Source organism: Sedimentibacter hydroxybenzoicus DSM 7310, assembly GCF_013403245.1.
GTDB classification, from domain to species: Bacteria; Bacillota; Clostridia; order Tissierellales; family Sedimentibacteraceae; genus Sedimentibacter; species Sedimentibacter hydroxybenzoicus.
The window spans coordinates 1-54,666 of record NZ_JACBNQ010000005.1; the positions used below are offsets into that span (position 1 = coordinate 1).

The following is a 54,666-nucleotide window of genomic DNA, read 5'->3' on the forward strand; positions in this document are numbered from 1 at the left end:
TCCCGGTTTCCCGAGGCTATTCCTCTGTATAGGGCAGATTGCTCACGCGTTACTCACCCGTCCGCCACTATCTACATAAATGTAGATCGTTCGACTTGCATGTGTTAGGCACGCCGCCAGCGTTCGTCCTGAGCCAGGATCAAACTCTCGTTTAATATTTTCCTTAGCCCAAGCTTTCGCTTAGCTTTTTTTACTTTTTGTTTGTTTGTTCTTTTTTTCTTTAGAACTCTCAAAGGTTTCTTATGCTGTTTTATTGTCTATGTTCGGGTTTGCTGTTCCTCATCTCTTGGGACAGCTTGAACAGATTATCACATCTTTTCGATGTTGTCAACTGCCAATTTTTGTTTTTGTTTTTTTCTCTAACCCCTGTAGGTTAGGAATAAAATTTTATCATACGAGACATGTGATGTCAAGTATTTTTTGTCTTTTGTTATACTGTCTAATCTGACAGCTTTGTTAGTTTAACACAACTATATGTTATTGTCAACTATGTTTTTGCACATTTTTTCTGTTGATTTCCAACTGAGTCGAAAATGCTTTTTAATTTTAGCTTACTTAATTATCTTTGTCAATCCCCTATTTGGGATTTTTAATTTCCATTTTCTGTACAATGCAATTTTTTAAACAATTTATTGTCTTGATAAATTACCATCACTACACAGAACATATTTATTGTATAGAAAAATAGGAATTTTGATACTTTATAGTTCATATATTTTTTGAAATATTTAAAAATAATTACTGTATTTTGCGAAAAATGTAAAATTATATATAATAATGTTGAGTTTTAAAAGTTCTTATAATATAATTAAAGAAACATTTAGGAACAGGTGAAACCAATGGAAAATACCTCAATTAAAAAACTGTCCTCTTCAGAATTGTCATATTTCTGTTCGCAAATTGCAATGGTTCTAAAATCAGGAATGCTGATAGCCGATGGAATAGAGTGGATGCACAACGATATAGAAGAAGGAAATATGAAAAACGTTCTGAAATTATTGAAAGATAATTTATCTAATAAGATTCCTCTTTATAAAGCAATGGAAAATACAAAGTTCTTCCCTTCATATATAGTAAACATGAGCCAGATAGGAAGTGTTACGGGTAGACTTGACGACGTAATGAGCTCCTTATCGGATTATTATGAGAGAGAGGACTTTTTAAAAGGCAAAATTAAAAGTTCTATATTTTATCCAATGCTTTTATTTGCTATGATGTCTTTCGTTATAGCATTATTGGTTACAAAGATATTTCCTATATTTGAAAATATGATAAACGAATTAGGCGGAGAATCTGTCGGACAGTCTTCGTTCTTAATGTCTTTTTCTACAGGAGTTTTAATAGGAAGGTTTACCTTAATGTTAGTTATAGCAATTTTATTATTAATTGTTTGTATATACATATTAAATAAGACTGAAAACGGCAAGTCATCAATCAGAAGATTTTTAAATAATTTTATTTTTACAAAATCAATAATGAAAAAAATAACTGCTTACAGGTTTTCTTCCTCTTTATCTTTATTGTTATCAAGCGGCATGCATATTGATAAATCCATAGATATATTATTAGATGTTGTAGAGGACCCTCTACTCAAACATAATATCCAGGCATGCAGCACATCCATGAGCAAGGGAGAAAGCTTTATTGATTCTATTTCAAAATTATCTTTGTTCTCAAGCATGCATATACAAATGCTCAACATGGGACAACGTACCGGAGAGATGGATGTTGTTATGAAAAAATTAACCAATATCTACGAAAACGAAGCAGACCATTCAATAACCAATGCTGTTTCATTAATTGAGCCTGCATTGGTTGGAACGTTGTGTATTGTTATTGGTTTTATTTTAATATCAGTTATGCTTCCTTTAATGAATATAATGTCATCAATCGGTTAATAGGGGTATTAAATGAAAAAACACAGTTTTACTGCAATTACATTTATATTATTATTTTTACTCTTCTTATATATGTCTGTTAAAAATGTAAATATACGAAGAGATAATGAAAAAACGCATATTTTAGAAGATGCGATTATTAGAAGTGCTGTCCAGGCTTATGCCATAGAAGGATTTTATCCTCCGGATATAGAGTATATGGAAAACAACTACGGACTCATTGTAGACCATGAGAAGTATGTAATAAGCTATAATATTTTCGCTTCAAATATAATGCCCGAGGTTGAAATATTTTTAAAAATAGGAAAGGATTAATATGCTTAGTCAAAATCACAATAAACAGTTTTCATTCCAACTAATCTTTATAATGTTATTATTTTTGATTATTGTTATTATGTCTGTAATGGTAATTTTGCTTGGTCAGAATATATACGAAAATATAAATAAAGACAGAGCAGACAATTATGAAAAGCGTGTATCTCTTTCTTACATAGCAAATAAAGTCAGGCAAGCCGATAAAGAAAATTCTATCAGAGTAGAAAAATCAGAAGATGTTCAAGCTTTGGTAATAAATGAAGTATATGACGAAGATTATTACGAAACTTGGATTTATTATTATAACGACGGATTATATGAATTGTTTACCGGCGAAAGCATTCAATTCAACCCTGAGGACGGTATGAAAATCATGAATATAGACAGCTTTTCTATCGAAAGATTAAGTAATAAATTGTATAAGTTTACAGTAGGATATGATAAATCTAATACAGAATTAATAATAAATGTAAATTCCAATCAACAGCAGGGTGAAATATGAAAAATAAATTTTCTATTAATTTAGAAGTAACATTGGTCGAAATAATATTATCCGTATTAATTTTTGCCATAGCCGGAGTAATAAGCTTAAATTGCTTTTTTATCGCAAGATTCACTCAGGTAAAAGCTAATGATAAAGTTATTGCCGGCAATTTAATCCAATATGATATAGAAATAATAAAGTCGCTTAACAGCTCTGATGAATCAGAGGAATTTCTGCTTCAAAACTTTAAGCTTTTAAAAACCGAAAGCAATGTACACACCTATATTAACTTCTACAATAAAAGCTGGAAATTAAGCAATGAGGCTGATAAAGAATATTTAATTACGGTGAATATATCTGATGAATTTTCCAATAACGGAACATTAACGGATATTGAGATAATGGCTGAAAGGATCAAGCCCTATCCTTTTATAAATAAAGCCAATAATAATCAACCTATATATGCAATAGAAACTAAGAAGTTTTACCCAAACTATTAACGGGGGTTGTTATGAAAAATAATATATCGATGGGAATGGGCGGAACCTTGGTATTAGTTATCTTTGTAGTACTGTGCTTAACAGTTTTTGCAACATTGTCATTTACTACTGCTTATTCTGACTTGAAATTAGTTAATAAAACTCAGGAAATGACTTATGACTATTATATAATAGAAGGAATTGCAGAAAAAAAATTGTCTGAAATTTTTAATATTATGACTGCAGCGGCACATGGTGACATTAATGATTACTATCATAGGTTATCTGAATTGTTATCACGAACAGAAGACGTAACTGTAATAAATAGTGATAAGAATAACTTTAATATATATTATGAGGTTCATGGTGATAAAAATCAAAAGATATGTGTAACTCTAAGGATTTCAAATGATATAGCGAATAAACCAACATACGAAATACTGACTTGGAACTTAGCAAATATTGAATTGCCTGTTTACGAAGAGGAATACATTGATTTATGGGAAGGTATTGAATGATGAAAATTATAGACATATTTAATTATGCCATCGAAAAGAAAGCTTCAGATATTTTTATAGTTGCAGGACGACCTTTATCATACAAAATAATGGGTGAAATTGTTTCGTTTAATGAGGTTCCTCTTACAGCGGAACAATCATATGTAATAATATACGATATATTCAAGTTAGCCAAAAATGACAGCATGGATGACCTTTATTCTAAGGGGGATGTTGATTTTTCATTTTCGATTCCTAAGCTTGGAAGATTCAGAGTAAGTGCTTACATGCAGCGCAATTCTTGTGCTGCGGTAATAAGGGTTGTGTTTTTTCAGCTACCCAATCCCCAAAGACTGGGAATACCTGACACAGTAATGAATATGTATAAAAAAACAAAGGGTCTGATTTTAATAACTGGTCCTGCAGGCAGCGGAAAATCAACAACTCTTGCATGTATAATCGATAGAATAAACTCTGAAAGAAACTGCCATATTATGACCTTTGAAGACCCTATTGAATTTATTCATAGACACAAGAAATCCATAGTGAGCCAAAGAGAAATTTCTTCAGACACTAAAAGCTATATTTCAGCACTCAGGTCCTCATTGAGGCAGGCACCTGATGTTTTATTGATCGGAGAAATGAGGGATTTAGAAACTATTGAAATTGCTCTCACTGCTGCAGAAACAGGTCATCTTGTACTTTCGACCCTACACACTACCGGTGCGGCAAACACCATTGACAGAATAATTGACGTATTTCCTGCAAACCAGCAGCAGCAAATAAGAATTCAATTATCTATGCAATTGCATGCAGTTATATCTCAACAGCTTATTCAGTCTCCTACAAACGGAAGAGTACCCGCTTTTGAAATAATGACCGTAAACAATGCCATTTCAAATTTAATAAGAGAATCGAAGATTCATCAATTAAACAGCGTTATATATTCATCGGAAGAACGCGGAATGAAATCAATGGATACGAGTATATTGGATTTATATAAAGAAGGTATGATAAATAAAGAAAATGCATTAATGCATTGCATTGACCCTGATTTGATATTAAAGAAATTAAAATAAGCGAAGGATCTTGTAGAACAAAAGATGAGATTCTTCGAGCAAAGCTCTCAGAATAACAAAAAAATAAAAGCCCCCGAGGAGGAGGAGGGGCTTTTATTATTAGTACTCAAATTTCTTTGTGTAATATTGTCTATCAATAAGTTTATTTGTGTGTTCCATTGTTTGCGTGCTGTTTGATTGCTTTGCGCTGGAAGCAATAGTTGAATCCATTAACCTCCACTCCTTACCGTCAAAGTACAATTTATCCAAGGCTATCCATCCCGTTTCCTCTGTATATACTTCATTCCATGCGTGGAATGCACTTACGTTCTGAGAATATCCTGTTACCAATTTGGTAGGTATTGAATTTGATCGAAGCATTGCCGCCAACAGTGACGAATAATCATAGCATATGCCCTTATTTTCCTTTAAAATTTCGTCAACATCAGGCAAGTAATCACTTTTTACATTTTTAGCTTTATCATTATCATATTTAATATTAGATATTACATAATCATATATCGCTTCTACTTTTTCTAAGTCATTTGTCTTGTTTGCTGCAAGCTCCTGTGCTTTCTTAACCGTTTCAGATTCTTCAGTATAATTAACCATCTGGCTTGATATTAAATACGGAGCATTTTCATCTTTCAATTTTACATCTATATCTACAGTTTGTGTAGTTGCATATCTGTTATCACTGATGTTTTCAAATACTCTAACTTTATATTTTCCATCTCCGAGTTGAAGCGGATATGTATCATATTCACCCTTATTGTTTAAATTATATGTATATTGAATTGAATTATTTTCTATTATTACCTTTAATTTTTTTGTAGTTTCATTTAAATATCTAACCTTTATATATCCGTCAACTGCATTTGAAGCGTCTATTTCTGATTTTGAACCCTTATATATGTCCGCACCATAAGCAACAGATGAAAAAGCAAATATTAGTATCAAAGTAAATAGAGTTATTTTAAATTTTTTCATATGTTTGCCCCCTACTTTCCAATAAAAAAGCTTTGCAAAAATTGCAAAGCATATAATCCGAATAATGTACCTACGTACAGCAACTGGCTGTCATACCATTTTCATGGCTTAGACCCTATAGCTTTGCGTCATTTCCTTTAGGAAATTTTGCCTATTTAATTGTCTATATAATAACATGACTGTCTAAATTTGTCAATAAATATTTTGATATAATTTCATTCTCTCACAGCACTATAAAAAACTGATTCTGAACCGTTATAATATCCATATTTCATAAATTTCATACCACAATTTTCAAGAGATTTAATTGCTCCTACATTATTAATATCCGTTACGGCAACAATTTCATCTATTTCTAATTCATATAATCCATATTCGATGACTGCCTTAGTCAATTCTGAAGCATATCCCTTACTCCAATATTCCGGCAAAATTTTTGTTCCGATTTCTACAGCTTTAATTTTATTGGAATACATTAATTGAGTTATTCCGATTACTTCTCCGGTATCCTTAAGAGTAACTGCCCAACTGTTAAGCTGATTTTTTCTATTTTTTTCAATTATTCTTCTGAGTTGTCTTCTGCATTCGCCTAATGTACTCAATTTATACCATGGAATAAATTCCAATAATCTTCTATTACTTTCAATTTCATATAAACTTGAAATATCTTCTTCTTCAAATTCCCTGATTATCAATCTATTAGTTTCAACAATTTTATTCATTGGATCGCCTCACAATATTTAATGATATAGTTTATCTTATGAAGCAAGGCTATAGATTGTGAAAGAATTTGGTATTTGTGCGGTTGTTGTATAAGCAGGTAACCCGAATTTTTAATTTGGTGTCAATCACTTATACTATAAGTATGAAAAAAGCACCTATCTTAAAAGATAGATGCCGCATATTTGGTGCGGATGAGAGGAGTCGAACCCCCACGGTATCCCGCTAGATCCTAAGTCTAGTGATTTACATATTGCAATCATTTTGCTTTCCCTTGATTTTACAAGGCATTGAATTTAATTGTTTTTATTGCTATATGCAACATGTCATTGTATAAATTAACATTGTTATTAGCGTTAATTATGTTTTGTGCGGTATTTTGTGCGGTATATGAAACCGTCAAAAGACATCAAGCAACCCGCTTTAAGCACTTTTGATAAATACAAGCATATAATATAATTAGAGATGACAACTCTTAAACAGCCACCTCCTACGAACATACTTGAATCGTTATATGAGCTGGCTGGATAGGTAACACAATAACAGGGCAGTAAACGGTACCTTTATGGTAGTCCGGCTGCCCTATTATTATAGCTTGTTTAGGTTATATTTAGTGATTATAACCTATGCTCGGCATAATTCATCTAAAGTGACATTCAGAGCATCGGCTAATTTAATAGCCGTAGATACTTTACAATCGTCATTGCGTTCAATGTTTTCAATCGTTCTTATAGGCACTTTTGATTTTCTAAATAGGTCAGGTACAGTCAGGTCCTGCTGCAACCGTATTTTTCTAAGATTCATTGCATTCACCTTTTATTTTATATTCGTTTTCGTACCACTATTTTTTAATCCTTATTAGATTTTTAAATTACGTTCTATCGTTATTTTTGAGATTCATTTCTTCTCCTTGAAAAAATTCTTGACATTAAATAATTTATAATCTAAAATAAAACCATAAGCACATAGATTACCTATAAGGAATTGAAATATGTTCTATCGTGTGTGCTTGATTGTACAAACATGATTAAACTTTAGATTACCTATAAGGAAGCAAGCTGGGATAATACCCAGCTTTTTGCATTTTATAATTTCTCAAAATAAGGATTTTCAAAGAAAAATGCATTTCTTGCTTTCAATTTTTTAAGCTTTTCGACATGAGATAATGCTATCTCAAGTATTTTTTCTTTTGTATCCCAAGAAACGTCAATATCTTCAGAGTTTGTAGTTTTAAAAAACGTTCCAAACTTGCCATTTTCATAAACAACATTTTCACCGCCCGATAATTGCATCAAGTATCTTCCATCCTGCTTTAATTCTACTTTGTCAAATTCGTTTTTAATTATTTGCATCATTTTCATTTTTTTCTCCTTTTTTTATTTTATAATTCATTATACCACCTTTTAAGGTGGTTGTCAATACTTTTTTATAATTATTTTAAAATATTTTTTGTTGAAATTTAAACACTTATAGGCATTGCAAGAAAAAAGTTCAAAAAATAAAAAAATCCCGGGCATTACACCCGGGAAGTGCTAAGTTGCTATGTCAACAAAATTAACCATGTCATATCCTTATTGTATGCTTGTACGATAAATGTGTTACAAATTACTTCATAGCTGCAGCTAACTTCAATAAAAGCGGTTCACTATACTTGTAGAAAAGCAGATATTGTATAGTATTTTCATCAATGCCTGTCTTTTCTTGTATTATATTTATAGCTTCTTGTACTGTCATTTCCTTTACAAAATAACCTGCAGGATTCACGCACATTATATATTGACCTGCATAAGTGCCTTTAGTCCAGAAATGCGGATGACTATACAAGCAATTTCTAACTTCGAAGTGCAGATGTGCTGCTGTGCTTGTCCCCGTATTGCCCATGTGAGCAACGATATCGCCCGCCTTGACTGTTTGTCCTACCTTCAATTCCAAACTTGCCAGATGGGCGTATAATGTGCAGTATCCCTCATGTTCTATAACTATGTAATATCCATATCCGACATTCTTATTTCCGCTATCTGCCTTACTTACCTTTACAATACCATCATCCACGGCATATAAAGCATCTCCCTCAACTCCGGGAGTTATTGCTCCAAAATCTATACCCGAATGAAATTGAAGTCCGGCAAAATCTCTCTTGCCGAACTCTGATGTGATTCTTTGATTTTTGGTTGGATTATGTTTAAACTTTATCACCGTCACCACCGCCTACAATTGCATCTCCTGCATTGTCAATTTTATCCTTAGCTATACCCAGAACTTTAATCAAGAATGTAGGAAGTTCTATTCCTGCGTGTTGCAAGTTTTCAGCATTAGATATAATTTCTCTTACAAGTATATATGCCATAACGAGAGCCGTTACTAATATTTTAGCTACTATGTTAATCCCTAATACAGAAGCTAATATTAATAGTGCTTTATCTACCATTAAAGCAAGCATAATCAATAAACACAAACCAACTTTTTTATATAAACCTTTCATAACTTTTTTGCTTTCTGGACGTTCATCAGGACGAACACACGCAGCATATATTCTTGTTATTAGGTCTGCGAACATTGCAATTAGTGTTATTATTAAAAGAGGTGTAAGAGCTCCGAATATATTTGCTAAAAAAGCATATATAATAGCTATTACACCTACTATTGATATTTTAATCTCATTAAATTTCTCTCCCATTATACTCTCCCTTCAATCTCTTGCATAATTTTTTCATAAATTCGTCTTGTTGTTGCAGCTTCTTCTGCTCTTGTAACAGGCTTTTGCGGTTCAAATGTATCATCTCCGTCCCCTTGCATCAAGCCATTTTCTACACAAAATTTAACATCATCATAGAACCAATCTGATTCATTTACATCAGTAAAATTTAATGTAGCGGGTTTATCTGGCATGGTATCAGTTCCTCCTTTCCTTAGAGTTTCTAAAATCTCTAATTTCTCCGTTAATGGCAGCACGGGTATTCCCCAACCTGTACGCTCGTCCCATCCATCAACATCCATATTATAAGTTATAGATTTGAATACTTCTCTCAACTCGGCTTGATTCATATCACCGTATCTTTGACAAAGCAATATAGAAAGACTTAAGAGTGCTGGAGATGCTGAACTTGTGCCATTGCCTGTACCCATAGTGCACATAAAATCTAATTCTTCTCCAATACCACTATAATATACGCGTGATACTTTCCCCTTTTCGTCTATAACAGCTGCACCAACAGCTATTGCTGTATCATACCTATTCCAATCTTTGCGTACACTTTCTGCATCATTCCCAGCAGCCGAAAAAAAGAACACTCCATAACGTTCTTGCAATTCTTTGTAGTAGTCCATAGTTGTCTTGTCAAATGATGCAGAGTGTGAAGACGTAAAGGCTTTAATATTAAGCCTTGTAATAGCTTCCTCCAGTGGTATGTACTCTCCTTGATAATTTATATGTCTATTTCTGCCAGAGCCGCCAATAATACTATTTATAACTCTACACTCAGGAATAAAATCATTTATCACTCCTGTTGTCATCGCTCCATGGTCATCCTTGCCAGGATAGTTTTCCGCGTTTACGACTGTGAAGCCTTGTCCCTTATACCCAAGCTCATGGTACTTGTCCACATTTAAAAATGCAAACTGTCGAGACAATATCATTTTGTTGTATTCTTTAGCATCCATTATTTTTTCCCCTTTCTATTCCTCGTTTAACATTCCTGTTAATTCGTTATAGTTTTCTTGTGTTATGCGATTGTTTAATAAAAAAACATCCAGTTTCAATTGCATGTCTTCAACACTTTCATAACTCTTGTTTTCAATGATCTTTTTACAGTAAACATATGTCATACCCTTACACCCCCAATTCTATAAGTGAAACTCTAAAATCTAAATCAACGAGATAATCTTCAATGGTCGGTTCTTTTGATGGTTCAGGAATAACAGATTCTACAGGCATAACATCAAATATAACCCCATTTACCACCTTAAGTTTGAAACTGTTGTACAGCAATGCTTTATTACACAATTCTTCATCTTCTGTGCCTATAATTTCCTTATCAAATGCTTCAGACATTTCTAAAATACGATTATCTATATCGGTATTAAAGTTTCCAAATTGTATTAGATTTCCCTCTAAATCAGATAATATATACATTTCTTCCCTCCTTAAATAACATCAACTGCATATTCTTTGACAGATACATCTCCCTTTATCGCTATGTATACACGATTTCCGGATTTTCTCATGTAAATTTCTTGGTAAGAAAGACTTTGATTCGAGGTAGTAAGAGACATCCGTATATAAGATGGAATGCTTGAAGAACCTTCATATGTTCCAACTACAATTACAGTATCGGAAACATAACTAATATCTAAAAATATGAAATGCTTACCGTAAGATGCACCTGTATCTGTACATATAATTATTCTTTTATAAGGATTTGCTACAATATCAAAATTTACGATATCTGTTATTGGAGCATTGATAGGCAAATTTCCCGTTACTCTTAGTGGTGCAGGGTTTTTGCTATCAATCTTTTCGTTAACGTTTTTAATCGCTAGGGGAGTTGCTGCTATTCCTCCACTTACTCCGCTTGCGTTGTTAGTGGCATCACTTAGTTTTACGTGCCCATAGTTCGCTGCTGTTCCCACACCGTACGATGTGCCTGTCGATGCATGGTTCGTAGGCGCTTTGCTGTTAAGCTGTGTCTGTATTGCAGATGTAACTCCCTTTACAAAATTAAGCTCTGCTATAGTAGCTGTTAAACCGTTTAAGGTAATTGCCTTTCCTACTGCTGTTGTTCCGCTGATTATATTTTTAAATTTCTTTAAGATTTTTCCGAACATTACGGATAACTTTTCACCGCTTGCAATGTCTGCTTCGATGGCTGCTTCTGTGAATGTTACTGTTATGTCTTTGCCTTCTCCTGTTTTTTCTAATTTGTTAGGTAGGACAATGTCTATAGCGTCTATTCTATCACTTAACAGATTAACGTTACCTGCTATTAGCGAATCAACTATACCGCAGTAGTCGGAATTGTTTCTTAAATCCGTTATATTTGCATGTATGATGCTTGTGGCGCCTGCGTTTATATAGACATCAGCTAATGCTAATTCGTAAGAGTCCGAATCTCGTTGAATGTCAGGAGCTACCGGAGAGCTTGAGAATGTACCTTTTTTTACTTCAAGCCGTATTTCCCTGTCTATTACATCATATCTTGCTACTATTCTGTCTATCCTGTTTAAGGTTCCGTCTGCATTTTCTATAGTTAATATATAGTTATCATCATTTACAAGAAAATAACCGTTAATCCACGCTTTGCCCACTTGGACTGCAACAGTCATATCGTTGTTTGCAATTACCTTTAAGCTATTTTCGGGCTCCGGAAATATCCCATTGCCTATGAAACTGCCGAAGTATTCTGCGAATCTTGCAGCGTCATATTTTCTGTCCCCGCCTATGCTGTTAAAGAATCCGCTTTTTACTGTCATCTTATCACCTTCTTTATTTTTTCTATCAGAGTTGGAATATCATTTCCGAATGTTATATTTATTTTGAAACCATCACTTTCATATACTTCTTCAATTTCAGTAATTCTTGTATTAATTGTAATTCCCCACTTTTTAGAAACACATGTTACAATGTCGCCCAAGTCAAAATTAACTTTGTAAGTTAAGTTGCTGAGAACATTTACTTTGCTGTTAAATGTCTGTATTATACTATTTTCTGAAAGCTTTTCATTTCCTCTCTGCTGGAGCTGCGATGTGTAATCTTCTGTGCTCATTTCCCCCTGCTGCAGATCCCTTGCATCAACGAACAATTCAAATCTGTCAACTCCGATTCCGGAGCCGACCGTTGTCAATACCCTTTCTGTCCCCTCTCCCTCACCGGCAATCAGAGCTATGTTCTTGTAGTCGTTTATGCTGTCTGTGTATTCCTGCTCGAGGACGTTTTCAAATTCCTTGCTAAAAATTGCCCGCGGATTGTCACTTTGCCCGGCTGTCCTGTTAAGTCCTTCGTATATATCAAATACAATTCTTCTGTTTTGCACGTCAATGGGTGTCCGGATTCCTAATTCATTTATACTTGCTTTTTCCTCTATTGTGCTGAGCAAATTTGAATAACTTACTTGAAAATTAGCTGACTGTGTAAATCCTTTCAACTCTCCCAACTGCAGCAGGTCAATTTTTCTGCTTGTATCAGCTGGGCTGATACAATTGTTATTAATCAAATTCCGTATTGCAAGCTCAATTGTTCCATTGAGGTTTTCTGTTCCCCAAATTATGCGTCGCCCCAAATATCCGGTTATAAATCTTCCTCTTACGGCTAAAACTTCTCTGCCTTCAACATTTTCAGTCAGTTTACGGTATTCAATATATCCGGCTTCGCGGTCATCTTTTTTATGAATTATATTGCCTTTTCTGAGCAAATTTAAGTTTTCTGCGGTAATCGGTAAATGCAGTTCAAAATCACCGCACCGGGAATACCGCCGGCGCCATATGAAACTATCAAATGCATCAACCAATCCCTGAAAATCTAACTCTTTGTTAAAAACATAAAGCTCCATATCACACCCCCAAATATTGCGGTGTATAATAAATTGATATGCTCAAGTTGTCCAGTCCGTCATCAGCATCATATCGAAGTAAATTATCTCCTACATCCAGCTGCAGGAACGTGCTTTCAAAGTCAATGAAATTGAATGCATTGCTTTTTATGCCGCTTTTTTCAAGCTCCGCCCTCTTATTTCCAAAGTGGGTAGTAACAGTTATTACCTCGCCCTCAGTCATGGTCTTGTTTATTTTTATGAATTCCATAGTGTTTATGTTGAGAAGTAAAGGCTTTACTACTGTGGCAAGTGCTTTGAATTCTACCTTAATACCGCATTCTACATCACCGGCATTAAAAATATTTACAATAACCGAAGGCTGCCGCATTCCTATCTCAATTCCACCTTCAGGAATTTCAAGGGGAAATTCAAATAATCCTGTCCATTGTGCTATATTCTGTTCAATTTCATTTAAGTTCTGCCAATATGGGTTTGTGCAAAGAAGATCAATTAAAAAATCCTGATACTTATACACGGTAAATTTCTTTGAGAACTTAGGTCCGCTTTCAACATGACAGCGGATTTTTCTTTTCGCATCACCGTATTCATACTGCAGCCAGCCTTGTACTTTAGGATTAAATACCTGCAATAATTTTTTTCTGTGTGTTTCTATCTCTGTCTTGGAATTTCCTTTTATAACTCCTAATAAACGCAGCGGGCGGTCTGACATGTTTACATTTGTAACAGTCGTTCCGTCCTGCCCTGCTGCATTTATTTTTGTTAAGTTGGCACTAATGCCATCAGATCCATTTAATTCTTGAAAGAAAAAAGGGAAAGAATATGCTATTTCCACTCTTTGCCCTTTGTCATTTTCGTATAATATTTTTTCATGCATATGTTGCATATTCTCACCGCCTTAGAACCCTAATGCCAATTCTTGCTGTGCCTTTTTAGCTTGTCGTGCTACCTCAGAAGGACTCGACACAGGAACGTATATATTTTGAACTATATTTACATCATTTGATTTTTGCGAATCATTATTAGTGGTCTTCATATTATTTGTACGGGTATCTGTCTCTAACTCTTTTCTGTATATTTCTTGTGCGATACCAACATCTACGTTTTCTCTTCGTGATATAGCATCTATTTCGGATTTGTTCATCGAATAGAAATCGTATTTTTGAGATGCAGAGCTTGAACCGCTACTACTGCCTATCCCTGCATTGCCTCCACTGCCTGAATAGCTCGTTTCAAATGTTTTCTTTTCAGGTGTCCAACTGCTCCACCAGCTCTTTAACTTATCCCACCATGTTAATATATTACCGGTTGATATATCTACTTCGTTTTCAAGATCACTATGCATTTCCTTAATTCTGTTCAATGCTTCGGTGTGAGTGTTTTCGGCTTCTTTGATAATACCATCACGTTGCCTTTGCGCTTCTTTTATCAAATCATCTGCTTGTTCTGCGCTTATTACTTTAGCTTCGTCACGCATTTTAATAATTGTTGCTAATCTCTCCTCGTACTCTTCATTGGCAGCCGTGACAGCTCCATCTTTCTGTCTGATTAATTCGGTTATGTGAGCTGATGCTTGTTCAGCTGTTATTCTGCCGTCATACTCCTTCATGCGCTCCAAGATTATTTTAGCTTCTATTTCATTATCCGAAAGAGTTTTAATCGCCTGCGTCTTCATTAATTCTTGTAATCTATTTATTTCATTAACTTCGTCAATCTGCAGCTCTCTTCTTTCCCTTGACGCTCTGTCAATCATTTCATTTATGCCATCTTGATAAATCTGTGTGTCACTATTTAATTTATTGTAATATTCGTTTGTTTTGAATATTAAATCTGCTTGTTCTAATTCGGTTATATCCTTAGAGTTTTTAAAGAAATTCTCCAAGCTGGCTATATTTTCAGCTCTTTTTTGTTCTGTGCCTACGTTAATTTGTGTAGCCATTTCATCGTATTTAGCAACTAATTCGTTTTTCATATCCTCGGTTATGGTTGTCGAATTAATATAAATACTATCCAAATGACTTTTTACGCCCTCGTCAAGTTCTAAATAAGAACCTACTGCTTCTTTTGTAGATTCAGATATTTTAGTTGTAGTTGTTTCCACGGCTGTATTTATTCGCCCGTAATTTTCTTCTGTCGATATTGCTGCATATTCGATTTTATCTGCAAACAAATCAACTTCCGGAATCACTTCGGTATCTAATGCTTTTTTAATGCCTACTCCCGCCGCAACTACTCCCGCAGCTGCCAATGCAAATGGAGCTACCGCTGCCGCTGCTGTTCCTAATCCAGCTGTTAAAGCGCCCATTCCACCAATACCACCTGCGGTTGCTGCTGCTGTCCCTATTCCTGCCGTAGCCGTTGTAGCAGTACCTAATAACCCCGCTAATGTACCTACTCCTTTGGTTATTCCGCCTATTGTGGATATTGCACCGCCACCAACTTTTAGAATCCCACCAATCGCTGCTGCAAACCCTACCATTTTAGCAGTATTTTCTAAGGTTTCTTTGTCAAGATTTCCTAACCAATCAGCAAATTCACCGACTTTATCAATTCCTTTTTCCATGTAAGGAATAAGAACTTCACTTAATTTCAATCCTGCTTCAACAAATTGATTTTTAAGCATTGATAATTCGGATGCAGTTGTTTCATAACGCTGCGCTGCTTCGTTGCTAAGAGCTGTGTTTTCTTCCCATGCCTTAGTGCCGATTTCCAACGATGACGTAAATACATCACTTGCACCACTTGCCCTTAACAAGGCATCTCTCATTCTAATTTCAGTGATGCCCATGTCATCAAGAACTTTGATTGCAGATGCACCTTGCTCTTCTGCGTTTGACAGACCTTTTATAAATTCTGTTATTGCGCCTGCGGCATCATCTTTGAATGCTCTTGAAAATTCTTCCCCTGTCATCCCCGCGACGCTCGCAAAGTCTACTAATTTCTCAGAATTAGTTTCGACTGCTAACTGCATTTCAATCATCGTTTTGCTAAATGCACTGCCGCCTGCTTCTGCTTCAATTCCTACAGAACTTAAAGCGCCCGCAAAAGACATTATTTCAGCTTCAGTTAATCCTATTTGACTTCCTGCACCAGCAAGCCTCTTTCCCATATTTACTATGTCCGCTTCCGTGGTTGCAAGATTATTTCCTAAATCAACTATAGTCGAACCCAGTTTGTCAAAATCTTCTTGACTCATCTGAGTTATGTTTGCAAATTGAGCTAAAGCTGTAGCAGCATCATTGGCGCTTAAATTAGTAGCTTCCCCTAAGTCAATCATTACCCTTGAAAACTCTAAGATGTTTTCAGTCTGAATACCTAATTGTCCTGCCGCTTCTGCTACTCCTGCTATAGCCGTAGCACTTGCCGGTATATCTTTAGTCATACCTCTTATACCAGCCTCTAATCGTTTAAATTCTTCATCCGTAGCATCAACAGTTTTCTTAACTCCTGCGAATGCTGATTCAAAGTCAATACCGGCTTTTAAACTTGCAGCACCTACCGCAACAAGGGGAGCTGTAGCCTTTAATATACCTTCCCCGGCTTTCTCCATGCCTTTACCGATATTTTGCAATCTATCTCCATGCTCTTTAAGTACTTCGCTTGCCTGTAACCATTTGTTATTTGATTTGTCAAGTTCGGCATTGATCTTGTTTAATTCGCCCTGAGCTATAGTCATTTGTGCATTAGCTTTGTTCATATTTGTTTCATAATTCTGAATTTGCTTGGCGTTCGTTTCTATGGCTTTTTCTTTTTTAGAGTATTCGGCGGTAAGTTTTTCAACTTCTGACTTTGCGTTTTTAGCTTGGTCGGATTCTTTTCCGTAAAGTTTAACAGCTTCATCATAAGCTTTATTTGCATTATCTAAACTACTTTTTAACTTGTCCCGGATGGAGATGTTCTCATTCATCTTTGTAGATGTTTGTTCCATGCTCTGTTTGTATGTATCTACTTTCTTAGCATGTAGTTCTACTTGCTTTGCTAATGCTTCCTGAACCGATTTAAGTTTTTCGCTGTCCTTGCCGAATACACCTAATTCTGTACTTGCATTTTTAAATTCTGATTGTGCATTCCTTAGTTCTGCGTTTATGCCTTTTATAGAGTTATTAAACCCTGAGCTATCAAGGACAAATTTAGCGGTTACTAATTGGTCTACTACTGACACTTACTCACCTCCTACAAGAACGGTATTTCATCAATAAATTTTACTTCGTTGTCTTCCCCTTTGAATCTCCATCCGTTGAACTTACAATGAATGTCAAATAAGGTGTTTACCATAGCTGGGTTACTTCTCCAGAACTTCTCTTCGGAGAAGTTTAAAATTACTGTTGCAACATAATAAAACCAGTCAAAATCAACTATATGTTCTTGTTCTGACTGGCTTGCTCGTTTTTTTGCGCTTTACCCTCTGTTTTAGTAATCATTCCCTCTACTAAGGCAAATGTAATCTTGTCCATTAATTGCATGGTCTGGAAGTCAAAGCTTAACAGTCGCGCTAATTCAGTCTCTTCGAATTCTCTTTCTTCACATGAACAGGATAAGATTTTTATTATGCTGTCATACACATCTTCACCTTTTAGAAAATTATTAAAAAGAATCAATCCATCTTTACCGTATTTTTTTTCAAACTTAATTAACGCCCTAAAATCTAATCTAAATGTATATTCTTTACCGTTTAATCGTATTTTAAATTCTCTTACTTCGATATTTATCATACTTCCTCCTATAAAAAGAAAAGGATAGAAATTAATCTATCCTATGGTTCTGTCACCTTTTTAGTTGGTATTATCACATTCTCAAAAAACGCAGTTTCGATATCAGTTGGACAATCGGGATCATCTGTATCGACCTGATATTTCCAATTACCATCATTTATAGTCGGCTGGAATATACCTGACATTTGCGGTGTTTGGTATTCTGTTTGTCCCTCTTTTGTTTTATTGTTTTCCTGCGGCAATGATAACTTACCCTTATAAAGCACCTGATACCTTGCCTGCTTGTTTGATTTGTTTGCCTTGTAAAGCAATGCAAGGTATGGGGGTTCATCTGCTTCATTCGCAAACACTCCACCTTCAGCAGCTACTGTTTGTCCCAACATTATAGCACTATCTTTGTTTGAAACATCAGCTAAGTTGATTCCTATTTGAACCTCATCAAGTGCTGTATCCTGGTCCCATAATTTATTTTCTGCAAACAATTTAGCAGTTTGGGTAGTAGGATTCACTGTTATTTCTTTTACTCCTGGTAAATAAACAGGAGCTTCGTATGTCAATCCTGTTTTGTCATCTTTTGTTAATATTGCATAGTATAATTTTTCTAAACCTACTTTAGGCATATTCAATCCCTCTCTTTCGTATAGTTAAATCTTAAAACACAATGATATAATTGAGTGTCATTTTCATAAAAATCATTGGCACTTGTCCTATAAAAATCATTGTCTTTCATTTTTACTTTTATTTTATTTGCTAATTCCGTAAAATCACCCTTTGAGAATATGTCAACTTGTACATTATAGTTAGTTGCTATTTCTTCATTTTCTGCAAACTCCGCTCCCCATTCATCTATAAATGTATAAACTACATACGGAGCTGTTGCGTTAGTCCCTTTAATCAAATAAACTTTTTTATCTGCAGTTAAATCAGTAATTTCTTTATCCATTAATACGTTTCTAACAAATTGATACATTTAATCACCTACTTTAACCTGGTCAGCAATTCGGCTTTTAAAACTTTCATAGCCTCACCTTTGCTTTTTCTGATACTTCTTGCAAAGAAGCCTACATTTTTATTTTGCGTGCTTGTTCCGTATTCTTGGAACCTTCCGTAATACTCATCTAATATAACCTTACCTATAACTTGACCGTCTTCTTTGCCTACTTTTGTTTTGACAGATGCTTTTAATTTTCTTGTCTTACCTTCAGGAGTATTCTTTTCGACCTCTTTTTTAACAGGCTCTAAAGCAGCTGATATAGATTTTTTTTCATCCTCTTCGGAAATAGTCATACTTTCAAGAAGTTTATTCAATTCATCAAAACCATCAAGCTCTATTCTTGCCATATGCCATTCTCCAAAGTCTTAATAACGAGCCATTCATTCCGATATTGAAAATTGTCAATGTAGGTTATGTCATAGATTTTTCCATCGTGGATTATTCGGTATTTTGTAGAGTTCAACTCATCAAGCAACTTTTGATATCTGACCTCAAACTTGACAGTCTTTTCTTCGTTAAATTGTTTTGCTGCAAAATACTCCTTACCCGATAAATTGTTTTTACTGGCCCATACTTCTGTCCAATCAACCCACTTTTCCTCTTCAAAACCGTTATCATTTGTCACAGTGTCATATTTCTGTATGATGATTTTTTTATTCAATACTTTAGAAATATTTTTAATTGCATGTTGTTCGGTTTTAAGAACGGTTTCATACTTTGTCTTCATTATCTTTCACCGCTTCCTTTAACTGCAATCTTAATATTTCTTTTTGAAAGTTATCCTCAAAATATTCTAAAGCATTATTATAGGCATATCGGCAATAATCAAGGAGTAGAGTTTTTGCTTGATTATTTTCATCAAAATTCAACTCCACTCCTGTTAAATCATTAAAATAGTTTTTACCTCTATCTATAATTTTTTGAATGCCAGCATCTTCATCTTCCCATGTAATTTTAAGGTAATCCTTTATTTCCTGTAACACTTAATCACCTACTTCTTAGTAGATTTCTTTTCTACTACTTCCTCCACTAATACACCAAAAGCGGTTGAGTTTATTTCCTCAAACCGCTTTTTAGTCACATCTATTTCTGTGCCTTTTTTGTGGAGGGATTGTGTTTCCTTATCTCTAAAAGTTCTTATAACTTTAACCCTCATAAATTACCTCCTAAGCAACTGGGAAATCGTCTATGTTTGTCACTACTACCTTAAGGTCTCCAGGAGCTTCCATGTTTGTAATATCAAACACTAAGAACGAATCATTGTCTGTAGGTTTCCCGTTCGCATATTGCTTAGCAATGTAAGTTCTTTCATCCTCTAAGAATTTATAATGGTCTGAGTGTTCTATTTTTTGAGTAGAACCTACACCCATAAAATAATCTTTTGCCATACCAGCAACTAACTTATTCTGCGGTACTGCTACTGATTGAACTATCTTAGCAGGGATAGGTAATACGCCATAAACATAAGTTCCCATTGAAGTAGGTATGGTTGTATTTGGGAATATCTTCGCCCAATAATCCAACGGATTAACCATCATCAATACATTTGGTACTGCTCTTGTACCACCTTTTGTTAAAGGAGCCATTATTTTAGTACCTAAAGATACTGGTTTTAAATCATTCAATGCAGTTGCTTCTTTGTCAGGATATACTCCTTCGACAACTGCGCCTGCTAAATCCTTTAACATACCTATAGGTTGTTCTTTTCCTGTTCCTGCTACGATTGCAAGTTCTAAAGCTATTGCAAGAGATTCAAATAGGATTTCTCTTACAAATCTATCTAACCAAACAGGACCTAAATCAAGCATAGCTTTTGCTACAGGCACATAAGCGCTAAGTTTAAATAATTCTGTTCTTTCTTTTTTGAAGGATGCTTCTAATTTCTTAGTAATCTCTGCTGTTAGAGTTCCCCACCATGCAGCTTCGCATTCGCTGTTTCTTGTTATCCACTCAGTCACTCCAGTAGTATTAACAAAATCAATCTCACTTAAAAGAGGATGATTTTGTCTTAAATCTTCGAATACTCTGTCAAATACCGTTGCAGGTACAAGCGTTTCAACACCTGCAAATCCACCAGCGCCTATAACTTCATTGTAGTACTTCTTTTCCTCTGATGTTAAGGGATTTAAACCTCTTTTAACCATAACAGCATCATCATTAATGTCTTCACTGATGGCTGCTTTTGCCTCTCTTAGAATTCTGTCTTGAATTCCTTGAGCCATTTTTACCTGTGCTTTTACAAATGCCTCGCTATCTCCGTTTTCGATAGCTTCTTTCATTTCATTTTGAATTTCTATATCTGTTTGTGCTTCTGCATCCGGATTAACCATTTTTCCGAATAATTGTAATTTTAAATCTGCAATTTTTTTACTCATTGTTTCCTCCATTTTTATTAAATTTTTTGAATAGTGTTTCTTTTGTGTTTTTTTCTTCGGCGGTTATCTTGTATTTTTCAAACAAAGATACCTTAATGTCCGCGTTATTTTCTGCATCTAACTTATCTTCCATTTCTTCAAGAATGTTATCGCATAAACCAAACACTTTACATTCCTCAGCCGTCAGATAAGTTTCTTCTTTAATTAGATTTTTCAATTCTTCAACAGTTCCCACAAATCTACTTTTATAGCTATTAAGAACAGTTTCATCGAATTTATCTAATGTGTGTGCTGCTTTTCTAAAGTCTTCAGCATTACCATAAACACCAGCAGCAGCTCGATGTATCATCATTGTCGTGTTAGATGGCATATTAATTTCATCACCAGCCATTGCAATAATAGATGCTCCACTTGCAGCTATTCCATCGATGTAAACATTAATCCTATTCTTACATTGCTTTAAAAAATTATTGATCGCTATTGATGCATAAATGCTACCGCCTGTTGAATTAATGTGTAAGTTTATTTCTCTTTCCCCAGCTTCTTTAACTAAATTTCTTACATCCTCAGGATATATAAAATCTCCTGGAACTGGTTCGCCTGTCCACCAATCAATAGGTTGTTGGTCTACTATTCTTCCATACATGTAAATATCAACTGATTTTTCAGTTTCATTTACTAATTCACATCTGACATCTAAGATTTGTTTTATATCAGGTTTCAACTGCCCACCTCCCTTTACGTTTTCATTTTTCAAGTTATCCATCCCCTTTCGCCATTTTTTCTATTGGACTATAATTTTTAGTCATCCATCTTGCTTTACTCCACTCTGTATTAAGCGGCTCCATGCCTAAAGCTCTTAAACTATCATCTACACAGTAAGCGCCTATTCTTGTTAATATATCAAGAGCATTAGCAATGTCTTTTAATTCCACAACCTTAATTCTTGTAGTATCTAATTTGCAGTATGTTCTTTCAAGGTATAGTTTTTTGCCGTATAGTTTCCTGTTAATTTCATCACTTAAAATTTTAGCAAGCGGATTAATGCAGAATGTTAAAAAATCATTTACCGCTTTGCCCGTATCAGCTACATTACCCTTTAACAGTGCCGGAGGTATCTGTAACCCTATCGCAGTAAAGTCGAAAATATCATCAACAAAAGCCCTGATGTGCCTACCTTCTATTGAGCTACTTTGCGTTTTGTTGTCTTGTCCTATTTCCTCGTAGCCTAATCCATTGGTCAATGGTAGTACTGCGTCGCCTTCGGCTTCAAAGAATGTCTTAAATCTTTCCTCTAACAGCTTCTTTAAATCCTCTTGGGCTTTTTCTGTTTGCGGATAATTCGTAGGAATTGTTAGTTTTGCTTTTTTTCCTTTACCCTTTAAATAGCCTTTACTACTTGCCTTTATTAATTTTGAATAGCTTTCGCATAAGTTATCTATCACAGTCTTAATTCTTTGATTATGTAATTCAAAGTGAAAGACTTGCGATTCTGTATAAACATTTTTTAGATTGTAACCCTCGACTACAATGTTTTTATAGATGTTTTCTTTAAACGCAAACTTTACTGGGTTGAAACTATCAGCAACATAAAACATCTTGTCTTGTTGAATTACAAGGCATTCATTATCATAAATTAGCTTATGTATTACATCTCTCCAAAATTTACTCGCTGATTTGTTTTGATTAGGTTCGATGTTTAAAAGATAATAATTGTCATTTTTTACTTCTTTGCCTTTTTCGTATGTTAAAAACTCACTTCTTGTAATAGTATTTGCTATTAAATTTACGCTTGCCTGTAAAGCTAATTCTTTATAAAACACTTCGCCGACTACATTGCCTACATAGGCATCAAGAGGCAATGTACCATCATGCAAATTAAATAAACCTCTAAACCAGTCTGTTATATACATTCTCAACCTCCTTTCTAATAAGTATAGACATCTAAAAACAAGCCTTCTCCCATTTCTATAAGCTCTTCATCTGCGCTCATGCAATGTAAAAAACAGAAAAAGCCATCAGTTTTTCTCTTGATTGGCTCTATCTTTAGATAACTCTTATTTCCTTTTTTATCTGTGTCAACATATACATTATTACAAAACCACCGCATTAATTTATCATCACCAAATATCAAATCGCCATTAGCAAATAGTTGTGTTATTAACGGATGTAATTTTGTGTGAGTAATGTATCCGTTCGGTATTCCCTGTAACTCCAAGCCTTTAGCATCAAAAACTTCTTTTAATGCAGAATATCTATGTCTATCTGCCACTACTTTTTTAATAACATACCATTCGGCTTGTTCTTCAAACCAATTATATACAATATCAGCGGAAATAACAGGAATTCCTTTAACTATAGTAGCAAGCCCTAAGTTAACCGCCTCTTGAATATCTATGTTAAACTTTGTGAATTGTAAGCTCTTTTCATGTATAAACGTGTGCTGTTTAAATATTCTCTTACCATTCTTTTTGAATAACAATCCTACAGAGCACCAGTCTTTTAAATCAGCAAAATCAACTCCGCCTATGCACTCTAAACCGACTAAATCCGGTACAGGTTGATTAGTTGCTTTTATTTCTTGCCACTCCGCAACGGCTTTAGCTTCATCCTGTGTAGGTAAATTCATTCTCTTAGTTAGGAATGCTACCTTTAACTCAGAATTACTTTGCATTGCAATATATTGTTTCATAACAGTTCTTTTTAATGTTCTGTCGTGGTTGATACGAGGATTTGCTTTTTCCCACAAATCCGGATTATCAACTTCCCCTAAACTGTCCATCTTGAATATAAAAGGGAAAAATCCATTGTGAGGATCTTCGCCTAATAATATTCTTTTGGCTCTTTCTTTTAAATCATCAAGAACCGACTCTCTGACCTCTCCATCAGTTGTTAAGTAAAATATTCTCGGTTTATCTACTTTACCTAAACCGCCAATGAAAACATTTATATTATCATAATTTTCGTATTGGTGAACTTCGTCGAATATTATTGCTCCGGGTCTACCGCCGTCTTTTGTCTTAGCGTTAGATGTCCTGTATCGCAAAGTTGAATTTGTTTTTTTATAAGTTATTTCCTCTTTTGTCTTGTCGAAAAGTCTTTTTAATTTTTGACTATCATCAATAACCTGATCCACTTCCTCAAAAGAAGTTTTAGCTTGATCTTCAGATGTGGCAACAATATCAATGTCATAATTTTTTATACCATGCTTATCGCTTTGCAGATAAAAACATATACATGATATTAAGCCATTCTTGCCTCCGCCCCTACCCATGTAGTCAAAGTATTCATCAAATACTAAATCGCCGGTATCTTTATAAAAAACACCATCCACAAACGAAAAAAAGAATTTCTGAAAATCAAGTAATTTAAAAGGGAAGTAATCCTCTACTACTCTAACTGATTCATAAATTCTTTCACTATCTATGTATATGTTATCATCATCGAGTACTTTTCTGACAAAACTCATTAACAACTTTTGTTCTTCGCATGAATGAACTTTACCGCTTTCAACTAAATTCATCCATGTGTCTATGTATTCATGATACTTATAATTCTTCATCCTCCTCAACCACCTTTAAGTCGGATGCTCTTATGCCTAAATCATAAAGTATAGTTAGCATTTGCTTATTGACTTTAAGCAATTCCGATATACTTTCGTTTTTCTTGTAACCTTCTTGCCCTCCACCATTACACCAATAAACAGAAACACCTCTTTTTTCTATATCTTCTTGAAGCATGTTTTTTATATCCCAAAATTTCATATAGTCAGTTACAAGATTTTGATAATGGGCAAATTGGTATACTTGCTTTTTCTTTAATTGATTTATGATTGCTAATTCTATCTTTCGTCTTAACTTGTCCATATGCCCACCCTCCCTATATATGAGAATTCTGAAAAATCTCCGGAGCCGATACCCTACCCCGCTGTACAGCTTTTGAAAATAAAATCAATTTTCAGACCCGGGGGTATTATTCCCATCGCTCCTCTGTAGTAAATTTTTCTTTTGTATTTTTTATAAGCTTCTCCGGATGCTCTTCGTTATGACATGTATCGCATAAGCTTTCGAGGTTATCATCATCTAATGCAAGTAAAGGATATTCCTTTAGATGCTTCTTATGATGCACGCATGTAGCTTTACTATAGCCGCCTTTTCTTTTGCACTTTTGGCACTCTTTATTATCTCTTTCTATAATGTATCTTCTTTTCTTTCGCCAGATCCTATCATTATAAAACTTATCTACATCTCCTGTTATTATGTAGTTATATAACTTCTTGTTCAATTCTTTTCCTCAACACATTCATATCAATTGCAGTATGTTTTTTAAGTCTTTCAATCTTATTAGCGTCCTTGAGCTTTCTTATCTTCTTTTGTTTATTTCTTATAGCTTCATCTGTGTAGAATGCTATGAACTCCTTGCCACAGTTAGGACATTTGAAATATGTTTTCTCTATGCCATCATCTAACTGTTCAATTTCAAGTTTTTCTAAATTAAATTCTTGATTACATCCATTATTGCCATCACACACCGCTAACATATTAGCCTCCTTGTATTTAAAAAGACACCCTCTTTGGATGCCTAAAATTTATTTTATTATGGTTTACATACCCCACAAGCAGTATAACCTGCATTTTGCGCTTCATCTGTTGTATCAAACCATATTTCATTATAACTTTCTATATTTTTCGCATATCTGCATGAAGGTTTATGATATTTATCTGAATTCAAACTTCCTACATAGTTACCTGAAGTCTTTACTTCCAGAACTACTTCATTGTTAAAATTTTCCTCGTTCCATAGTCCTTTGTTATTTTCCCTTGCCGTTCGTTGTGTTTCTGTAAATTCTTCTACATACTTTACATTTGGAGGATAAGTTGATACTTGAGCATATCCTTCGGCTAATAAAGTTTTATTAAACATTACTCCATCTAAATAAACATAGGCTAATAACCTTCCATATTGATCTCTTTCCTGTACATCAAATTCAAGTTCTATTTCTTTGCCTTCAAGCTTATCTTTAGTAAAGTTAGATGCTATTTTACCTTCTTCAACATTCTTTGATGCGTCTGGATGAACGCTTTCTGGTGTATCTATCCCTATAAGTCTCACTTTTTCTTCTCGCCCTTGAAAGTTTACAACTAACGTATCTCCATCAACCACTCTAATTACTTTCACGGTTTCTGCCTTGTCGTTTATAGTTGCTGTCTTAGTTTCCTGATTCCAGCCCACTTCTTTGTCGAGAGCTTCAGCGACTGCTCTAAGAGGTACATATGTTGTGCCGTTATATAGAATGTTGTCTGCATTAATCTTCTGTCCATTTACTGTTAAATTGACCGAATTGTACACAACCTCAATTGTACTTGTTATAGTCTGTCCTATCGCTGTCCCTATTAAAAGAGTTAGTATAATAGCTCCAATTACAAAATATCTTAACACTTTTTTCATTTGTTGAATACCTCCCTTTTTTAAATATTATAACCATACAGGAAAGATTTTACAACATTAAATTCCCCACCCCTCACCCTATGCAGTCTAATTTATATCTGCATCGTCACAAAATCGTAAAATTTAAAATGTGTATTTTCTAACGTAAAATGAACTTACTCCACCGTCCGGATACAACAAAACCGTGTCGAATTGCACACGGTTAAAATTATATTGCATCCCGGTTAACGAATAGTGTCGTTGTATTAAAAAAGAACCCGATTAGGAGTTCTTTATATACTTATTTTCAATAGCTTAAATCCATCTTTCAAATAATTAACTAATGGGAATTTTTCTGTCATTAGATATATTTCTATCATTTTATCTTCATGCCAACCTCTGGAATCAAAATATTCACGCGCCCTTTCGTATATTTGTTGCGGGCTTATATCTTTTTCATCTATGCCATCTCTTCCAATATACATAATTGTTTGCAGTACTTTTATAACTTCATAATCTAACTTATCCAAATAGTCTTCCAGTGCCTTTTCTTCGATGTCCTTTTTCAAATCTTCTAATGCGTCAAAATCTATAGTTGATTCATATGTTTCTTTTGTGCATTCCGCTTTATAATAAGCCTCCGCCAATTCTATTACTTTTCTGAACATCTCATTGTATTCTTCAAACATATAAAATCCTCCCGATATTTTACCACAATTATACAACAGAAAACCTTTCCTGTCTACAAAATAACGTAAAAAGAGACACTATATTTCAAATGTCTCTTTTGAGGAGGATTTAAGAAGAATCAATAACAGTCAATCTTGGACACTATCATAATATCATATTGACAAGGTGCTACTACTGCAAACTTTTAAAAATTATTTTCTTAATCCTCTCTCGAATGCAAATATATCTCTTGCCTTTTTAAGATAATAATACACACTGCGCTCGCTCGCCGGTATATGTATGACTGCTTTTTGTACTCTCATAGAAATATCATTTTTCTCAAGCTCCCTGTGTGGTCTTTCAAAATACACTATCTCCACTGCTTGTCTCTCCCATATATGTAACTGTGCTAATGTCTTCTCTACAGCAAGCACGTCCCATAATTCCGCTTGCTTTTGTCTTAAAATACCTTCAGCATACATAACAGCTTGCTCTGTTGGTTTACTTATGCCTGTCCCACCCAACCGCCGCCTCCTTTCATATTCTTCAAGCGCTTCTTGGTAGTATTTCTTCTCTAAGTCTTCTTTGTGAGGTTTCCCCATGAAGGCATAGTATCTAAATGCTTCTGTTGCATAATCTCTTATGTGGTCTTTCTTCAATTTACCCCTCCTCTATAGTGATTTTTATCTTAGCAATCCTATACCATATCCCTGGCATCCGCGCTGTTAGCTTGTCTATACCTCTTTTAAGCTGCTTTGTATCGGCATAGGGCTTGTATATGTACTCTTGATTAAATGCCTTGCAGATGATTGCATATCGGTATTCTATTGTTTTAATCGACTTCACACCATCCATATCTCTACTTCAACTCTTGGGTTGTCACTGTAATACTTATCCACCTTGCAGCTCACAATATCCTTATCATCCGCATATGCAAGTCCGTTTAAGCTATCAAATATTATCTTGCATATATTATCAATGTCAGGCTTCTTTGTAGGTCTTAAAATACAATTAGAAGCATCTTTTTTCTTTTTCTTTGTAAAGCTCTTGGGTATAGAATAAAAGCATTTTAACTCGGCGTGCAATTGCCCTGTGAGCATTTGTTGTCTCGCTTCTTGAAAACATATCTTAACCCAATTTTCGTAATTCACTGTAGTCTCAGGCGTATAAGCTTTTACAAATTTTCCTTTACTGCTGAATTTAGGGCGTCCTTTGCCTTTTGGTTCTCCTGGTATTGTAAATTTAATCAATTAATCATCTCCTAACAAATCATTAATCCCTATCTGTTCTCTTATTTCAATTCCATTTTCCTTTAATTTTTCTTTAGCATGTTCTAAGAGTTCCGATGTTAAAGGTACTATATTTCCATCCAAATCCTTATACATTCCCGTCCTTATTTTCTTTTCGAGCCTTTTTAATTGTTCTTTCTTTATGCGCTTTTGTTTATCCTTTTGATACTTCTCTCTGCGATTCCTTTTGTCTGCTTTATTTTTCTTCACCTTGTCACTTTCATGTACAACTTCTATTCCATCTCTTATATCCTCAAGGTCTTGCATCAGGTCCCGACTTTCCCGCTTTTCAACTCGGATGTTGAGCACTTCCAATTCAAATTTTTCATCACAGTATTTAGCCCGATGCAATTGTATGTGATGTCTCATTCTTTCTTTTTCATAAACTGCATCTGGATATAATTTCAGATACATTTCCAAATCGGTCATTGCCTTTCTACTGTCAAATAATTTTTTACCTTTTACAATCTGTATAACAGGCTCGACTATAAAGCCTTTTCTATATTCTGTTGTTGTTTTTACATCGTAATAGATGTTTGCAAGAGTTAAATCTCTTTCTTTTCCTGTACACCAGCATGTCCCATTCCAACATCCGTTTTTTGTGAAGTTAATGCAATTATACGGTTCATATTTGAAATATGGCTCACAGGTATCTTCATTGATATGGCAGCAGGTACAACTTATCATCCCGTTTGTTCCAAATTTCTTATTGAGGTTTTCTAATGTAAGTTTCTGTCTTTCGTCCTTAATTTTCTCTGCACTATTGTCATAATCATATGGCTTATCAGACAAATGCCATGAACATTGACCGCCTACATTTATTTTATCTTTCAATAGCGGGTGCCGTAATTCACATTCTTTTTTACGATACGGACAATGGAAGTTGTAATTATTGTTCTCTACCCTCCATTGAATTCCTGCATAACACATGTAACCAGATGTAAAGCATCCCTTCCTCATTACACCGCATGGGGCTTCCCACACACTGTCATATAGAAATTTTGATGTGTACTCGAATTCATGCATACCGCTATGCCACTTGACGTATTCAGGATGATTGTCCTTTGTGTATCCTTGTTCTAACAAATCCAAAGTTAGTTTGTTTTTCGTTTTATTCCAATCGTCTATATTCCCATACATGGTCTTACTCCGAAGAAATTTTCTAACTTATCTCTTAATTCATCTGTGGTTATTCCGTACTCTTTAGCGATACACTTTTCGCAGACGAGATTTTTATAAGCTAAGGCTTTAGAACATTTAGCATCCCAAGTATTTAATTGTTTTCCACATACATTGCAATTTTTATCAATTAATTTACCTTGCATAATTCCTCCTTGGGAGCCGAAGCTCCCTTAATCAAACTCCTATAAAATCCATGATTGATAATTGTGTTTTTACAAATACTTCAGGTTCTTTGAGTATTTCTTCAACTCTCTTTCTGCATTCCCTGAAGCTCTGTAAATAACGTTCATACCTTTCATGTCTTCTCATATCAACCAAAGCATCACGCTTTATAAACTCTTCTAACCCTCTACAATATCCAATTACGTTTTTTATACAAGTATCCTCTATCTGCCTTTTATTCAATCTGTCAACTACTGATATGAGGTACTGATAATCTTTATCTTTTTTATATATTGATAGTGATTTATTTGCATTCTTCCTTATCTCATCCGCTCTTGCAATGTACGTCCTATCAACCTCTGGAGGAATTTCTTTGTCAAGTAGTTCCGATTGTATGCCCTGCTCCTCCATTTGACGTTTTATATAGATTATGTGGTTTCTTACAAGGTTCATGTTACATCCATCTTCCCAGAAAGGATCTTGACAGCCATACTGTTTTAAGTGATTCCAGTGTTCGTATCTTTCTTTTAATTCTTCTTCTAAGGTCAAATTCTCACCCCTTTAAAACGGAATATCTATCACATCAAAATACATGCACCTATAACCTTCCTGTTTCTCTGCCCAACCAATTACATCTTTTAATGGTTTATAAGCTCCTGTTCCCGCAATAATCTGCTCTGCTGTGTAATTGTCTACAATAAAGCTATCTGATGCAGTAGTTGCTATACATTCACCTCTGGAAGTTTCAACGAACACTTTTTCACCTTTTTCAAGTGATACTTTCAAATGTAATTTAAAAAGATAATTCTTACCGCTATTCCCATGGTTTATAAATACTAAGTTATAATATTTCATAGTTCCCTCCTAAAATGGTATATCTTCATCCTCAAACGGGTTATAATCTGTCGCCTCAAATACTTCATGTGCATATAAATCTTGGTCCTGAGGTTTAGCTTGTCTATCTGCTTTGCTTTCTAAAAACTCTACCCTATCTGCTACAACCTCTGTTGTAAATCTCTTTTCCCCATTCTTGTCGGTATAACTACCGGTCGAAATTCTGCCAAGTACAGCACATTTATTGCCTTTGCTTAGATAATTAGCACAGTTCTCAGCTTGTTTTCCAAATACAGTTATGTTAATAAAATCTGCTGTAGGTTTACCTTGGTTTATTGCTTGTTGCTTCTTTTCGCCAAATAACTCTTTATCTACCGCTAATGTCATTTTTACTACTGCTAATCCTGTAGCAGGTACAAATGCAAGCTCAGGATCACGAGTAAGACGCCCTATTAAAACTACTGAATTCATTCCTTTTCCTCCCAATCATCGCAATATTCACATACTCCGGTTTCTTCATCGTGCTTTGTGCAATTTCCCCAAAATTCAACTTTTGGTATAAAATATTTGCATTCTCTACATAGTTCCATTGTCATCCTCCTAAAATAAACTTAGTTGATTTTCTTCGTCTATTACACTATGACAATTCTTAACTGCTTGATTGTAGTAACTTTCTTTTAATTCAATTCCTACGGCTCTGCGTTTCATTTTTAATGCTATGTAGGCTTCACTGCCGATGCCAAGGAATGGAGTTAAAACTATATCTCCCGGATTCGTCCACAATTCTACGGCTCTCTCTATTACTTGGAGTTGCAGGGGACATATATGCCTTTCGTCTTTTTCTTCCCTTGCGTCAGTCCGATTTAAAGTATATCCTTGGTCTATGTCCATCCATACCGGGCTTGCATATCTTCGCCATACTTGATGAGAATAAACCGGGTCTTCTTTTGCCATTGATATGTTTCTGTGCTTCTTGCTATCTTTGAGAGTTGGTTCTTTTTTAGGTGCATCCGGTTCATCTTCGCCGATAAACCTCGTAAGCCCGTCAGGATGTTTTATAGGCTCCTCATTATCTCCCGGTTTTCTCATAGTGATTAAGTAATCAGGAAGCCCATTCCTGCACATTGCAGAATCTTTACATAGCTGCTTGTGCATTAATCCAAGTGCTTTAGTCCTTGTTGCTTCAACTAAAGGATCTTTCCAGATTATTGTCCTCGAATGATATATAAATCCGCAATCTTGAAATAATTTAATTAAATCTCCCGGGAAGTCTTTAAGTCCTATGTATCCGTCTCTTTCTTTCATCGCTGGAATATCCATGCAATGTACACTCATGAGCCTACCCGTTTTTAATATACGATAGAGTTCGACTACAATAAATTTAAATTGTTGAAAGAATTCTTCATATGTCCTACAGTTTCCTAAATCTCTATCGCTATTTGAGTATGTGTATAAACTTACAAATGGTGGGCTGTAAATTTCAAAATGTATACTATTATCCGGTATATCTTTCAATATTTCACAGCTATCGCCGTTGTATAAACTCATTCTATCTGTAATATATTGATTATTTACATTCATTAAATCACCTCTTTTAACCATGAAGGTATTTCCAGTTTCTGTTTTGGGTTGTAATCTATGACATTCCTCGTTGTGTTTCTAATCTCATTCTTAAGTATTTCAGAGGTCAGATCTACCATATTTCTTGACATCTTTTGAGCCTGTTCTTCTTTTCTCTTAATGTTTTCAAGTACACTTTCCTCTTTCTCCGAGATAACAACATGTACATTAACTTCTTTAGTTTGTCCAAATCTATAGCATCTTCTGATTGCTTGATAGAATCTTTCGTAGCTGTCTGATAGTCCGCAAAATATCACGTCGTTACAATTCTGCCAGTTCATCCCGAATCCTGCTATCTTAGGTTTTGTTACTAAATATTTAACGTCATTCGTTGCAAACCCTATCAAAGCATTTTCTTTATGTTCCGGTGTGTCAGATCCTTTTACTTCTACTGCTCCCGGAATTGCTTTAGTTAAAGCTGTGCTTTCATCATTGTAATCGCACCATACCAAGCAGTTATCCGTTCCTTGAACTAATTCAACCGTCTTATTAACCCTCTCCTTTAAACTTTCTTTTCTAGCTTGTCTTCTTTCATCTAATGTTTGAGCCGGCAGCACTATAAACATATTTTCATTGACAGGACTTTCTACAAAGTGAGTCTGGATGTTCAGTTTAGGAAGCTTATACTTACTTCCGTCATATCCTAAATCTTCAGGATTCTTAACTACCATAGCCCAAGATGCTATCCACTTCCAAAATTCTGTCTCTGCATGTCCTTTCAGTCTCCATTTTGCTGTATCTCCACTATCATGCACAAAGAATGTTGCAAGCATTTCTGACCTTGACATAACCCCCAAGAATTCCGCATGATTGCCTAATTCTTCATAATCATTTGGAGCCGGTGTTGCTGTACATGCTAATTTGTAGGGTGTATATATGAATAGGTCAAGCATTTGCTGTGTTGTTTTACCTGAGAAACTTTTTATAATAGAGCTTTCATCCAAAACTACACCTACAAAATCATTAATATCAAAGCGATGCAGCATTTCATAGTTTGTAATATTAATCCCATCTTTAGCATCTATCTGACTTCTGCAAGCATTGACTTTTATGCCGAACTTTTGACCTTCTCTTACTGTCTGTTTGCTAACTGCCAATGGGGCAAGGATTAATATTTTACCGCCTGTGTACTTACAAATTTCATCGGCCCATGATAATTGTGTTATTGTCTTGCCTAATCCTGTATCTAAAAACATTGCGGATTTACCCTTTTTTAATGCCCACCCTGTAATGTCTCTCTGAAAATCAAACAAATATTTGTTATTAGACTCGCAATCAAATCCGGAAGGATTTATAGTTATTTGTTTACTTTTTAAAAATTCCTCGTATGTCATTTATCCCCCTTTCTGAACTTCTCCTGTAGCTCGAGTAATTTCTTATCCATATCAGCTATCTCTTCAATCATATTCACGTTACTAAAGTTCAACAGATGCTGATCTCCGGTTCCTGTTTTTATAAGCACTGCATTACCCTCTTGTGTTATCTCGGCAACGTTGTAAAAATTCCTGCTTGTAGATATAGCGTTGAACCATACTTTTATAGTCGATCCATCAAATAATGCTTTCATTTTCAACTCCTTAACCTATAATTGTTGCTTGTATTGTTTTGAACCTCTACCATGTAATCCTTGCACATTTCATAGATTCTGCTACCGATGGCTTCATCGAAATTCAATAGGTCTTCTATTCCGTATTCGCTTGATACGATGATAGGCTTGCGGTTGATATATCTGTAGTTGATTATCTCAAACATGATGTTTTTATCCGAATCTGATGTTTTACCTTTTAGCATATCATCAATCAGCAGTACTTTTGCATTTTGAAATCTATCAAGTTGCCTGCGGTAATATTCTTCATCGGTCATGTTTTGCTTTATGGATGTAATTGTATCCCTGTAACTGAAATACACTACCGGAAGCTTTTTACTTTTCATGATGTTTAGTCCCAACGCCAAAGTTAAATGCGTCTTGCCTGAGCCTACTTGTCCAAGAAGAGCTATTGAATTTTGCCTGTCATTCATTATCTTCGTGAAGTTCTGATAATATTGTGTTGCTGTGATTTTCATACTCTTTGAAGTTTCGTTCCACTCCTGAAAGTTTGAAAATGTATAGTTCTCATCCTTAATACCGCTATTTTCAAACATCATCAATGCTTCTTTCACAGCAAAACATTCACATCGTTTAAAAATATTTCCATCAACCAGCCATCCCGTATCTTTGCATTTATCACATTCATATTGGCTCGTCTCCGATGTCGTCTGTCGATTCTCCTGTATTCTTTTCACTACACTTTTTAGGTGTAAACTGAATTCTGTTTCCGTATTTTCCAACTTTTTCGCCCCCTTGATTAAGGTAACCCTCAAATTTATTTCCGAACAAAGTCTCTGGTCTTAGATATTTCTGCATCTTAGCGTCGTTGAGCCATTCACACACTTTTATATCAATGACTTTTTTAAAATCATCTAAGGTGAACCCCTCTTCTAATCTTGCTTTTATCTTAGCCGTCGTTGGCTTTGTATTGTGCTTATAGTTCCTGTTGGCTTTTTCATTTAGGTAGTTTATTATTTCTTTGCAGGCATCAGAGGTCGAGCCTGCTCGATTATATATATCTCTATCTATCTCTTTATCTATCTCTATATCTATCTCTGTGTTACCATTTGTTACATGAGTGTTACATTGTAACAATTTTTGTTGCTCTCTATACTTTCTAACCCTTGCAGCAACGGATGTTTCACTTCCTATGAGTTCAATTGTATTTGGAAGTAAAAACTGTTCATCATTTATAGGTTCAACTATTCCGTGCTTTTCTAAATAAAGCCATGTAACCTTAACATTTTCAACGTCTTCATCTAATTCTAAGGCTAATTCTTCAATAATGTTGTTTTCTATGCCCTCAAATATCAAAACCCCATCTGTTTTTAAGCTTAAAAGTTGCAATTTTAGGTATATTATTGTGTATGTATCTCCACCGGCTATCTTACGGAGTTTTTTAATCTCTTTTCGTTTAAAAAAATCATCCTTAAGCTTCAGCCAATAGTATTTTTTGTTGTCTGACAATTTATCACCTGCCCCACCGTTCTTTAAGTTGCTCTATCTCTTTAGGTGTCATAGTGTTTATTCCTAATTCTTTAGCTTGTGTTATTATTTCATCTAAAAGCAAACTCATTTCTTTTGTATCGTATGTGCTACTTCCGTAATAATTTATTATGGTTGTGTAACCCTCTAATTTACTGTCTCGCATAATTTCGGATTGCCAACCTAAACCTTTACTTTCCCATACCTCAATCCAACGTTCTACAGCGTCGTTTCGTATAGGTGTTATCTCAAATGGACCTACCTGTCTAACAGCTTGTTTGTATACAAATTCCTTTGTATTCCCTATTACCTCTGATATCTTCTGACAAAGTACGAAACAATAAGCATTAGCATCCAACGACCGCTTTTTCTTTTTATGGTCTATCTTGCACACCTTTAACTTTTCATCACTCAGCAATTGATTTAACGGCTCCATGTTACCTTGTTCTTCCTTGGGGACTATCAATGTAACATGATAATCCCCTGTAAAATCTCTTGTTATACTTCCTGACTTAACTGTTACTTCCATAGCATCACCTGTAATTTTTTCCAAACAGCTTCATAAACTCTTCAAAGGAAAAGTTCTTTTCAAATTCTATCTGTGCAAGTTGCTTGATCCGAATGTCTAACTCTTTGTTATGATGCACTCCATTAGGTCCGGTATGACAATTCATACAAAGAGGAACTTTCATACCATGCTTTTCTGACTGTTTTCTATTTGCAGTCCCGAAGAATACATGATGCTCTTGTAGATTTTGAGTAGTACCGCATATAAAGCAATGCTCCCAATCAGTTGTCACTATACTATTCCGTTTCATTGATTTCACCATCTTTGAGCTTTAATAGCTTTTTATATCCGGTCAAGAGTTGGTCATATTCTGCTTTTGTCAACAAATCAGGAGTTTCCTTGTGATAATTTTTCTCTATCTGCTTGAAAATAGTTGCTTTACTGTATCCTGCTTGCGTTGCAGTTTCAAAGAGTTTTAGAATATCTTCATTTGAAACATCGCCAGTTTGATTAGTTATATCGCTATCCGAATTATCATCAATGCAGAACAATCCGTTTAATGCATACTTTCTTGCGTAACTGCTTGCTGCCCCGGTTATTTGACTGCCATCCATTCCTTTTTTGGTTTCTTCTTCTCTTGCAAATGCTGATACGCTTGTTTTTTCTGTTGTTTCTACGTCAACCAATGTTGCAATAGCCTGTACATAAAACCGTTCGCCCTCTTTAATTAATTGGTCGTGTAATTGGAGTACTAACCCCTCTTTTTTCAACAAAGGTTTTACGGCTTCAAGTATATTTTCACAACTTCTATATTTATATTTGCCGAATGTGTTATATTGACCTTTAGGGGCTTTTAACTCGGCTTGTACATTTAAGAGTTTATTGAAGATGCTCATAGTATTTGCCTATCCTTTCTTCTTTTTCGCTTTTCTCACGTTCTAAATACCTTTGGTGTATTTCTAATTCCTCGATGGAATATTTAATTATCTCTTCAAAGCTATCATTTACAATGTCTTGTAGTCTGAATATAGCTGTCTGAACATTATTAATATCCTCTTCTAGTTGGTCTCTTTCTTCTTCTAAATCATCAATGTTTATTGATATAAACTCGTTGTATGTCATTGTTCATCACACGCCACAAACTTATTATTTTTCAACATGTAGAATGTGTTTTCTTTTATCTTCTTGCCGTCTATTCTTTTGGTCTGAACATTAACACGATGCCATTTTCCATGCTCGTCCTGTTCCCACTCAGCTAAGGTTAACCAGCAACCTTTTGCGCCCTTTGCCTTACCCTTTCTTCCAAGTGCAATAGCACAACCTTCAGCTAATTTCTTACCTTCTTTGATTTCCGCACTTCCACAATCCCCGATGGCGGTTGCTACAGCCCAATCACCCTCGGCTTGTGCTCCTGCTCGGTATCCTGTGGCTTGTGCTCCTGCTCGGTCTCCTGTGGCTTGTGCTCCTGCTTGGTATCCTGTGGCTTGTGCTCCTGCTTGGTATCCTGTGGCTTGTGCTCCTGCTCGGTCTCCTGTGGCTTGTGCTCCTGCTTGGTATCCTGTGGCTTGTGCTCCTGCTTGGTATCCTGTGGCTTGTGCTCCTGCTTGGTCTCCTGTGGCTTGTGCTCCTGCTTGGTATCCTGTGGCTTGTGCTCCTGCTCGGTCTCCTGTGGTGCTATTTTCTTTTTTCCAATCCACTCTATCTAAAATAAACTTTACGCCAGCTTCTATGATTCCTTTTAAGCCTATCTCTACGCCTACACGAATTTTAGATACCGCTACCTTGCTATCTCTGCCATCCCTATCAACATCTCCATCTCCTTCAACTTCGCAATATCTACTGTCCGATGGAGGATAATATTCAAACACATTTAGAGGATCTTCGCAAAAGTGGAATCCTTTGCTACAAGCTTTTATATTTCCTTCTTGTTCGTATTCCTTGCCTACTTCGTACTTAAAGCCTCTGCATTTTAAATCTTTATCGAACCCCTTATATCCTTTTATCATCTATATTTCCTCCTCGATTTTATTTTCATCACCTTCAAATAAAAGTGTTTGTGCTATGCAGTAAAATGTCATTCCTGCTATTACAACGCTATACTTGTATGGATATTCTTCGTCGGATGATTTACTAATTGTGTATTTTCTATCCCCTAAAATATTTATAAATGTTTCTCTTGTAACATGAAATCCGCTATATTCTCCGTAACTGTATATTCCTAATTTATCTGCTTTCATCACGGATACTTTTAATTCAGATGCAATATTTGTAAATTCTTCTATATTCATATAAATTTCCTCCTTGATTTTTCTTACTGTGTTTTGTATAATAAAGAAAATGTTTTATTTTTATTTGCCCATTGCCGTGGGCTTTTTTCTTTTATTCTGTATCTTTAATCCTAATTTGTTTCTGTACGTTCCTACAGATGAAGCCGATACCTTCAAGACATCTGATATCTCTATGTCGTTGTAGTTATTTAGATATAGATTCATGAAGTGTTTATCCAAAATATCTTTTACCGACTCACAACCCATTGTAGGTGTAGCGATTGACCTAGTAACTTTCTACAATTCCATAAAATGAATCATCTGCAAAATTAACTTGCATTCCGTCGAGTGTGTCAGTGTGGTTGCCTAAGTTTTGCTTAATGCCCCTTTGAGCATTCTTTAAAAATTTTTCCTTGCTGAATTTCCTTGTAATTGCTCTATCTTGAGCCGGTTCAAATATCCGTGCCATTTGTTGCCTCCAGTTCCTTTTCGAGCTCTTTAAGTTTCTCTTTGTATTGCTTAGCCTTTTGGATTGCTCTCCATTCAGCTATCTCTACAGCTCCAATTTCCATTTTTATCTCATTAACTGTTCTTTTTTTCGGTTCTCCTGCAAATAGACCCATTTATTTTTCCCCCTCTACTATCCAAACATCCGCCATATGCCGCCCTGCTTCTAATGCTGCCTCATGGCTATCCATATACACATCAAGTCTATTTCCTTTTATAGCTCCGCCTTTGTCTTCCACGACCCGGTAACCAATCCCATCTATGTATATCTGCGTGCCTACCTTAAATACATCCCAATCAGCAGCGATAGTTTGTCCCTCTGTCGCAAGTGTACCGGATGCCGTTATACCGTAGTAGGGATCTCCGGGATATTTGCCTGTTGATTCGGGTCCGGCGGTGTAATATGTTACTTCAAATTCGCCTACATACTTCATTTTCAATTCTTCTTGTGTCAGATCTTCCTCTACTTCCATATGTAAAAACGCAATCTCTAACATTTCTATGTACTCCTGCTTGTCCTTTAATCGTGCAGCTTGTCTACTGTTTTGGTACTGTAGTTCTGCGATATCTGTCTGCATTGCCTTTGCATCTAATCCGGTTATTACGAGAGCTACAAGACAGATGATAAGACATATAAGGAATATTGTTCTTTCGAGTTTTAGTTTTTTAATCAATTTTTCACCCCTTCTTTCACTGAGATTATTTGAGAAGATGCAGCTAATATCTGGCTAATTATCCCTTTTAGTTTAGTGTTTTCTGCTTGAAGTTCTTCGAGTTCTCTTTCCAATCGCCTGCGCTCCAAAGGTGAAAATCTTTCAAGTTTAATTCCTTCGAGTTCTGCGATATGCTGTTCTGAAAATCTTGGCGCAGGTATCCCTTTACAAGGTGTTAAGATACCTTCTTTTCTCCAATTGTCTATTGTTGCTTCATTCACTTGCCAACGTTCAGCAAGGTCTTTACGGGTTAATAGTTGTGCCATACGAAGACCTCCTACACAGCGCTTTGATATTTTATAAGCATATTTCTGATAATCGCTGTATATATTTCTTTCAGTTTTTTGTCCTGCTCAATTACTTCAAGATTACTTGTCCTTAAAATTTTAGTTTTAGGAAGTCCTGCTTTTTCAAGCCGTTCTTTGAGGTTTTTCAGTCTCTGCTTCAGATTACAACCGGAGCGTGTTTCGAGTTCCTTGTAAGTATTAGCTCTAACTTTCTGATATCTTAAATCCCCGAATTCATCTATAACTAACTCTGATTCAGCTAATTTGTTGATTGAGGTATTTATCCATTTACGCCAATTCTGTGTATCAACAACGACCGCATCTTGAATACTATCAATTCGAGCGTTAGTATCAGTTAAAGCTGTTTCAAGTTGTTTTTGCTTAAGCTCCATACCAATTAGTAATTGTAGCTGCGGACTTAAGCCGCTCATTTCTGACGGTATCATAGCTTGTTCCATTTCATTGAACCGCTTCACATATTTTGCCGTGAAGATAACTCCTTTTTCTCCGGTGAATTTATTTGCTATAAACTCACACCCCATTTTAGTAAATTGGTAGCAAGGATATTTTCTTTTATTATTCTTTACGCTATATGTATCTGGCACAAAGTAATCAAGAGAGCGTAATTTTGCGCTTTCTAAAATTTCGTTGAAACTTGAAATCTTTCTTAGTAATTCCTTGTGTTCCATTTCTACCATTTCCGCTATGTCTCTGCTGTCGATTGTTTTTGCTTGATTATTGATTTGTATTTCATTCATCTTTGGTGCTCCTTTCTTTTTACATATTTTGACTTCTGTGTTATAATCTCCTTGAAAGGGGGTGATTATATGACATGGATAGCTGATATACATTTAAAATCCGGGGGCAATGTCGTTGTAGAAAATTTGGAATGCATACAAACGAAATATGATGCGGATATAAATCATATGCCCAGAAAATATACAGATTTTAAAGATTTTATTTTTTTAAATCAAAATTTCTTATCGTTCTCCGGCAAAGATATTACGGTTACTCTGCCCGGGAACACAATAGAATACATAGTTTTAATCAGCAGAGCTTAGCGTTATTGATATTCTATTTCTAAAAGAGTGCAGTTACAGCTGTGCTCTTTTTCTATGTCTCGAATTGTGCGAACAAAATCTTTCAATTCTTCAGCTGTAGACAACTTAGCCTTAATTCTAATTTCTATACTTGACATCTTTTCCTCACCTCCTTAATTTTTATAGTGTGGATTATTGTTTTTCGTTGCATTTTGCAACATTGAAGGAAAAAAATATTTTACTACTTCGTCAGACAAAAGATCTAACCTATTTGCAATCCTTAAAATTTCGTTAGCCGTAAAAGGAGTGTACCCATTTAACTTTGAATTAAGAGCATTTAAACTCATTTCAATGTCTTTAGATAGCGCTCTATAGGATATACTTTCCTCTCTAAGACGACCTTTAAGCGCTGAAAATTCTTTCTTGTTGGACTTTTGCATTAAATTCACCTCTTTTCTTTTGTTTCATTTTGTAACAACATAATACCAAATTAAAATAAGCATGTCAATACTTTTTGTAACATTTTTAAAATTATTTTATTTTTGTTATTGCATTTAGCAACAATATGTGTTAAGATGTTGTCATTCCAATAAATACATTAGGAGGAGAAAATGAAAATTAATGAAAATTTATTTCCGGAGAGGTTAAAAGAAGTAATGGAAGATAATAATTTAACTATTTATTCTGTCGGAGAAGCGCTAAATTTAAGCGCAGCAACCATATCTAGATATATGAACGGTTTAGTATCTCCTAAATTACCCGTTATTGAAACTCTTTCTTTGAAATATAATGTTAATCCTGTATGGTTGATGGGTATTAGTAATGAAAAATATTTAAATAGACCAAGTTTTATAAAAGTGCCTATCTTGGGTAAAATCGCTTGCGGACTACCACTTTTAGCTGAAGAAAACATAATTGACTATGAATTTGCTGAATATAGCGACAATGTAGATTTTGCGCTTATAGCACGAGGAGATAGCATGATAAATGCTCGCATATACGATGGCGATATAGTATTTATCCGGCGCCAAGATGATGTAAATGACGGTGAAATCGCAGCGGTGCTAATTGATGATGAAGCTACGTTAAAAAGAGTGTACAAGCTCAATGGCGACCTGTTGTTGAAGGCAGAAAACCCAATGCGTGAAGATATGCGAATTACAGCTAAGGATAGAAAGCAAGTAAAAATTCTTGGAAAAGCAGTTGCTTTTAAAAGCAGATTAATTTAGAGGTGGTTTTATGGCTAGTGTGCGAAAGATGAAAAATGGTAAATTTCAAGCTACCGTTTATATAGGCAGGGATTCAGACGGAAAGCAATTACGCAAATATATAACGGCTGACACAGAAAGAGAGTGCAAGGCAAAAGCTAGGAAATTGGAGACGGAGATAGACGAGGGTGTATTTGTAAATATAGAAAATAAAAAGGTCGGTAAGTATCTTGACGAATGGTTGGAGTTGCAAAAGAACTCTATAGCTCCCTCTACTTACTTATTATATAAAGGGTATATAAGAGCTCATTACAAGCCGGCTTTTGGTGATATAAAAATGTCAAAATTAAATGAACTACACATTCAGAAATTTAAAAATGACAAATTACAAGAGTTAGCGGTTAATACAGTTAGAAAGCTTTTATTTGTTCTTCGTAAAGCCTTGCAAGACGGAATGAAGAACAAAAATCCTGCTCGAGACATAGAAGTCCCGCAAAAAGAAAAAACTCGTTTTAGGCTTTTAACCGATGATGAGTTTAATATTATTCATAAAGAAGCTAAAAAGAATATATTTGATGAATGTATAATACTTTTAGCCGCATGGGGTGGATTGAGACGCGGTGAAATATTTGCATTAAAACCTAATGATTTATATTTGAAAGATAACTTTATTAGAGTTGATGAAGCTAGGTCAATATCTGAAAATGGGTATATTGATAAGGACCCTAAATCTGAAAACGGTTTTAGAGATGTTGTTATCCCTAAATACTTATCGGATTTATTGAGCCGATATATAAAACAAAAAGGTGAGATACCTGATAGATTATTTGATGTTCGTCCAGACCACTACACTCATAGATTTGCTACCCTCAAAGACCGCACATCTTTAAAAGGCGAAGATATGGTTTTCCAAGATTTAAGACATTATCAGGCAAGTTGGTTGTATAAAAACGGAATGCCTGACCAGTATTCAGCCGAAAGATTAGGGCACGATATTATAACAATGAAAAAAATATACCAGCACTTAGATAAGTCTATAAAGATTGAAAACGACAAGAAAGTTATTGAAATGTTTAAGTAAAAAATTTTGTGCGTTTTTTGTGCGGTTTTTGCATAAAATAGACACCTACCTAAAAGCGATAGATGCCTTGTCTTGGTGCGGATGAGAGGAGTCGAACCCCCACGGTATCCCGCTAGATCCTAAGTCTAGTGCGTCTGCCAATTCCGCCACATCCGCGAAATTTGCCGTCTTCGCCAACAGCAAGATTGATTATACTATATACATAAATACTTTGTCAAGCACCTTTTTCACATATTTTATTTTTAAATTCCACCAGCTTTTCAAAGCTGTCTATAATTTCTATATTATTATTTGATAATGATGTTTGTACAATATTTAAGTGGTTGCTTATCGTATAAGCAACAGGTTTATTGTAAGATGAGGCAAATCTGACCGTGTGAGATGTTCCGCCTTTTTGTCCTCCCTCAATAACTATAACTCCATCCGATATGGCTGCTATTATTCTGTTTCTGTCTATAAATGTATAGCTTTGTGACCTTAAGTTAGGAGGCAGTTCGGATACTATTGCACCTCCGCTTAAAATTATCCTGTTATACAATACTTTGTTTGCTTTTCGAGCATATAAATGACCGGAAGGAATTACCGCAACTGTCTTTCCGTTTGCCTGCAGGCAGCCGTAATGAGCGGCTTCGTCACAACCGGATGCCAGTCCGCTTACGATACAGCATTGTTCTTCTGTAAGCTTTTCTGCAAAAATAGAACTTATTTCGTAGCCTTGCTGAGAAGGATTTCTTGTTCCGACAATAGCAATATTATTATCCTGATTAAGCAGATTTTCATCACCATCAACATACAACAACAAAGGTTTATCTTCTATAATTCTTAATTTGCGAGGATATTCCTTGTCATATATTCCTATTATCTTCAATTTAGCCTTCTTACAGGACTCAATTACGCTTAAAGCTTCCTGTTCAATTTTGTTTATGTCAATATGTACTTTTCTTATCCCAATACTGTTCAGCAATTTTACAATTTCAGAAAAGTTATTTAATTTTAAGTTCTTGGAATATATGTAACTTAAAATTTTGCTGATTGATTTTCTCCCTAATCCGTCAATCAACTGCAGCTTGATAATATCCTCATTGCTAATCATTTTTTCCCCTTGTTATACTTGCTAAAGATAGTGTTTTACATTTTAACACATAATTAGACAAAAGAAAACTCTTCTTTTGAAAAGAAGAGTTAAGAAAATTTAATTATTTAGCCGATTGTTACAAGTGCATCTCCCGTGCTCACATTAGATGACTTAGTTGTGTGAATTTTATTAACAACTCCATCATTTGGTGCTACAATTTCATTTTCCATTTTCATTGCTTCTAATATTAAAACAACATCCCCTGCATTTATAGCTTGACCTTCCGTTACTTTAATATCTAAAATTGTTCCCGGCATAGGCGATGTTATTAATTCGCCTGTTGCTGGTCCTTCCGGTGATTTTACTGCTTTGGGAGCTGACTGAGCTGCCGGTGCCGGCTGTGTTGCCGGTTGTGGTTGAACTGCCGGTTGTGATACACTTTGTACCGGTTGGTAAGTAAAACCTCCCTGTCCTGCTCCGACTTCTTCTACCTCTACTGCATACAATTTGCCATTTACTGTGATGTTAAATTTCTTCATTTTTCCTCCGTTGCAATTATCTCATCAATTTCATCCTGCCCTTTAATGCCCATACTGAATCCAATCCATGTGTTCTGGTTATGTTTCTTACTATAAATTCACTCGTACTTTTCCCTAAAATGCATGATATTGCAGCTGTTATTGCAGCAACCGTTTCTTCTTCCTCATCCATTGAAGCAACTGCAGCCGCAATTACAGCAGTAATCTCATCTTCATTCGTAATTTCAGAATCAGTATTGACTATACTCAGCTCTTCTTCCTTATTTTTTCTGAACAAATTACTAAAAAAACTCACTTAATTTCCTCCTATAGAGGTATGTTGCCATGTTTCTTTTCAGGTCTCAAAACTCTCTTTCCTGCTAACATGTCAAAGGCACTTATTATTCTCTTTCTTGTTTCAGCCGGCTCTATAACTGCATCAACATAGCCTCTTGCTGCGGCAGTATATGGATTTGCTACCTTATTTCTATATTCAGCAATCATTTCGTTGCGTTTTACATTTTTATCTTCAGCTTCTTCTATTTCTTTCTTAAATATGATATTTGCGGCTCCTTCCGGTCCCATAACAGCTATTTCAGCCGTAGGCCATGCCAATACCATGTCAGCTCCTAATTCTTTGTTACACATTGCAATATATGAACCGCCGTATGCTTTTCTTGTTATTACAGTTACCTTTGGTACTGTTGCTTCTGAAAATGCATAAAGCATTTTTGCACCATGTCTTATAATTCCACCAAACTCCTGAGTTGTTCCCGGTAAAAATCCCGGTACGTCCATTAATGACAGCAATGGGATATTAAAAGCATCACAAGTTCTTATAAATCTTGCTGCTTTGTCAGATGCATTGATATCCAGACATCCGGCCAACACCTTAGGCTGACTTGCCACAACACCGATACTTGAACCGTTTAATCTCATAAAGCCGGTAATAATATTCATTGCATAGTATGGCTGATATTCTAAAAATTCACCGTTATCTGATAAATTTTGTATGATTTCCTTCATATCGTATGCTCTGTTCGGATTATCAGGCACTATTTCGTTTAAGGCTTCATCCATTCTGTTCAAGTCATCTGAGACAGTCTGTGAAGGAGTTAATTCTAAATTATTCTGAGGTAAAAAGCTTATTAACTTCTTTATGTGATTCATGCATTCTTCTTCCGAATCATCAACAAAATGCGCAACTCCGCTTATGCTGTTATGTGTCATAGCTCCACCCAACTTTTCGGGAGAAACCTTTTCACCTGTAACAGTTTCAATTACGTTTGGACCTGTTATAAACATTTTGCTTGTATTTTGGACCATAAATATAAAGTCAGTGATAGCCGGGGAATAAACAGCTCCGCCTGCACAAGGACCTAAAATTACTGAAATTTGGGGAATTACTCCTGAGCTGATCGTGTTGTTGTAAAATATTTTTCCGTATCCTGACAGCGCATCTACACCTTCTTGTATTCTTGCTCCACCCGAATCGTTTATTCCGATTATAGGTGCTCCGACTCTAAGTGCCATCTCTTGTGTCTTAGCAATTTTTGCAGCGTGCATTTCTCCTAAGGACCCACCAATCACAGTGAAATCCTGTGCGTATATGTAAACTAATCTTCCGTTAATTGTCCCGTATCCGGTAACTACACCTTCACCGGGAACCACCTTCTTTTCCATACCAAAGTTTACACATCTGTGTTCTACAAAGGCGTCTATTTCCACGAAGCTTTTTTCGTCAAGCAAGCTTAATATCCTTTCTCTTGCTGTTAACTTACCGCTTCCATGCTGTTTGTCGATTGCCTTTTGTCCTCCGCCTAATTTTACATTCTCAATTTTTTCTCTAAGCTCATTTAATTTTTCGTTTGGCAATTTTAAACCTCCTAAGTTGATTTACCATACCTATGTATATAAAATAATAAATTTTGCGAACAAAGTCAACATTTATATAAGTTTATTTTAATCATATTTTTTTTTAATGCATATATTGATTATTAAACAGGTTAAATAACTTGAGAGGTGTGTTGCTATGAATGTCAAAAATACAAAATCGTATAGAGTTAAAAATATGATATCAAAAAAATTAGAAATACCAACTCAACCTGAAGAAGATTCGGTAGGATATATTTCAACTGTAGTATATACTGCCTCGGGTGCGCTCCCTGTACCTGATGCGATAATTACTGTATACAATATAAATGAAACAGGTGAAGAAAATGTTTTATTTCATCTTGTTACGGACAGAAGCGGAAGCTCTCCCTTAATTACACTGCCTGTTATGCGTGGAGAAAGAGAATATGAATTTACAACATATAATATAAGGGTTCAGGCAATCGGTTATTATACCACAAATGTACTTGATGTAAGAGTTTTTCCTGATGTAACCACAACCTACAGAATAAATCTCATTCCTACAGCACGGGGGACAGACAATGAAAACGGTCAGACCGTCATAATTCCGCCTATACCGCTTGACATAACAAATTAAAGGAGAATGATATGAGTGTAAGAATATCCAATGTATCGCCAATTGTTGTAATTGATACGCCATTTCCGGGAGAGCTTCAATTAGGTGATATTAATGAACACGTACTTACTTTAAAGAATGAATTAAATGTAATTTCTGTTAATTATCCGGATATTCCAAGGTTGTATCCGGTAGATCAGGTATTTGATGAATCTACGGAAACAGCAGTAAGAAACTTCCAGAGTATTTTTCAATTGCCCGTTACAGGAACTGTAGGCAAAGCAACATGGTTTGAAATAAAAAGAATTTATGATGCAGTAAGGAGGTTGGCTTCTTCTTCTTCTGAAGTAATTATTCCAATAGAAATTTATCAGGAAAATATACCCGAGCCCGGAGCTAATGAAGTTTTTCCGACAATTCAGCTCGCACAATATTTTCTCAATGTTTTATCTGTATATTATGATGCGATACCAGCGGTAGATATTAACGGTATACTTGAGAATGAAACTCAATATTCAATACGTCAATTTCAGAGAGTAATGGGCTTGCCTGCTACCGGCTTGTTAGATGATGAAACATGGAATCTTATGTACAGTTACATATTGGGGATACTTGAAACATTGCCCTCCTCTGCTATATCTCTTCCTGCATTGTTATATCCCGGTGTAGTATTGACTGAGGGCTCTGAAGGTGCAAATGTATTTATAATGCAGCTTTTTCTGTCATATATATCATCAATAATACTAAGTATTCCTCCTGTAAATACAAGCGGATTATTTGATGCGCAAATGACAACTGCGGTAACAGAATTTCAGAGATTAAGTGGTATCGAACCCACCGGTATGATAGATGAAGAAACCTGGAGCGAAATTGTTGATGTTTATCGGCAAATGAGATTTTCGAGTTACAGACCGATAGGTCAATATCCAGGTACATTAATAGGAGAATAGCGAGGTTATTTTATGATTCAAGAATTAACTGATTTTAATCTTCCGGCTGATATGCTGCCTCATTTGATAGTTCCCTTTCCTGTAGAAATAACCGTACACTTAGGAGCACCGGACGATCCAAACGCTTTAAATGTAACTGTCCCCTATTTAGACTATATTAAAAACGTCGGGTCAAGTGAACTGTACCCCACATGGCCTGAAGAAGCAATCAGGGCTAATTTATATGCCATTAACTCTGTTGCCATGAACAGAATTTTTACAGAATGGTACAGAAGCAGAGGTTACGACTTTGATATTACCAGCTCAACCGCTTACGACCAGGCATACGTACACGGCAGAGGTATCTTTGATACCATAGCGAATATAGCAAATGAAATGTTTGACCAATATGTTGTTCAGGAAGGTCATATAGAGCCGCTGTTTACAACATTTTGCGATGGGAGAATTGCACAGTGCAACGGTATGGCTCAGTGGGGAACAGTCGAGTTAGCTAATCAGGGATACGACGCTTTAGATATCCTTAGATATTATTATGGAGATAATATCAGAATAGAGCAAAGTGCAGCACCCGGTGTAATCGTAGGAACTTATCCAGGAAGACCTTTAACTATTGGTGATTCCGGAATTACGGTTTTCAGAATGCAGCATTCATTAAACAGAATATCGGATAATTATCCCGCTATACCTAAAATTACTATAACCGGATACTATGATGATCAAACTGCAAATGCTGTAAGAGTTTTTCAGGAGGTGTTTGGTTTGCCTGCTACCGGAATAGTGGATGAAGAAACCTGGTACTATATAAGACGTATCTATATAGCCGTAACGCGCCTGGGCGAATTAACCTCAGAAGGACTTTTGATACGCGATTTAATAGAACTGTATTCATCAATTATTTTGGAAGGAGGAAACAGACCTGTAGTAGTTTTAATTCAATATTTTTTAGATTTGCTATCGATATTTTATCCGACGATTCCAGCCGTACAAATAGACGGTTATTATGGGCCGGAAACAACAGAAGCGGTCAAAGCATTTCAAACACTCATGGGATTTCCACCTTCAGGAATCGTTGACCAGCAAACATGGAATGCATTGTACGGTACAGCTTACGGAATTTTGATAAATTTACCGATTGAGGAAATATATTTACCGAGCATAAACTTTTTGGGATTAGAATACAGTGAAGGTATGGGAAGATATTATCCCGGGATATTCATATTGGAAGTTATGCTTTCATATTTATCTACGCAATTCCCGGATATACCGCCTATTGAAGCAGAAGGAATCTTTGATGTCAATACCAGAAATGCTGTTATTGCATTTCAAAATATGGAAGATCTTACTCCTACAGGTGTAGTTGACGAAAATACATGGAATGCATTGGTAAATGTTTATCAAAGCTTACGAAACAATAGCACGGCATAAACTAATGTCATTTAGCTCTTGACAAATTAAGGTCCTTTGTTAAAATAGATTTAGCACTCATAACTTCAGAGTGCTAATACGTTTTAGGGAAGGATGATAAAATGGCTAAAAAACAATTCAAATCTGAATCTAAAAGATTGTTGGATTTAATGATCAATTCAATTTACACGCATAAGGAAATATTTCTTAGGGAACTTATTTCAAATGCAAGCGATGCTATAGATAAAAGCTATTACAAATCACTTACAGATAACGGCATCGAATTTAACAAGGATGATTTTTACATAAGAATTACCGTTAATGAGGATGAAAGAATTTTAAAAATATCCGATACGGGAATAGGAATGACAAGGGAAGAACTTGATTCTAACCTTGGAATTATTGCAAAAAGCGGTTCACTTGATTTTAAGGAAAACAATGAAATCAAGGATGGTGTCGATATAATCGGACAATTCGGAGTAGGCTTTTATTCTGCATTTATGGTTGCTGAAAAGGTAACGGTTATCAGTAAACCAATGGGGAGCAGCGAAGCATATAAATGGGTTTCTACAGGTGCTGACGGCTATACAATAACCCCTTGTGAAAAAGAAGAAGCAGGTACCGACATTATAATTAATGTAAAGCAAAATACAGAAGACATTGATTATGATGAATTCCTTGATGAATATCATATCAAATCTTTAGTTAAAAAATATTCTAATTTCATTAAGTATCCTATAAAAATGATGGTTAAGAAAAGAAGATTAAAGGAAGGAACCGAAAACGAATATGAAAATTATCAGGAAGATGAAACATTAAACAGCATGGTTCCTATCTGGAGAAGAAATAAGAGCGAATTAAAACCTGAGGATTATGAAAATTTCTATAAAGAAAAACATTTTGGTTTTGAAAAACCTTTAAAATATACACACATCAGTGCCGAAGGATTAGTTAGTTACAATGCAATACTATATATACCTTCAAGAACTCCTTTTGATTTCTACACAAAAGAATTCGAAAAAGGGCTTGAACTTTATTCCAACGGTGTGTTGATAATGAACAAGTGCGGAGATTTGCTTCCTGATTATTTCAGCTTTGTACAAGGCTTGGTTGATTCCGCAGATTTATCTTTGAATATATCAAGAGAAATATTGCAGCATGACAAACAGCTTCAATTTATAGCAAAAAATATAAAAAACAAAATAAAAGGTGAGCTGTTATCACTTTTAAATGACGAAAGAGAAACATACGAAGAATTCTTCCGCAATTTTGGAAAGACACTAAAATTCGGCTTATACAGCGAATGGGGAGCTAATAAGGAAGACCTTCAGGATTTAGTTATGTTCTATTCATCAACGGAAAAAAAATTAGTTACACTTGATGAATATGTATCCCGCATGAAGGAAGACCAAAGATATATTTACTATGCAACAGGTGAAAATGTAAACACTCTGTCAAAATTACCGCAGAGCGAGCTTTTATCAGATAAAGGATACGAAATATTGTACTTTACAGATGAAATTGATGAATTCGCCATAAAGGTTCTTATGAACTACAAGGATAAGGAATTCAAAAATACTTCAAGCTCAGATTTGGATATAAAAACTGATGAAGAAGAAAAGCAGGATGATGAAAATAAAGATATATTCAATTTCATGAAGGAAGCTTTATCAGGTAAAATAAAAGAAGTAAAAGCATCTAAAAGGTTAAAAACTCACCCTGTATGCCTTGCGACAGAAGGTGAATTATCTATCGAAATGGAAAAGATTTTGAAATCAATGCCCGACAGTACAGGAAAAGACATAAGTGCAGAAAAAATACTTGAAATAAATACAGGGCATCAAATGTTTGAAAAGATCAAAAATGCATACGACAATGATAAAGAGAAATTAAAGAAGTTGTCTAATGTATTGTATAATCAGGCTTTATTGATTGAAGGACTTCAAATAGAAGACCCGGTACAATACGCTAATGATATTTATGATTTAATGTAGTAAAAACAGCTGAATAATTGATAAAGACGTGAGGGCACAATATGCCCTCTTAATAATTGTTCTCCAATTGCGGAAAATTAAAATTTGTTTAATTTTTCATGTACTTCTTGAATAAACATTATAATATTGATATACTGAATATTATTTGTTTGGAGGTATTATTTTGATTGTTTTTATAGAAATAATAAAGGCGATTATACTGGGAATTGTGCAGGGTATTACCGAATGGTTGCCTATAAGCAGTACCGGCCACATGATTTTGGTTGATGAATTCATTAAAATGAGATTCTCAGATATATTTGTAAACACTTTTTTAGTAGTAATTCAGTTCGGCTCAATTTTAGCCGTAATCACACTGTATTTTACTAAGCTTAACCCTTTTGCGAAGCAAAAGACGTCACAACAAAAAAGAGATACATTTTCTCTTTGGTTTAAAGTAATTGTTGCTATTATACCTTCAGGAGTAGTAGGCGTTCTATATGATGACTTGATTTTCGATCTTTTTTACAATCCTGTTACGGTAGCACTTGCTCTGGTTGTCTACGGAGTAATAATGGTTGTTATTGAAGCCGGAAGAAAAAGGTCAAGAATAAATCATTTCAATGATATGTCCTATTTAAAAGCATTTTCCATAGGGATTTTTCAATGCCTTGCATTAATTCCGGGAACTTCACGTTCAGGTTCAACCATAATAGGTGCTATGCTGCTCGGAACATCCAAATTTGTTGCTACCGAGTTTTCATTTTTTATGGCAGTTCCGACAATGTTAGGCGCAAGCGCGATTAAGCTTTTAAAGGCGGGCTTTGCATTTTCGGGATTTGAATGGATGGTTTTAGGAATAGGCTCATTGGTTGCATACATAGTTTCAATCTTTGCAATTAAATTCTTGATGGATTACATAAGAAAGCATGATTTCAAAGCATTCGGTTATTACAGAATCGTATTGGGATTTTTGGTATTAGGATATTTTTATCTGTTATAACGAGTACAAAAAAGAGATTCTTCGTTATTGCCTATGATGACACAATTCATGTCATTCAAAGAGTGTACCCGAAGAATCTCATTTTTTATTCAAAATACTCTTCTAAAGTCAAACCTGACTCATAAACCTCTTTTGCTAACTCAGTTCCTAAATATCTTATATGCCACGGCTCATACATATATCCTGTTACATCCTCTTTACCCTTGGGATATCTGATTATAAAGCCAAATCTGTATGCATTTTCGGCAACCCATTTTCCTTCATCGGTCTCTCCGAATGTCTCATCTAACTGAAAGTTCATGACTTCGCAGGTTATATCCATCGCCAAACCGGTCTGATGCTCGCTTTGACCTGCCTTAGCACTGAATTTATCCGCAGCCGCTTTTCCCCAATTGGCTACATACGAATTGTATAACGATTCTTGTGTACCATATGAACGGTATCCTGAACGCGCGTACAATTCATAATCTGCCTCTTCTTTTGCTGCCTTAAACAGTTCAATTAACGCATTGTATGCCACTTCCCTAAGCTGATTAATTTCAGGATTCTCCAACACGGTAGGAACCTCAGTTAATTTAACTAAGTCCTGCGGCACATACGTTTTTGAAAGAGTTCTTTTTTTATTTACTAATACATCATAAACCTCAGGGCTCTCAATTAAAATCAAATTGTCATTATCAATATTAACAGGTTCTTCCGGTATATCTTCATCCGGACCCTCTGATATTGGATTTTCGGTTGGATCTTCTGTAGGATTTTCCTCTGCCGGATCTTCATCCTTTGGTCTTTCAACAACAGGATCGTCATTTTCCGGATCCTTTTCATTATTAATTTTTCCTTCTATCAAAAAAATTGCTCCAAACAAAACTATTAATAAACTTGTAACTGTTATTATTGCCTTTTTCATCTTGCGTCTGTTTTTTCTTTTCATTTTATCTCCGTCCTATATTCTTTTCCACATTATGATCGCATCTTCGATAGGTGCCTGATAATATCTCGGTCTTTTCCCATGCTCTAAAAATCCGAATTTTTTATATAAATTAATTGCAGGTATATTGGACTCTCTGACTTCAAGAGTCATTTGGGTAATTTCGGAGCACTTACATATTTCGATCATTTTATTAATCAGGTGCGTGGCTACTCCCTTTTTTCTGTACTGAGGAAGTACTGCTACATTTGTTATATGGCACTCATCAAGTATGCGCCACATACCCATGTACCCCATAACAACCCCGTTTTCTTCAGCACATTGGTAATAAGCTAATTTATTGTCTAATTCCCTTTCGTATGATTCTCTTGACCAAGGCAATGAAAAACACGTTTTTTCTATCTCGGTTATTTGATCTAAATCGTCACGTTTAATTCCTCTAACAAGCATAAACCCTCCTTATTTTTTATTCCTCTCGGCTTGGGATAATCTTAAATATTGAGGTTTGAAATCAAAAGCATCAGATAATTCACCTCTCAATGCTTTATTATATGCTAAATATGATAAGGTTGAAGCACGTAAATTATTAAATACTCCCGGAGCAAAATATATTTCTTTATTAAGCTTTTCCTCAATTATGTCTTTATAGTTAACCGACCCGTCTCCGTTGAATATAATAGGATTATTATATTCATTAAGGATTTCAATTAATTCATCTATGTTGCAAGGAAATTGTTCCTTCACTCCGACCAAATTTCCTTTTCCCCATTTATATATGCCCGTATAAATACGTCCTGCCTTTGCATCCATTATAGGAACGATTAACTTATCAATATCATATATATTACCGGCTAAAGCTTTTATTGTGGGAATATTTGCTATAGGTATGTTTGCTGCAAAGCTTAAGCTCTTTGCTATTGAGGCACCGATCCTAAGACCTGTATACGAGCCCGGTCCTTCAGATATTGCTATAACATCAATATCCTTAATATTTAACTCCAATTCCTCCATTAATTTTTCTATTAACGGCATTAACTTTTCTGAATGTGTTTTTTTATGATTTAATGATACCTCTCCTAATAAATCAGCTCCCTCTGAAACTGCACAGGATGCAGTTATAGAGCTTGATTCAATTGCAAGTATTTTCATAACTATTCAACTCCCCAACTAATTTATCATAGGCTTTCCCACTACCGTCAACATACAGCACGCGTCTGACGTCATCGATTCTTTTTATGTATATGTTAATTCTTTCTTCCGGCAAAATTTCTTCAATTTTTTTAGACCATTCAATAACAGTTACACCCTCAGAATAAATATATTCTTCATAACCTAAATCATACATATCATCTGTTGAGTCCAACCTGTATACATCCATGTGATAAAAAGGTAATTTTCCTTCATATTCCTT

The 54,666-nt window shown here is 35.2% G+C and carries 78 protein-coding genes, 1 tRNA gene, 1 rRNA gene and 1 riboswitch (1 of these 81 only partly in view); of the genes, 14 read left to right on the plus strand and 66 right to left on the minus strand.

Annotated elements, in window-relative coordinates; genetic code table 11:
• A 16S ribosomal RNA gene (locus HZF24_RS06730) occupies positions 1–155 on the minus strand; the annotation flags it as partial.
• A gap of 684 nt (positions 156–839) precedes the next feature.
• Between HZF24_RS06730 and HZF24_RS06735 the strand changes: the two genes are divergently transcribed.
• The 6 genes from HZF24_RS06735 to HZF24_RS06760 all read left to right on the plus strand — a co-directional run bounded on the left by HZF24_RS06735 (position 840) and on the right by HZF24_RS06760 (position 4,752).
• A complete protein-coding gene (locus HZF24_RS06735) occupies positions 840–1,898 on the plus strand; it encodes a type II secretion system F family protein (protein WP_179237531.1) in 1,059 nt (352 codons plus the stop codon).
• Positions 1,899–1,910: 12 nt separating this feature from the next.
• Positions 1,911–2,213 carry a hypothetical protein gene (locus tag HZF24_RS06740; RefSeq protein WP_179237532.1) on the plus strand — a complete coding sequence of 101 codons (303 nt, stop codon included), beginning with the start codon at positions 1,911–1,913 and terminating at the stop codon, positions 2,211–2,213.
• A 79-nt stretch (positions 2,214–2,292) separates the two neighbouring features.
• The gene (locus HZF24_RS06745) at positions 2,293–2,715 is read left to right on the plus strand and encodes a DUF4860 domain-containing protein (protein WP_179237533.1); all 423 of its coding nucleotides are present in this window, start codon (positions 2,293–2,295) and stop codon (positions 2,713–2,715) included.
• Positions 2,712–3,197 carry a hypothetical protein gene (locus tag HZF24_RS06750; RefSeq protein ID WP_179237534.1) on the plus strand — a complete coding sequence of 162 codons (486 nt, stop codon included), beginning with the start codon at positions 2,712–2,714 and terminating at the stop codon, positions 3,195–3,197. Before HZF24_RS06745 ends, HZF24_RS06750 begins: the two co-directional genes overlap by 4 nt.
• Positions 3,198–3,208: 11 nt before the next feature.
• Complete coding sequence (locus HZF24_RS06755; protein WP_179237535.1) at positions 3,209–3,694, plus strand: hypothetical protein; 486 nt, start codon at positions 3,209–3,211, stop codon at positions 3,692–3,694.
• Positions 3,694–4,752, plus strand: a complete 1,059-nt coding sequence (locus tag HZF24_RS06760; protein ID WP_179237693.1) for a type IV pilus twitching motility protein PilT — start codon at positions 3,694–3,696, stop codon at positions 4,750–4,752. Before HZF24_RS06755 ends, HZF24_RS06760 begins: the two co-directional genes overlap by 1 nt.
• Positions 4,753–4,851: 99 nt before the next feature.
• Here the strand turns inward: HZF24_RS06760 and HZF24_RS06765 are convergent, their stop codons facing one another.
• From HZF24_RS06765 to HZF24_RS07025, 54 genes are all read right to left on the minus strand, one after another.
• Complete coding sequence (locus HZF24_RS06765; RefSeq protein ID WP_179237536.1) at positions 4,852–5,721, minus strand: transglutaminase domain-containing protein; 870 nt, start codon at positions 5,719–5,721, stop codon at positions 4,852–4,854.
• 75 nt (positions 5,722–5,796) lie between these two features.
• A riboswitch (cyclic di-GMP riboswitch) is annotated at positions 5,797–5,883 on the minus strand.
• 53 nt (positions 5,884–5,936) lie between these two features.
• Positions 5,937–6,443 (minus strand): GNAT family N-acetyltransferase, encoded by a 507-nt coding sequence (locus HZF24_RS06770; RefSeq protein ID WP_179237537.1) that lies wholly within the window; start codon positions 6,441–6,443, stop codon positions 5,937–5,939.
• 622 nt (positions 6,444–7,065) lie between these two features.
• A complete protein-coding gene (locus HZF24_RS06775; protein WP_179237538.1) occupies positions 7,066–7,245 on the minus strand; it encodes a helix-turn-helix domain-containing protein in 180 nt (59 codons plus the stop codon).
• Positions 7,246–7,526: 281 nt separating this feature from the next.
• On the minus strand, positions 7,527–7,802 hold the full coding sequence (locus HZF24_RS06780) for a hypothetical protein (RefSeq protein WP_179237539.1): 276 nt from the start codon (positions 7,800–7,802) through the stop codon (positions 7,527–7,529).
• A gap of 244 nt (positions 7,803–8,046) precedes the next feature.
• Positions 8,047–8,637, minus strand: a complete 591-nt coding sequence (locus HZF24_RS06785) for a M23 family metallopeptidase (RefSeq protein WP_179237540.1) — start codon at positions 8,635–8,637, stop codon at positions 8,047–8,049.
• Positions 8,624–9,118 carry a phage holin family protein gene (locus HZF24_RS06790; protein WP_179237541.1) on the minus strand — a complete coding sequence of 165 codons (495 nt, stop codon included), beginning with the start codon at positions 9,116–9,118 and terminating at the stop codon, positions 8,624–8,626. Before HZF24_RS06790 ends, HZF24_RS06785 begins: the two co-directional genes overlap by 14 nt.
• On the minus strand, positions 9,118–10,077 hold the full coding sequence (locus tag HZF24_RS06795) for an S-layer homology domain-containing protein (RefSeq protein ID WP_179237542.1): 960 nt from the start codon (positions 10,075–10,077) through the stop codon (positions 9,118–9,120). Before HZF24_RS06795 ends, HZF24_RS06790 begins: the two co-directional genes overlap by 1 nt.
• A gap of 193 nt (positions 10,078–10,270) precedes the next feature.
• The gene (locus HZF24_RS06800; RefSeq protein ID WP_179237543.1) at positions 10,271–10,573 is read right to left on the minus strand and encodes a hypothetical protein; all 303 of its coding nucleotides are present in this window, start codon (positions 10,571–10,573) and stop codon (positions 10,271–10,273) included.
• An 11-nt stretch (positions 10,574–10,584) separates the two neighbouring features.
• Positions 10,585–11,910 (minus strand): tail fiber protein, encoded by a 1,326-nt coding sequence (locus HZF24_RS06805; RefSeq protein ID WP_179237544.1) that lies wholly within the window; start codon positions 11,908–11,910, stop codon positions 10,585–10,587.
• Positions 11,907–12,986 carry a siphovirus ReqiPepy6 Gp37-like family protein gene (locus HZF24_RS06810; RefSeq protein WP_179237545.1) on the minus strand — a complete coding sequence of 360 codons (1,080 nt, stop codon included), beginning with the start codon at positions 12,984–12,986 and terminating at the stop codon, positions 11,907–11,909. Before HZF24_RS06810 ends, HZF24_RS06805 begins: the two co-directional genes overlap by 4 nt.
• A gap of 1 nt (position 12,987) precedes the next feature.
• Complete coding sequence (locus HZF24_RS06815; RefSeq protein ID WP_179237546.1) at positions 12,988–13,872, minus strand: phage tail family protein; 885 nt, start codon at positions 13,870–13,872, stop codon at positions 12,988–12,990.
• Between the two features lie 12 nt (positions 13,873–13,884).
• Entirely contained in the window at positions 13,885–17,148 is a 3,264-nt protein-coding gene (locus HZF24_RS06820) for a phage tail tape measure protein (protein WP_179237547.1), read from the minus strand.
• 193 nt (positions 17,149–17,341) lie between these two features.
• Entirely contained in the window at positions 17,342–17,698 is a 357-nt protein-coding gene (locus HZF24_RS06825) for a hypothetical protein (protein WP_179237548.1), read from the minus strand.
• 41 nt (positions 17,699–17,739) lie between these two features.
• Entirely contained in the window at positions 17,740–18,318 is a 579-nt protein-coding gene (locus HZF24_RS06830; RefSeq protein ID WP_179237549.1) for a major tail protein, read from the minus strand.
• Positions 18,319–18,320: 2 nt separating this feature from the next.
• Positions 18,321–18,668, minus strand: a complete 348-nt coding sequence (gp17, locus tag HZF24_RS06835) for a tail completion protein gp17 (RefSeq protein WP_179237550.1) — start codon at positions 18,666–18,668, stop codon at positions 18,321–18,323.
• 8 nt (positions 18,669–18,676) lie between these two features.
• Positions 18,677–19,039, minus strand: coding sequence for an HK97-gp10 family putative phage morphogenesis protein (locus HZF24_RS06840; protein ID WP_179237551.1), 363 nt, complete (start codon positions 19,037–19,039; stop codon positions 18,677–18,679).
• Positions 19,027–19,419 carry a phage head closure protein gene (locus HZF24_RS06845; RefSeq protein WP_179237552.1) on the minus strand — a complete coding sequence of 131 codons (393 nt, stop codon included), beginning with the start codon at positions 19,417–19,419 and terminating at the stop codon, positions 19,027–19,029. Before HZF24_RS06845 ends, HZF24_RS06840 begins: the two co-directional genes overlap by 13 nt.
• Positions 19,403–19,675, minus strand: coding sequence for a head-tail connector protein (locus HZF24_RS06850; protein ID WP_179237553.1), 273 nt, complete (start codon positions 19,673–19,675; stop codon positions 19,403–19,405). Before HZF24_RS06850 ends, HZF24_RS06845 begins: the two co-directional genes overlap by 17 nt.
• A gap of 8 nt (positions 19,676–19,683) precedes the next feature.
• Positions 19,684–19,848 (minus strand): hypothetical protein, encoded by a 165-nt coding sequence (locus HZF24_RS06855; protein WP_179237554.1) that lies wholly within the window; start codon positions 19,846–19,848, stop codon positions 19,684–19,686.
• 10 nt (positions 19,849–19,858) lie between these two features.
• On the minus strand, positions 19,859–21,067 hold the full coding sequence (locus tag HZF24_RS06860; RefSeq protein ID WP_179237555.1) for a phage major capsid protein: 1,209 nt from the start codon (positions 21,065–21,067) through the stop codon (positions 19,859–19,861).
• Entirely contained in the window at positions 21,060–21,824 is a 765-nt protein-coding gene (locus HZF24_RS06865) for a head maturation protease, ClpP-related (protein ID WP_246345981.1), read from the minus strand. Before HZF24_RS06865 ends, HZF24_RS06860 begins: the two co-directional genes overlap by 8 nt.
• 1 nt (position 21,825) lies before the next feature.
• Positions 21,826–22,980: a phage portal protein gene (locus HZF24_RS06870; protein WP_179237557.1), complete on the minus strand. Its 1,155-nt coding sequence runs from the start codon at positions 22,978–22,980 to the stop codon at positions 21,826–21,828.
• Positions 22,981–22,994: 14 nt separating this feature from the next.
• Entirely contained in the window at positions 22,995–24,629 is a 1,635-nt protein-coding gene (locus HZF24_RS06875) for a terminase TerL endonuclease subunit (protein WP_246345983.1), read from the minus strand.
• Positions 24,616–24,933: an RNA polymerase subunit sigma-70 gene (locus HZF24_RS06880; protein ID WP_179237558.1), complete on the minus strand. Its 318-nt coding sequence runs from the start codon at positions 24,931–24,933 to the stop codon at positions 24,616–24,618. The genes HZF24_RS06875 and HZF24_RS06880 overlap by 14 nt, the downstream gene beginning before the upstream one ends.
• A gap of 106 nt (positions 24,934–25,039) precedes the next feature.
• Positions 25,040–25,351: an HNH endonuclease gene (locus HZF24_RS06885; protein ID WP_179237559.1), complete on the minus strand. Its 312-nt coding sequence runs from the start codon at positions 25,349–25,351 to the stop codon at positions 25,040–25,042.
• Positions 25,332–25,607 (minus strand): hypothetical protein, encoded by a 276-nt coding sequence (locus HZF24_RS06890; protein ID WP_179237560.1) that lies wholly within the window; start codon positions 25,605–25,607, stop codon positions 25,332–25,334. Before HZF24_RS06890 ends, HZF24_RS06885 begins: the two co-directional genes overlap by 20 nt.
• A 56-nt stretch (positions 25,608–25,663) precedes the next feature.
• A complete protein-coding gene (locus tag HZF24_RS06895) occupies positions 25,664–26,515 on the minus strand; it encodes a thermonuclease family protein (RefSeq protein WP_179237561.1) in 852 nt (283 codons plus the stop codon).
• A gap of 272 nt (positions 26,516–26,787) precedes the next feature.
• Positions 26,788–27,183 carry a DUF3775 domain-containing protein gene (locus HZF24_RS06900; protein WP_179237562.1) on the minus strand — a complete coding sequence of 132 codons (396 nt, stop codon included), beginning with the start codon at positions 27,181–27,183 and terminating at the stop codon, positions 26,788–26,790.
• A 192-nt stretch (positions 27,184–27,375) separates the two neighbouring features.
• A complete protein-coding gene (locus HZF24_RS06905; protein ID WP_179237563.1) occupies positions 27,376–27,822 on the minus strand; it encodes a hypothetical protein in 447 nt (148 codons plus the stop codon).
• Between the two features lies 1 nt (position 27,823).
• A complete protein-coding gene (locus HZF24_RS06910) occupies positions 27,824–28,018 on the minus strand; it encodes a hypothetical protein (RefSeq protein ID WP_179237564.1) in 195 nt (64 codons plus the stop codon).
• On the minus strand, positions 28,006–28,413 hold the full coding sequence (locus HZF24_RS06915) for a RusA family crossover junction endodeoxyribonuclease (protein ID WP_218835270.1): 408 nt from the start codon (positions 28,411–28,413) through the stop codon (positions 28,006–28,008). Before HZF24_RS06915 ends, HZF24_RS06910 begins: the two co-directional genes overlap by 13 nt.
• Positions 28,414–29,592, minus strand: coding sequence for a hypothetical protein (locus HZF24_RS06920; protein WP_179237565.1), 1,179 nt, complete (start codon positions 29,590–29,592; stop codon positions 28,414–28,416).
• A complete protein-coding gene (locus HZF24_RS06925) occupies positions 29,577–29,777 on the minus strand; it encodes a hypothetical protein (protein WP_179237566.1) in 201 nt (66 codons plus the stop codon). The genes HZF24_RS06920 and HZF24_RS06925 overlap by 16 nt, the downstream gene beginning before the upstream one ends.
• 31 nt (positions 29,778–29,808) lie before the next feature.
• Positions 29,809–30,345 (minus strand): hypothetical protein, encoded by a 537-nt coding sequence (locus HZF24_RS06930; protein ID WP_179237567.1) that lies wholly within the window; start codon positions 30,343–30,345, stop codon positions 29,809–29,811.
• A 12-nt stretch (positions 30,346–30,357) separates the two neighbouring features.
• Positions 30,358–30,651, minus strand: a complete 294-nt coding sequence (locus HZF24_RS06935) for a hypothetical protein (RefSeq protein WP_179237568.1) — start codon at positions 30,649–30,651, stop codon at positions 30,358–30,360.
• 9 nt (positions 30,652–30,660) lie between these two features.
• Positions 30,661–31,101, minus strand: coding sequence for a single-stranded DNA-binding protein (locus HZF24_RS06940; protein ID WP_179237569.1), 441 nt, complete (start codon positions 31,099–31,101; stop codon positions 30,661–30,663).
• Entirely contained in the window at positions 31,098–31,220 is a 123-nt protein-coding gene (locus HZF24_RS19225) for a hypothetical protein (protein ID WP_281372262.1), read from the minus strand. Before HZF24_RS19225 ends, HZF24_RS06940 begins: the two co-directional genes overlap by 4 nt.
• Positions 31,221–31,230: 10 nt before the next feature.
• Positions 31,231–32,211: a DNA-methyltransferase gene (locus HZF24_RS06945; RefSeq protein ID WP_179237570.1), complete on the minus strand. Its 981-nt coding sequence runs from the start codon at positions 32,209–32,211 to the stop codon at positions 31,231–31,233.
• Positions 32,211–33,584, minus strand: coding sequence for a helicase-related protein (locus HZF24_RS06950; RefSeq protein WP_179237571.1), 1,374 nt, complete (start codon positions 33,582–33,584; stop codon positions 32,211–32,213). The genes HZF24_RS06945 and HZF24_RS06950 overlap by 1 nt, the downstream gene beginning before the upstream one ends.
• Complete coding sequence (locus HZF24_RS06955) at positions 33,581–33,817, minus strand: hypothetical protein (protein ID WP_179237572.1); 237 nt, start codon at positions 33,815–33,817, stop codon at positions 33,581–33,583. Before HZF24_RS06955 ends, HZF24_RS06950 begins: the two co-directional genes overlap by 4 nt.
• A 2-nt stretch (positions 33,818–33,819) precedes the next feature.
• The gene (locus tag HZF24_RS06960; RefSeq protein ID WP_179237573.1) at positions 33,820–34,533 is read right to left on the minus strand and encodes an ATP-binding protein; all 714 of its coding nucleotides are present in this window, start codon (positions 34,531–34,533) and stop codon (positions 33,820–33,822) included.
• On the minus strand, positions 34,481–35,305 hold the full coding sequence (locus HZF24_RS06965; RefSeq protein WP_179237574.1) for a conserved phage C-terminal domain-containing protein: 825 nt from the start codon (positions 35,303–35,305) through the stop codon (positions 34,481–34,483). The genes HZF24_RS06960 and HZF24_RS06965 overlap by 53 nt, the downstream gene beginning before the upstream one ends.
• Positions 35,306–35,309: 4 nt before the next feature.
• The gene (locus HZF24_RS06970) at positions 35,310–35,876 is read right to left on the minus strand and encodes a hypothetical protein (RefSeq protein WP_179237575.1); all 567 of its coding nucleotides are present in this window, start codon (positions 35,874–35,876) and stop codon (positions 35,310–35,312) included.
• On the minus strand, positions 35,857–36,141 hold the full coding sequence (locus HZF24_RS06975) for a hypothetical protein (protein ID WP_179237576.1): 285 nt from the start codon (positions 36,139–36,141) through the stop codon (positions 35,857–35,859). Before HZF24_RS06975 ends, HZF24_RS06970 begins: the two co-directional genes overlap by 20 nt.
• A complete protein-coding gene (locus HZF24_RS06980) occupies positions 36,128–36,727 on the minus strand; it encodes an ERF family protein (RefSeq protein ID WP_179237577.1) in 600 nt (199 codons plus the stop codon). The genes HZF24_RS06975 and HZF24_RS06980 overlap by 14 nt, the downstream gene beginning before the upstream one ends.
• A complete protein-coding gene (locus tag HZF24_RS06985) occupies positions 36,711–36,953 on the minus strand; it encodes a hypothetical protein (protein WP_179237578.1) in 243 nt (80 codons plus the stop codon). Before HZF24_RS06985 ends, HZF24_RS06980 begins: the two co-directional genes overlap by 17 nt.
• Entirely contained in the window at positions 36,950–37,837 is an 888-nt protein-coding gene (locus HZF24_RS06990; protein WP_179237579.1) for a DUF1720 domain-containing protein, read from the minus strand. The genes HZF24_RS06985 and HZF24_RS06990 overlap by 4 nt, the downstream gene beginning before the upstream one ends.
• Positions 37,838–38,119, minus strand: a complete 282-nt coding sequence (locus tag HZF24_RS06995) for a hypothetical protein (RefSeq protein WP_179237580.1) — start codon at positions 38,117–38,119, stop codon at positions 37,838–37,840.
• Positions 38,120–38,179: 60 nt separating this feature from the next.
• Positions 38,180–38,323 (minus strand): hypothetical protein, encoded by a 144-nt coding sequence (locus tag HZF24_RS07000; RefSeq protein ID WP_179237581.1) that lies wholly within the window; start codon positions 38,321–38,323, stop codon positions 38,180–38,182.
• 61 nt (positions 38,324–38,384) lie between these two features.
• The gene (locus HZF24_RS07005; RefSeq protein ID WP_179237582.1) at positions 38,385–38,567 is read right to left on the minus strand and encodes a hypothetical protein; all 183 of its coding nucleotides are present in this window, start codon (positions 38,565–38,567) and stop codon (positions 38,385–38,387) included.
• Positions 38,551–38,721 carry a hypothetical protein gene (locus tag HZF24_RS07010; RefSeq protein ID WP_179237583.1) on the minus strand — a complete coding sequence of 57 codons (171 nt, stop codon included), beginning with the start codon at positions 38,719–38,721 and terminating at the stop codon, positions 38,551–38,553. Before HZF24_RS07010 ends, HZF24_RS07005 begins: the two co-directional genes overlap by 17 nt.
• A complete protein-coding gene (locus tag HZF24_RS07015) occupies positions 38,722–39,183 on the minus strand; it encodes a 3D domain-containing protein (protein WP_179237584.1) in 462 nt (153 codons plus the stop codon).
• 92 nt (positions 39,184–39,275) lie between these two features.
• Entirely contained in the window at positions 39,276–39,584 is a 309-nt protein-coding gene (locus tag HZF24_RS07020; RefSeq protein WP_179237585.1) for a MerR family transcriptional regulator, read from the minus strand.
• An 11-nt stretch (positions 39,585–39,595) separates the two neighbouring features.
• Positions 39,596–40,363: a Rha family transcriptional regulator gene (locus HZF24_RS07025; RefSeq protein ID WP_179237586.1), complete on the minus strand. Its 768-nt coding sequence runs from the start codon at positions 40,361–40,363 to the stop codon at positions 39,596–39,598.
• 69 nt (positions 40,364–40,432) lie between these two features.
• Between HZF24_RS07025 and HZF24_RS07030 the strand changes: the two genes are divergently transcribed.
• The gene (locus tag HZF24_RS07030) at positions 40,433–40,666 is read left to right on the plus strand and encodes a hypothetical protein (RefSeq protein ID WP_179237587.1); all 234 of its coding nucleotides are present in this window, start codon (positions 40,433–40,435) and stop codon (positions 40,664–40,666) included.
• A gap of 2 nt (positions 40,667–40,668) precedes the next feature.
• Here HZF24_RS07030 and HZF24_RS19230 read toward each other — a convergent pair whose 3' ends face one another.
• Both HZF24_RS19230 and HZF24_RS07035 read right to left on the minus strand, forming a co-directional pair.
• Positions 40,669–40,803: a hypothetical protein gene (locus HZF24_RS19230; protein ID WP_281372263.1), complete on the minus strand. Its 135-nt coding sequence runs from the start codon at positions 40,801–40,803 to the stop codon at positions 40,669–40,671.
• 15 nt (positions 40,804–40,818) lie between these two features.
• Positions 40,819–41,085 carry a DUF739 family protein gene (locus HZF24_RS07035; RefSeq protein ID WP_179237588.1) on the minus strand — a complete coding sequence of 89 codons (267 nt, stop codon included), beginning with the start codon at positions 41,083–41,085 and terminating at the stop codon, positions 40,819–40,821.
• 171 nt (positions 41,086–41,256) lie between these two features.
• Here HZF24_RS07035 and HZF24_RS07040 point away from each other — a divergent pair, with 171 nt between their 5' ends.
• Together HZF24_RS07040 and HZF24_RS07045 are read left to right on the plus strand one after the other, a co-directional pair.
• A complete protein-coding gene (locus HZF24_RS07040) occupies positions 41,257–41,874 on the plus strand; it encodes a LexA family protein (protein ID WP_179237589.1) in 618 nt (205 codons plus the stop codon).
• Positions 41,875–41,902: 28 nt separating this feature from the next.
• Complete coding sequence (locus HZF24_RS07045) at positions 41,903–42,934, plus strand: tyrosine-type recombinase/integrase (protein ID WP_179237590.1); 1,032 nt, start codon at positions 41,903–41,905, stop codon at positions 42,932–42,934.
• 73 nt (positions 42,935–43,007) lie between these two features.
• Here HZF24_RS07045 and HZF24_RS07050 read toward each other — a convergent pair.
• The 5 genes from HZF24_RS07050 to HZF24_RS07070 all read right to left on the minus strand — a co-directional run bounded on the left by HZF24_RS07050 (position 43,008) and on the right by HZF24_RS07070 (position 46,402).
• A tRNA-Leu gene (locus HZF24_RS07050) sits at positions 43,008–43,090 on the minus strand.
• Between the two features lie 58 nt (positions 43,091–43,148).
• On the minus strand, positions 43,149–44,027 hold the full coding sequence (locus HZF24_RS07055; protein ID WP_179237591.1) for a DNA-processing protein DprA: 879 nt from the start codon (positions 44,025–44,027) through the stop codon (positions 43,149–43,151).
• A gap of 107 nt (positions 44,028–44,134) precedes the next feature.
• Entirely contained in the window at positions 44,135–44,548 is a 414-nt protein-coding gene (locus tag HZF24_RS07060; protein WP_179237592.1) for a biotin/lipoyl-containing protein, read from the minus strand.
• A gap of 16 nt (positions 44,549–44,564) precedes the next feature.
• Entirely contained in the window at positions 44,565–44,843 is a 279-nt protein-coding gene (locus tag HZF24_RS07065; RefSeq protein ID WP_179237593.1) for a hypothetical protein, read from the minus strand.
• An 11-nt stretch (positions 44,844–44,854) separates the two neighbouring features.
• The gene (locus HZF24_RS07070; RefSeq protein WP_179237594.1) at positions 44,855–46,402 is read right to left on the minus strand and encodes an acyl-CoA carboxylase subunit beta; all 1,548 of its coding nucleotides are present in this window, start codon (positions 46,400–46,402) and stop codon (positions 44,855–44,857) included.
• 157 nt (positions 46,403–46,559) lie between these two features.
• Between HZF24_RS07070 and HZF24_RS07075 the strand changes: the two genes are divergently transcribed.
• From HZF24_RS07075 to HZF24_RS07095, 5 genes are all read left to right on the plus strand, one after another.
• Positions 46,560–47,018, plus strand: a complete 459-nt coding sequence (locus HZF24_RS07075; protein WP_179237595.1) for a carboxypeptidase-like regulatory domain-containing protein — start codon at positions 46,560–46,562, stop codon at positions 47,016–47,018.
• A gap of 11 nt (positions 47,019–47,029) precedes the next feature.
• A complete protein-coding gene (locus HZF24_RS07080) occupies positions 47,030–47,947 on the plus strand; it encodes a peptidoglycan-binding domain-containing protein (protein WP_179237596.1) in 918 nt (305 codons plus the stop codon).
• A gap of 12 nt (positions 47,948–47,959) precedes the next feature.
• Positions 47,960–49,372 carry a peptidoglycan-binding protein gene (locus HZF24_RS07085; RefSeq protein ID WP_179237597.1) on the plus strand — a complete coding sequence of 471 codons (1,413 nt, stop codon included), beginning with the start codon at positions 47,960–47,962 and terminating at the stop codon, positions 49,370–49,372.
• 101 nt (positions 49,373–49,473) lie between these two features.
• Positions 49,474–51,345 carry a molecular chaperone HtpG gene (gene htpG, locus HZF24_RS07090; RefSeq protein WP_179237598.1) on the plus strand — a complete coding sequence of 624 codons (1,872 nt, stop codon included), beginning with the start codon at positions 49,474–49,476 and terminating at the stop codon, positions 51,343–51,345.
• A 166-nt stretch (positions 51,346–51,511) separates the two neighbouring features.
• Entirely contained in the window at positions 51,512–52,327 is an 816-nt protein-coding gene (locus tag HZF24_RS07095; RefSeq protein ID WP_322790729.1) for an undecaprenyl-diphosphate phosphatase, read from the plus strand.
• 85 nt (positions 52,328–52,412) lie between these two features.
• Here the strand turns inward: HZF24_RS07095 and HZF24_RS07100 are convergent, their stop codons facing one another.
• The 4 genes in view from HZF24_RS07100 to tsaE are tightly spaced (at most 12 nt apart) and all read right to left on the minus strand, a layout consistent with a single transcriptional unit that may run on beyond the window.
• Positions 52,413–53,258, minus strand: coding sequence for a D-alanyl-D-alanine carboxypeptidase family protein (locus HZF24_RS07100; protein ID WP_246345985.1), 846 nt, complete (start codon positions 53,256–53,258; stop codon positions 52,413–52,415).
• 12 nt (positions 53,259–53,270) lie between these two features.
• Positions 53,271–53,705, minus strand: coding sequence for a ribosomal protein S18-alanine N-acetyltransferase (gene rimI, locus HZF24_RS07105; protein ID WP_179237599.1), 435 nt, complete (start codon positions 53,703–53,705; stop codon positions 53,271–53,273).
• A gap of 9 nt (positions 53,706–53,714) precedes the next feature.
• Entirely contained in the window at positions 53,715–54,404 is a 690-nt protein-coding gene (gene tsaB, locus HZF24_RS07110) for a tRNA (adenosine(37)-N6)-threonylcarbamoyltransferase complex dimerization subunit type 1 TsaB (protein ID WP_179237600.1), read from the minus strand.
• On the minus strand, positions 54,385–54,666 hold the 3' portion of the coding sequence (tsaE, locus tag HZF24_RS07115; protein WP_179237601.1) for a tRNA (adenosine(37)-N6)-threonylcarbamoyltransferase complex ATPase subunit type 1 TsaE. The gene runs 189 nt beyond the window's last position; 282 of the gene's 471 nt are visible here — the last part of the coding sequence; its start codon lies off the right edge, out of view; its stop codon occupies positions 54,385–54,387. The genes tsaB and tsaE overlap by 20 nt, the downstream gene beginning before the upstream one ends.

Excerpts from the sequence above, each read along its gene's own strand:
- HZF24_RS19225 (WP_281372262.1), bottom strand. The coding sequence starts at position 31,220 with ATGGAACTATGTAGAGAATGCAAATATTTTATACCAAAAGTTGAATTT.
- HZF24_RS06925 (WP_179237566.1), bottom strand. The coding sequence starts at position 29,777 with ATGCAAGGTAAATTAATTGATAAAAATTGCAATGTATGTGGAAAACAA.
- HZF24_RS07080 (WP_179237596.1), top strand. The coding sequence starts at position 47,030 with ATGAGTGTAAGAATATCCAATGTATCGCCAATTGTTGTAATTGATACG.
- HZF24_RS06780 (WP_179237539.1), bottom strand. The coding sequence starts at position 7,802 with ATGAAAATGATGCAAATAATTAAAAACGAATTTGACAAAGTAGAATTA.
- HZF24_RS06755 (WP_179237535.1), top strand. The coding sequence starts at position 3,209 with ATGAAAAATAATATATCGATGGGAATGGGCGGAACCTTGGTATTAGTT.
- HZF24_RS06815 (WP_179237546.1), bottom strand. The coding sequence starts at position 13,872 with ATGCAACATATGCATGAAAAAATATTATACGAAAATGACAAAGGGCAA.
- HZF24_RS06790 (WP_179237541.1), bottom strand. The coding sequence starts at position 9,118 with ATGGGAGAGAAATTTAATGAGATTAAAATATCAATAGTAGGTGTAATA.
- HZF24_RS07000 (WP_179237581.1), bottom strand. The coding sequence starts at position 38,323 with ATGAATCTATATCTAAATAACTACAACGACATAGAGATATCAGATGTC.
- HZF24_RS06910 (WP_179237564.1), bottom strand. The coding sequence starts at position 28,018 with ATGGATGGTGTGAAGTCGATTAAAACAATAGAATACCGATATGCAATC.
- HZF24_RS07035 (WP_179237588.1), bottom strand. The coding sequence starts at position 41,085 with ATGCAAAAGTCCAACAAGAAAGAATTTTCAGCGCTTAAAGGTCGTCTT.
- HZF24_RS06735 (WP_179237531.1), top strand. The coding sequence starts at position 840 with ATGGAAAATACCTCAATTAAAAAACTGTCCTCTTCAGAATTGTCATAT.
- HZF24_RS07100 (WP_246345985.1), bottom strand. The coding sequence starts at position 53,258 with ATGAAAAGAAAAAACAGACGCAAGATGAAAAAGGCAATAATAACAGTT.
- HZF24_RS06830 (WP_179237549.1), bottom strand. The coding sequence starts at position 18,318 with ATGCCTAAAGTAGGTTTAGAAAAATTATACTATGCAATATTAACAAAA.
- HZF24_RS06935 (WP_179237568.1), bottom strand. The coding sequence starts at position 30,651 with ATGAAATATTATAACTTAGTATTTATAAACCATGGGAATAGCGGTAAG.
- tsaB (WP_179237600.1), bottom strand. The coding sequence starts at position 54,404 with ATGAAAATACTTGCAATTGAATCAAGCTCTATAACTGCATCCTGTGCA.
- HZF24_RS06995 (WP_179237580.1), bottom strand. The coding sequence starts at position 38,119 with ATGAATATAGAAGAATTTACAAATATTGCATCTGAATTAAAAGTATCC.
- HZF24_RS06890 (WP_179237560.1), bottom strand. The coding sequence starts at position 25,607 with ATGTTAGCGGTGTGTGATGGCAATAATGGATGTAATCAAGAATTTAAT.
- HZF24_RS07040 (WP_179237589.1), top strand. The coding sequence starts at position 41,257 with ATGAAAATTAATGAAAATTTATTTCCGGAGAGGTTAAAAGAAGTAATG.
- HZF24_RS06980 (WP_179237577.1), bottom strand. The coding sequence starts at position 36,727 with ATGAGCATCTTCAATAAACTCTTAAATGTACAAGCCGAGTTAAAAGCC.
- HZF24_RS06760 (WP_179237693.1), top strand. The coding sequence starts at position 3,694 with ATGAAAATTATAGACATATTTAATTATGCCATCGAAAAGAAAGCTTCA.
- HZF24_RS06985 (WP_179237578.1), bottom strand. The coding sequence starts at position 36,953 with ATGACATACAACGAGTTTATATCAATAAACATTGATGATTTAGAAGAA.
- HZF24_RS06870 (WP_179237557.1), bottom strand. The coding sequence starts at position 22,980 with ATGTATATAACAGACTGGTTTAGAGGTTTATTTAATTTGCATGATGGT.
- HZF24_RS06875 (WP_246345983.1), bottom strand. The coding sequence starts at position 24,629 with ATGAAGAATTATAAGTATCATGAATACATAGACACATGGATGAATTTA.
- HZF24_RS06950 (WP_179237571.1), bottom strand. The coding sequence starts at position 33,584 with ATGACATACGAGGAATTTTTAAAAAGTAAACAAATAACTATAAATCCT.
- HZF24_RS07075 (WP_179237595.1), top strand. The coding sequence starts at position 46,560 with ATGAATGTCAAAAATACAAAATCGTATAGAGTTAAAAATATGATATCA.
- HZF24_RS06920 (WP_179237565.1), bottom strand. The coding sequence starts at position 29,592 with ATGTATGGGAATATAGACGATTGGAATAAAACGAAAAACAAACTAACT.
- HZF24_RS06955 (WP_179237572.1), bottom strand. The coding sequence starts at position 33,817 with ATGAAAGCATTATTTGATGGATCGACTATAAAAGTATGGTTCAACGCT.
- HZF24_RS07015 (WP_179237584.1), bottom strand. The coding sequence starts at position 39,183 with ATGCAGACAGATATCGCAGAACTACAGTACCAAAACAGTAGACAAGCT.
- HZF24_RS07055 (WP_179237591.1), bottom strand. The coding sequence starts at position 44,027 with ATGATTAGCAATGAGGATATTATCAAGCTGCAGTTGATTGACGGATTA.
- HZF24_RS06975 (WP_179237576.1), bottom strand. The coding sequence starts at position 36,141 with ATGAAACGGAATAGTATAGTGACAACTGATTGGGAGCATTGCTTTATA.
- HZF24_RS06860 (WP_179237555.1), bottom strand. The coding sequence starts at position 21,067 with ATGAGTAAAAAAATTGCAGATTTAAAATTACAATTATTCGGAAAAATG.
- HZF24_RS19230 (WP_281372263.1), bottom strand. The coding sequence starts at position 40,803 with ATGTCAAGTATAGAAATTAGAATTAAGGCTAAGTTGTCTACAGCTGAA.
- HZF24_RS06945 (WP_179237570.1), bottom strand. The coding sequence starts at position 32,211 with ATGAATGTAAATAATCAATATATTACAGATAGAATGAGTTTATACAAC.
- HZF24_RS06765 (WP_179237536.1), bottom strand. The coding sequence starts at position 5,721 with ATGAAAAAATTTAAAATAACTCTATTTACTTTGATACTAATATTTGCT.
- HZF24_RS06770 (WP_179237537.1), bottom strand. The coding sequence starts at position 6,443 with ATGAATAAAATTGTTGAAACTAATAGATTGATAATCAGGGAATTTGAA.
- HZF24_RS07005 (WP_179237582.1), bottom strand. The coding sequence starts at position 38,567 with ATGGCACGGATATTTGAACCGGCTCAAGATAGAGCAATTACAAGGAAA.
- HZF24_RS07045 (WP_179237590.1), top strand. The coding sequence starts at position 41,903 with ATGAAAAATGGTAAATTTCAAGCTACCGTTTATATAGGCAGGGATTCA.
- HZF24_RS06990 (WP_179237579.1), bottom strand. The coding sequence starts at position 37,837 with ATGATAAAAGGATATAAGGGGTTCGATAAAGATTTAAAATGCAGAGGC.
- HZF24_RS06855 (WP_179237554.1), bottom strand. The coding sequence starts at position 19,848 with ATGAGGGTTAAAGTTATAAGAACTTTTAGAGATAAGGAAACACAATCC.
- HZF24_RS06745 (WP_179237533.1), top strand. The coding sequence starts at position 2,293 with ATGTCTGTAATGGTAATTTTGCTTGGTCAGAATATATACGAAAATATA.
- HZF24_RS06895 (WP_179237561.1), bottom strand. The coding sequence starts at position 26,515 with ATGAAAAAAGTGTTAAGATATTTTGTAATTGGAGCTATTATACTAACT.
- HZF24_RS06840 (WP_179237551.1), bottom strand. The coding sequence starts at position 19,039 with ATGGCAAGAATAGAGCTTGATGGTTTTGATGAATTGAATAAACTTCTT.
- HZF24_RS07025 (WP_179237586.1), bottom strand. The coding sequence starts at position 40,363 with ATGAATGAAATACAAATCAATAATCAAGCAAAAACAATCGACAGCAGA.
- HZF24_RS06775 (WP_179237538.1), bottom strand. The coding sequence starts at position 7,245 with ATGAATCTTAGAAAAATACGGTTGCAGCAGGACCTGACTGTACCTGAC.
- htpG (WP_179237598.1), top strand. The coding sequence starts at position 49,474 with ATGGCTAAAAAACAATTCAAATCTGAATCTAAAAGATTGTTGGATTTA.
- HZF24_RS07085 (WP_179237597.1), top strand. The coding sequence starts at position 47,960 with ATGATTCAAGAATTAACTGATTTTAATCTTCCGGCTGATATGCTGCCT.
- HZF24_RS06805 (WP_179237544.1), bottom strand. The coding sequence starts at position 11,910 with ATGACAGTAAAAAGCGGATTCTTTAACAGCATAGGCGGGGACAGAAAA.
- HZF24_RS06740 (WP_179237532.1), top strand. The coding sequence starts at position 1,911 with ATGAAAAAACACAGTTTTACTGCAATTACATTTATATTATTATTTTTA.
- HZF24_RS07010 (WP_179237583.1), bottom strand. The coding sequence starts at position 38,721 with ATGGGTCTATTTGCAGGAGAACCGAAAAAAAGAACAGTTAATGAGATA.
- HZF24_RS06825 (WP_179237548.1), bottom strand. The coding sequence starts at position 17,698 with ATGATAAATATCGAAGTAAGAGAATTTAAAATACGATTAAACGGTAAA.
- rimI (WP_179237599.1), bottom strand. The coding sequence starts at position 53,705 with ATGCTTGTTAGAGGAATTAAACGTGACGATTTAGATCAAATAACCGAG.
- HZF24_RS06750 (WP_179237534.1), top strand. The coding sequence starts at position 2,712 with ATGAAAAATAAATTTTCTATTAATTTAGAAGTAACATTGGTCGAAATA.
- HZF24_RS06940 (WP_179237569.1), bottom strand. The coding sequence starts at position 31,101 with ATGAATTCAGTAGTTTTAATAGGGCGTCTTACTCGTGATCCTGAGCTT.
- gp17 (WP_179237550.1), bottom strand. The coding sequence starts at position 18,668 with ATGTATCAATTTGTTAGAAACGTATTAATGGATAAAGAAATTACTGAT.
- HZF24_RS06795 (WP_179237542.1), bottom strand. The coding sequence starts at position 10,077 with ATGATATTGTCTCGACAGTTTGCATTTTTAAATGTGGACAAGTACCAT.
- HZF24_RS06845 (WP_179237552.1), bottom strand. The coding sequence starts at position 19,419 with ATGAAGACAAAGTATGAAACCGTTCTTAAAACCGAACAACATGCAATT.
- HZF24_RS07060 (WP_179237592.1), bottom strand. The coding sequence starts at position 44,548 with ATGAAGAAATTTAACATCACAGTAAATGGCAAATTGTATGCAGTAGAG.
- HZF24_RS06880 (WP_179237558.1), bottom strand. The coding sequence starts at position 24,933 with ATGGACAAGTTAAGACGAAAGATAGAATTAGCAATCATAAATCAATTA.
- HZF24_RS06800 (WP_179237543.1), bottom strand. The coding sequence starts at position 10,573 with ATGTATATATTATCTGATTTAGAGGGAAATCTAATACAATTTGGAAAC.
- HZF24_RS06810 (WP_179237545.1), bottom strand. The coding sequence starts at position 12,986 with ATGGAGCTTTATGTTTTTAACAAAGAGTTAGATTTTCAGGGATTGGTT.
- HZF24_RS07030 (WP_179237587.1), top strand. The coding sequence starts at position 40,433 with ATGACATGGATAGCTGATATACATTTAAAATCCGGGGGCAATGTCGTT.
- HZF24_RS07020 (WP_179237585.1), bottom strand. The coding sequence starts at position 39,584 with ATGGCACAACTATTAACCCGTAAAGACCTTGCTGAACGTTGGCAAGTG.
- HZF24_RS06900 (WP_179237562.1), bottom strand. The coding sequence starts at position 27,183 with ATGTTTGAAGAATACAATGAGATGTTCAGAAAAGTAATAGAATTGGCG.